Source organism: Streptomyces sp. L-9-10 (genome assembly GCF_004151105.1).
GTDB lineage: Bacteria > Actinomycetota > Actinomycetes > Streptomycetales > Streptomycetaceae > Streptomyces.
Map to the genome: position 1 here is coordinate 57,672 of NZ_PHRF01000172.1, position 57,671 is coordinate 115,342.

51 protein-coding genes and 1 pseudogene (2 of these 52 cut by a window edge) are annotated in these 57,671 nt (G+C 67.6%); 19 read left to right on the forward strand and 33 right to left on the reverse strand.

What is annotated here, in order from left to right; all coding sequences use genetic code 11:
• A protein-coding gene (locus CU044_RS37390; protein ID WP_129773469.1) for an ATP-binding protein crosses the window boundary here: on the reverse strand, positions 1-3,238 show its 5' portion. It extends 3,098 nt beyond the left edge of the window; the window shows 3,238 of its 6,336 coding nt (coding positions 1-3,238); its start codon is at positions 3,236-3,238; the stop codon falls past the left edge of the window.
• A gap of 796 nt (positions 3,239-4,034) precedes the next feature.
• Between CU044_RS37390 and CU044_RS37395 the strand changes: the two genes are divergently transcribed.
• On the forward strand, positions 4,035-4,883 hold the full coding sequence (locus CU044_RS37395; RefSeq protein WP_129773471.1) for an IS5 family transposase: 849 nt from the start codon (positions 4,035-4,037) through the stop codon (positions 4,881-4,883).
• Positions 4,880-5,023 (forward strand): hypothetical protein, encoded by a 144-nt coding sequence (locus CU044_RS38960; protein WP_165372055.1) that lies wholly within the window; start codon positions 4,880-4,882, stop codon positions 5,021-5,023. Before CU044_RS37395 ends, CU044_RS38960 begins: the two co-directional genes overlap by 4 nt.
• 208 nt (positions 5,024-5,231) lie before the next feature.
• Here CU044_RS38960 and CU044_RS37400 read toward each other — a convergent pair whose 3' ends face one another.
• The 5 genes from CU044_RS37400 to CU044_RS37420 form a co-directional block, all read right to left on the reverse strand.
• A complete protein-coding gene (locus tag CU044_RS37400; RefSeq protein ID WP_129773473.1) occupies positions 5,232-5,564 on the reverse strand; it encodes a hypothetical protein in 333 nt (110 codons plus the stop codon).
• Between the two features lie 7 nt (positions 5,565-5,571).
• A complete protein-coding gene (locus tag CU044_RS37405; RefSeq protein ID WP_240046072.1) occupies positions 5,572-12,006 on the reverse strand; it encodes an RHS repeat-associated core domain-containing protein in 6,435 nt (2,144 codons plus the stop codon).
• A gap of 221 nt (positions 12,007-12,227) precedes the next feature.
• The gene (locus CU044_RS37410) at positions 12,228-15,767 is read right to left on the reverse strand and encodes a LamG domain-containing protein (RefSeq protein ID WP_129773475.1); all 3,540 of its coding nucleotides are present in this window, start codon (positions 15,765-15,767) and stop codon (positions 12,228-12,230) included.
• A 651-nt stretch (positions 15,768-16,418) separates the two neighbouring features.
• Positions 16,419-17,507, reverse strand: a complete 1,089-nt coding sequence (locus tag CU044_RS37415) for a site-specific integrase (RefSeq protein ID WP_129773477.1) — start codon at positions 17,505-17,507, stop codon at positions 16,419-16,421.
• A gap of 59 nt (positions 17,508-17,566) precedes the next feature.
• Positions 17,567-17,773, reverse strand: coding sequence for a helix-turn-helix domain-containing protein (locus CU044_RS37420; RefSeq protein ID WP_129773479.1), 207 nt, complete (start codon positions 17,771-17,773; stop codon positions 17,567-17,569).
• 654 nt (positions 17,774-18,427) lie between these two features.
• On the opposite strand from CU044_RS37420, the gene CU044_RS37425 reads away from it, so the two are divergent.
• Together CU044_RS37425 and CU044_RS37430 are read left to right on the forward strand one after the other, a co-directional pair.
• Positions 18,428-19,165, forward strand: a complete 738-nt coding sequence (locus tag CU044_RS37425) for a site-specific integrase (protein WP_129773483.1) — start codon at positions 18,428-18,430, stop codon at positions 19,163-19,165.
• Positions 19,162-19,764 carry a DUF6262 family protein gene (locus CU044_RS37430; RefSeq protein WP_129773485.1) on the forward strand — a complete coding sequence of 201 codons (603 nt, stop codon included), beginning with the start codon at positions 19,162-19,164 and terminating at the stop codon, positions 19,762-19,764. The genes CU044_RS37425 and CU044_RS37430 overlap by 4 nt, the downstream gene beginning before the upstream one ends.
• A 47-nt stretch (positions 19,765-19,811) precedes the next feature.
• Here CU044_RS37430 and CU044_RS37435 read toward each other — a convergent pair whose 3' ends face one another.
• Complete coding sequence (locus CU044_RS37435) at positions 19,812-20,930, reverse strand: NAD(P)/FAD-dependent oxidoreductase (RefSeq protein ID WP_129773487.1); 1,119 nt, start codon at positions 20,928-20,930, stop codon at positions 19,812-19,814.
• A 53-nt stretch (positions 20,931-20,983) separates the two neighbouring features.
• On the opposite strand from CU044_RS37435, the gene CU044_RS37440 reads away from it, so the two are divergent.
• A complete protein-coding gene (locus tag CU044_RS37440) occupies positions 20,984-21,676 on the forward strand; it encodes a TetR/AcrR family transcriptional regulator C-terminal domain-containing protein (protein ID WP_129773489.1) in 693 nt (230 codons plus the stop codon).
• Positions 21,677-21,860: 184 nt separating this feature from the next.
• Here the strand turns inward: CU044_RS37440 and CU044_RS37445 are convergent, their stop codons facing one another.
• Complete coding sequence (locus CU044_RS37445) at positions 21,861-22,259, reverse strand: hypothetical protein (protein ID WP_129773491.1); 399 nt, start codon at positions 22,257-22,259, stop codon at positions 21,861-21,863.
• A gap of 147 nt (positions 22,260-22,406) precedes the next feature.
• On the opposite strand from CU044_RS37445, the gene CU044_RS38965 reads away from it, so the two are divergent.
• The 3 genes and pseudogenes from CU044_RS38965 to CU044_RS39945 all read left to right on the forward strand — a co-directional run bounded on the left by CU044_RS38965 (position 22,407) and on the right by CU044_RS39945 (position 25,168).
• Positions 22,407-23,483, forward strand: coding sequence for a hypothetical protein (locus tag CU044_RS38965; protein ID WP_165372060.1), 1,077 nt, complete (start codon positions 22,407-22,409; stop codon positions 23,481-23,483).
• A gap of 394 nt (positions 23,484-23,877) precedes the next feature.
• A pseudogene (locus tag CU044_RS39940) lies at positions 23,878-24,582 on the forward strand (MFS transporter); the annotation flags it as partial.
• A gap of 73 nt (positions 24,583-24,655) precedes the next feature.
• Entirely contained in the window at positions 24,656-25,168 is a 513-nt protein-coding gene (locus tag CU044_RS39945) for a hypothetical protein (protein WP_240046089.1), read from the forward strand.
• A gap of 22 nt (positions 25,169-25,190) precedes the next feature.
• Here the strand turns inward: CU044_RS39945 and CU044_RS37455 are convergent.
• Positions 25,191-26,005 (reverse strand): IS5 family transposase gene (locus CU044_RS37455; RefSeq protein WP_129773493.1). Its coding sequence is split into 2 segments (ribosomal slippage): positions 25,191-25,660 and positions 25,660-26,005, totalling 816 coding nucleotides; the frame shifts between segments, so codons are not numbered across the junction.
• Between the two features lie 368 nt (positions 26,006-26,373).
• On the opposite strand from CU044_RS37455, the gene CU044_RS37460 reads away from it, so the two are divergent.
• Positions 26,374-27,735 (forward strand): glycosyltransferase family 39 protein, encoded by a 1,362-nt coding sequence (locus tag CU044_RS37460; protein ID WP_165372061.1) that lies wholly within the window; start codon positions 26,374-26,376, stop codon positions 27,733-27,735.
• A 327-nt stretch (positions 27,736-28,062) separates the two neighbouring features.
• Here the strand turns inward: CU044_RS37460 and CU044_RS37465 are convergent, their stop codons facing one another.
• The 6 genes from CU044_RS37465 to CU044_RS37485 all read right to left on the reverse strand — a co-directional run bounded on the left by CU044_RS37465 (position 28,063) and on the right by CU044_RS37485 (position 33,614).
• The gene (locus tag CU044_RS37465; RefSeq protein ID WP_129773497.1) at positions 28,063-28,911 is read right to left on the reverse strand and encodes a hypothetical protein; all 849 of its coding nucleotides are present in this window, start codon (positions 28,909-28,911) and stop codon (positions 28,063-28,065) included.
• A 71-nt stretch (positions 28,912-28,982) separates the two neighbouring features.
• Positions 28,983-29,357, reverse strand: a complete 375-nt coding sequence (locus CU044_RS37470) for a hypothetical protein (RefSeq protein WP_129773499.1) — start codon at positions 29,355-29,357, stop codon at positions 28,983-28,985.
• Between the two features lie 560 nt (positions 29,358-29,917).
• Entirely contained in the window at positions 29,918-30,700 is a 783-nt protein-coding gene (locus CU044_RS39950; RefSeq protein ID WP_240046073.1) for a hypothetical protein, read from the reverse strand.
• Positions 30,622-31,413 (reverse strand): hypothetical protein, encoded by a 792-nt coding sequence (locus CU044_RS39955; RefSeq protein WP_240046074.1) that lies wholly within the window; start codon positions 31,411-31,413, stop codon positions 30,622-30,624. Before CU044_RS39955 ends, CU044_RS39950 begins: the two co-directional genes overlap by 79 nt.
• 201 nt (positions 31,414-31,614) lie before the next feature.
• On the reverse strand, positions 31,615-32,358 hold the full coding sequence (locus CU044_RS37480) for a TnsA-like heteromeric transposase endonuclease subunit (RefSeq protein ID WP_129773501.1): 744 nt from the start codon (positions 32,356-32,358) through the stop codon (positions 31,615-31,617).
• 323 nt (positions 32,359-32,681) lie between these two features.
• A complete protein-coding gene (locus CU044_RS37485; protein WP_129773503.1) occupies positions 32,682-33,614 on the reverse strand; it encodes an NADP-dependent oxidoreductase in 933 nt (310 codons plus the stop codon).
• A gap of 88 nt (positions 33,615-33,702) precedes the next feature.
• Here CU044_RS37485 and CU044_RS37490 point away from each other — a divergent pair, with 88 nt between their 5' ends.
• Complete coding sequence (locus CU044_RS37490) at positions 33,703-34,083, forward strand: helix-turn-helix domain-containing protein (RefSeq protein WP_129773505.1); 381 nt, start codon at positions 33,703-33,705, stop codon at positions 34,081-34,083.
• Between the two features lie 208 nt (positions 34,084-34,291).
• On the opposite strand, the gene CU044_RS37495 is transcribed toward CU044_RS37490, so the two are convergent.
• The gene (locus tag CU044_RS37495; RefSeq protein WP_129773507.1) at positions 34,292-34,714 is read right to left on the reverse strand and encodes a DUF4259 domain-containing protein; all 423 of its coding nucleotides are present in this window, start codon (positions 34,712-34,714) and stop codon (positions 34,292-34,294) included.
• 2 nt (positions 34,715-34,716) lie between these two features.
• Here CU044_RS37495 and CU044_RS37500 point away from each other — a divergent pair, with 2 nt between their 5' ends.
• Positions 34,717-34,950 carry a hypothetical protein gene (locus CU044_RS37500; RefSeq protein ID WP_129773509.1) on the forward strand — a complete coding sequence of 78 codons (234 nt, stop codon included), beginning with the start codon at positions 34,717-34,719 and terminating at the stop codon, positions 34,948-34,950.
• Between the two features lie 63 nt (positions 34,951-35,013).
• On the opposite strand, the gene CU044_RS37505 is transcribed toward CU044_RS37500, so the two are convergent.
• Positions 35,014-35,556 carry an SMI1/KNR4 family protein gene (locus CU044_RS37505; protein ID WP_240046075.1) on the reverse strand — a complete coding sequence of 181 codons (543 nt, stop codon included), beginning with the start codon at positions 35,554-35,556 and terminating at the stop codon, positions 35,014-35,016.
• Positions 35,557-35,848: 292 nt separating this feature from the next.
• On the opposite strand from CU044_RS37505, the gene CU044_RS37510 reads away from it, so the two are divergent.
• A complete protein-coding gene (locus tag CU044_RS37510) occupies positions 35,849-36,100 on the forward strand; it encodes a hypothetical protein (protein WP_129773511.1) in 252 nt (83 codons plus the stop codon).
• Positions 36,101-36,802: 702 nt separating this feature from the next.
• On the opposite strand, the gene CU044_RS37520 is transcribed toward CU044_RS37510, so the two are convergent.
• Both CU044_RS37520 and CU044_RS37525 read right to left on the reverse strand, forming a co-directional pair.
• The gene (locus CU044_RS37520) at positions 36,803-37,213 is read right to left on the reverse strand and encodes an ATP-grasp domain-containing protein (RefSeq protein ID WP_129773513.1); all 411 of its coding nucleotides are present in this window, start codon (positions 37,211-37,213) and stop codon (positions 36,803-36,805) included.
• A gap of 801 nt (positions 37,214-38,014) precedes the next feature.
• Positions 38,015-38,401, reverse strand: coding sequence for a WXG100 family type VII secretion target (locus CU044_RS37525; RefSeq protein ID WP_129773515.1), 387 nt, complete (start codon positions 38,399-38,401; stop codon positions 38,015-38,017).
• Positions 38,402-38,634: 233 nt separating this feature from the next.
• On the opposite strand from CU044_RS37525, the gene CU044_RS37530 reads away from it, so the two are divergent.
• From CU044_RS37530 to CU044_RS37550, 6 genes are all read left to right on the forward strand, one after another.
• Positions 38,635-38,940 carry a WXG100 family type VII secretion target gene (locus tag CU044_RS37530; protein ID WP_129773517.1) on the forward strand — a complete coding sequence of 102 codons (306 nt, stop codon included), beginning with the start codon at positions 38,635-38,637 and terminating at the stop codon, positions 38,938-38,940.
• Positions 38,940-39,764 carry a hypothetical protein gene (locus CU044_RS39960; protein WP_240046076.1) on the forward strand — a complete coding sequence of 275 codons (825 nt, stop codon included), beginning with the start codon at positions 38,940-38,942 and terminating at the stop codon, positions 39,762-39,764. Before CU044_RS37530 ends, CU044_RS39960 begins: the two co-directional genes overlap by 1 nt.
• A gap of 482 nt (positions 39,765-40,246) precedes the next feature.
• Positions 40,247-40,708, forward strand: a complete 462-nt coding sequence (locus tag CU044_RS39965) for an RNase A-like domain-containing protein (protein WP_240046086.1) — start codon at positions 40,247-40,249, stop codon at positions 40,706-40,708.
• Between the two features lie 26 nt (positions 40,709-40,734).
• On the forward strand, positions 40,735-41,295 hold the full coding sequence (locus CU044_RS37540; RefSeq protein ID WP_129773521.1) for a hypothetical protein: 561 nt from the start codon (positions 40,735-40,737) through the stop codon (positions 41,293-41,295).
• A 58-nt stretch (positions 41,296-41,353) separates the two neighbouring features.
• The gene (locus tag CU044_RS37545; protein ID WP_129773523.1) at positions 41,354-41,653 is read left to right on the forward strand and encodes an RNase A-like domain-containing protein; all 300 of its coding nucleotides are present in this window, start codon (positions 41,354-41,356) and stop codon (positions 41,651-41,653) included.
• Between the two features lie 13 nt (positions 41,654-41,666).
• Entirely contained in the window at positions 41,667-42,323 is a 657-nt protein-coding gene (locus CU044_RS37550) for a contact-dependent growth inhibition system immunity protein (RefSeq protein ID WP_129773525.1), read from the forward strand.
• A 295-nt stretch (positions 42,324-42,618) separates the two neighbouring features.
• Here CU044_RS37550 and CU044_RS37555 read toward each other — a convergent pair whose 3' ends face one another.
• The gene (locus CU044_RS37555; RefSeq protein WP_129773526.1) at positions 42,619-43,449 is read right to left on the reverse strand and encodes a hypothetical protein; all 831 of its coding nucleotides are present in this window, start codon (positions 43,447-43,449) and stop codon (positions 42,619-42,621) included.
• Between the two features lie 756 nt (positions 43,450-44,205).
• On the opposite strand from CU044_RS37555, the gene CU044_RS39135 reads away from it, so the two are divergent.
• On the forward strand, positions 44,206-44,898 hold the full coding sequence (locus tag CU044_RS39135) for a hypothetical protein (protein ID WP_193564170.1): 693 nt from the start codon (positions 44,206-44,208) through the stop codon (positions 44,896-44,898).
• On the opposite strand, the gene CU044_RS37565 is transcribed toward CU044_RS39135, so the two are convergent.
• The 13 genes from CU044_RS37565 to CU044_RS38980 all read right to left on the reverse strand — a co-directional run.
• Entirely contained in the window at positions 44,882-45,970 is a 1,089-nt protein-coding gene (locus CU044_RS37565) for a site-specific integrase (RefSeq protein ID WP_129773527.1), read from the reverse strand. The genes CU044_RS39135 and CU044_RS37565 overlap by 17 nt on opposite strands.
• A 59-nt stretch (positions 45,971-46,029) precedes the next feature.
• The gene (locus tag CU044_RS37570) at positions 46,030-46,290 is read right to left on the reverse strand and encodes a helix-turn-helix domain-containing protein (RefSeq protein WP_240046077.1); all 261 of its coding nucleotides are present in this window, start codon (positions 46,288-46,290) and stop codon (positions 46,030-46,032) included.
• A 188-nt stretch (positions 46,291-46,478) separates the two neighbouring features.
• Positions 46,479-47,108, reverse strand: coding sequence for a site-specific integrase (locus CU044_RS37575; protein ID WP_129773529.1), 630 nt, complete (start codon positions 47,106-47,108; stop codon positions 46,479-46,481).
• A 433-nt stretch (positions 47,109-47,541) separates the two neighbouring features.
• A complete protein-coding gene (locus CU044_RS37580; RefSeq protein ID WP_129773531.1) occupies positions 47,542-47,841 on the reverse strand; it encodes a hypothetical protein in 300 nt (99 codons plus the stop codon).
• Positions 47,842-48,221: 380 nt separating this feature from the next.
• Positions 48,222-49,550, reverse strand: a complete 1,329-nt coding sequence (locus CU044_RS37585; protein ID WP_129773533.1) for a TRAM domain-containing protein — start codon at positions 49,548-49,550, stop codon at positions 48,222-48,224.
• A 243-nt stretch (positions 49,551-49,793) separates the two neighbouring features.
• On the reverse strand, positions 49,794-51,875 hold the full coding sequence (locus CU044_RS37590; protein WP_129773535.1) for an APC family permease: 2,082 nt from the start codon (positions 51,873-51,875) through the stop codon (positions 49,794-49,796).
• Positions 51,876-51,972: 97 nt separating this feature from the next.
• The gene (locus CU044_RS37595) at positions 51,973-54,150 is read right to left on the reverse strand and encodes a glycoside hydrolase family 3 N-terminal domain-containing protein (RefSeq protein ID WP_129773538.1); all 2,178 of its coding nucleotides are present in this window, start codon (positions 54,148-54,150) and stop codon (positions 51,973-51,975) included.
• Positions 54,151-54,311: 161 nt separating this feature from the next.
• Positions 54,312-54,947 (reverse strand): DUF5819 family protein, encoded by a 636-nt coding sequence (locus CU044_RS37600; RefSeq protein WP_129773540.1) that lies wholly within the window; start codon positions 54,945-54,947, stop codon positions 54,312-54,314.
• A complete protein-coding gene (locus tag CU044_RS37605) occupies positions 54,928-56,823 on the reverse strand; it encodes an alpha/beta fold hydrolase (protein ID WP_129773542.1) in 1,896 nt (631 codons plus the stop codon). Before CU044_RS37605 ends, CU044_RS37600 begins: the two co-directional genes overlap by 20 nt.
• Before the next feature lie 131 nt (positions 56,824-56,954).
• Positions 56,955-57,125: a hypothetical protein gene (locus CU044_RS38970; protein ID WP_165372062.1), complete on the reverse strand. Its 171-nt coding sequence runs from the start codon at positions 57,123-57,125 to the stop codon at positions 56,955-56,957.
• 52 nt (positions 57,126-57,177) lie between these two features.
• Complete coding sequence (locus tag CU044_RS37610; RefSeq protein WP_129773544.1) at positions 57,178-57,363, reverse strand: hypothetical protein; 186 nt, start codon at positions 57,361-57,363, stop codon at positions 57,178-57,180.
• Positions 57,364-57,401: 38 nt separating this feature from the next.
• Positions 57,402-57,563: a hypothetical protein gene (locus CU044_RS38975; RefSeq protein WP_165372063.1), complete on the reverse strand. Its 162-nt coding sequence runs from the start codon at positions 57,561-57,563 to the stop codon at positions 57,402-57,404.
• 52 nt (positions 57,564-57,615) lie between these two features.
• Positions 57,616-57,671, reverse strand: the final stretch of a protein-coding gene (locus CU044_RS38980; RefSeq protein ID WP_165372064.1) for a hypothetical protein. The gene runs 112 nt beyond the window's last position; 56 of the gene's 168 nt are visible here — the last part of the coding sequence; the start codon falls outside the window, past its right edge; it ends in the stop codon at positions 57,616-57,618.

Below are 57,671 nucleotides of genomic sequence, written 5' to 3' on the forward strand. Positions count from 1 at the left end.
AGTCGTCGTCGCACACGAGCACGACCGCCCGGCGCACGGTCTCCTCGACGAGCGGATGTATCGCATAGAGGTCGCACGCACGCGGATTGCCGGCGAAGGGCCGGAGGTCTCCCCTCAGCAGCCCGAGGGCTTCCACCGCCAGACCGGACCGGAGGGCCGCGCCGGCGGACTCGGCACGCACGAGAGCGATCACGAAACGCAGCCAGCAGGGATACCAGCCAGGCCCCCGGACGAGCGCCTCCGCCGCATCCAGCCCCACGGGGTCGGTCACTGCCGCGGCTGCCAGCGTGTCCAGCCACCGGGCGACGGCCTCGGCACTCCATCGGACGCGTTCCCGCTGTACGTCGCGCGTGAGGGAGAGCAGCGCGTCGCGGACCGGGGTACCGTCTCCCGCAAGGTCGGCCGCAGCGGCGCCCAGCGCCAACAGCCGGTGTGCCGTTCCCGGCAGATGCCCCAAGCCGGCGGCCTTCCGGGCCCAGTGCGCCGCGCTGCCCGGCTGTCCGGGGACCGCACCGGCAGCGATCCGCTCGGCGAGCGAGAGACACACCGGGCCTCCCCGTGTGAGTCGCGGTACCAGGCCGGTGACGGCATCGGTTCCCTCGGTGTCGAGCAGCACCTTCACGACGGCGTCGGCCGCTGACTGGTCGCCGTGTTCATCGAGCCACCGAGCGATACGGTCCGGCGACACCGATGCGCCGGGCCCGTCCCGCCCCGCCTCCTCCGCCCGGTGTGCCGCGGACAGGCGCAGCCGGCCGCGCAGCCGGGCCAGGCTGACGGCCCGGTCGGAATCCTCTCCGTACGAGGTGTTGTCGGATTCGGCCTCGTGCTCATGTGCCGTCATGTACGCGCGCCAGGGTGCCACGGCACCCGCCGCATCGAGAACCGCGCACATCCGCAGCCCTGCCCGGGCGGGCATCACGGTCCGTCCGTCGTACAGGAGCCGGTCCGCCATGGTCTGGGCCCCGAGCAGAGCGATCGGCACGTCGGCGAAGTCCACCAGCACCGAGTCGAAGCGCTCGGTCTCGTACGTCTCCGCGGCCCTGGCGAGCTCGACGCACCGCACGACGAGCGGCCACTCTCCCGACCTGGCGGCGCAGCGCAGCCCGGTGGCCAGGTTGTCCCTGATCGCCGAGGCCGGGAACGCGGCCGAGACGGCACGGACGACGAAGTCCCGCCCAATGTGACCGAGCACCTCCGTATCGCGCCCCGCCTCGGCGAGGATCCGCAGGAGCTGGCGAAAGGCCCTCGGGTCCTTGAACAGCCCCTTCCCCCTCAGCCACGTGGCGATCAGCGCCAACGTGGACTCCAGGGCATCGGGGTGGTCCTCGTACCCCAGGCGCAGGTAGCGGGCGAACGACTCGTGGAACACCCGGACTTCGCCCTGCCCGGTCCGCTCCGAGAGCACCGGGGCCAGGACCTTCAGCGCACGGTCGATCCGGTGCCCCCTGTCCGGGACGATCTGTCCGAGTTCCTCGCGGGTGACCGGCATGCCGAGCAGGGCGATGATGTCCGCGACGACCTCCGCCTCGCCGCCGAGGGTCTCGTAGATGTGGGTGTAGTACTCCTCCAGTGAGTCCCGGTACGCGGGAAGCGCCCACACAGTTGACGCGGCGTCCGTGACCGCCTCCGGGCGGAGGGCGACCTCACGGCAGAGATATCGCGTGTAGAGGGCGTTGCCGCCCGAGCGTGCCCGCAGCGCGCCGAGGAAGTCCGTGATGTCCCGGCCGTCGGTCAGCAGTGCCTCGGTGCGGCCGGTGCCCGGCGACGGGACGAGCCCGAGCCGCTCGGCCATGCCGCGGAGTTCTTCCGGTGCGAGCGGCGGTACGGCGACGGTAGCCGCCCCCGCTTCCCTGAGGGGGGCGAGATGGGTCCCGGGCTGGCTGAGGACGATGAGCACGCTGCCGGGCGGGAGCGGCAGCGAGCTGAGTACCTCGGCAAGGGCCAGGGACGGATCCGCTCTCCTGGTCCTGCCGCCTCGTACGCGGGTGACGTGGTCCAGCCCGTCCACGACGAGTGCTACTCCCCGGGCGGGCTCCCTGCGCAGTGCGTTCGCCACCACCTTCGTCAGCGCCTCCTCGTCGGCGGCGAAGCGCGGGCGCTGGTCGTGAACGAGGCCCGGATCAGCCTCGGCCAGGCGACCGAGCAGGCTGCCGAAGACCGATTCGGTCATCGCCCGGGTCAGTAGGTCACCGTCGGCGTCGCCCAGGTAGCAGTAGTGTTCGGCGACCAGCCATGCGTCACGGGTGAGCTGTTCGACCAGTTGCTGACACGCCCAGGACTTCCCCTGCCCCGGCGGGCCGGTCACCAGCAGAACGCCCCCGTCAGCCGCTGCGGTCCTGGCCGCCTCCACCAGGGCACCGACCGCACGGGGCCGCACCACTTGCAGGGTCCGGTCGACAGGATCCGCACGTACGACGGCGCCGAAGTCCCAGCACAGCTGGGCCCGACGCAGCAGTTCCCGCGACGTGACCTCGATACCCCCCTGACGTGCGGCCCGGACCGTGCGGATGAGCGCCTCGGCCACGTCAACTGCCGAGCGTCCTTGGTTGGGGTGGATCCCCGCACCGAGTTCGCCGCGCACCCGCTGGAGGAGGAGTTGCTCGGCCGGCCCCGGCCGCTGGAGGTCCATCGTCATGGGCGGCGCGGCAAGCTCCACCACCAGATGCTCGCAGAGCCACTCCAGATCCGCCCTGGACACGGCTGTGTCACCTTCAGTCAGGAACCCGAAGACGTTTCCCGCCTTCCGCCGCCCCTGCGCCGGGAGTTCGACGCCCTGCCAGAGGGCCTCGGCATCGAACCTCAGGAGAGTGTTCGTCATACCCGCCAGGAACGGCGCGTCGGACGCCCGCGCAGGCACCATGACCTTGCTCAATACCGCGTCGTCCGGTGGTGCGTCCCGCATCACGATGCGCAGCCGGACCGTAAGGGCGGTGGCTCCAGGACCGTCGCGATCGGCGGCGGCCGCCGCCACGAGGCGGTCCAGCCTCAGTCCCCGGCCGTCCAACGTGAACGTGCTGTAGGCGAGGGGGTGATCGTCGTTGTCCGAGTGCTTGAACTGGGTCCGCTCACGGCATCCATCCGCTCCGATGACCGTGAGGTCGTCGAAACGGTCGTCCGGCACCAGTTTCTCGTCCACGTGCACGGCGATAATCCCGCCCAGCGGTAGATCCACCATGCGGCACGCCTCTAAAAGATCCTGGTATTCGTAACCGCGATGCGCGGCAGTCAGATCACCCATGTTGCGAGCATTGTCCCCGGTTGGCTGCCCGCAGGTGGGATAAGTGATGAAAGTGCGTTGGTGATCTCTACCGACGGGGCAGCAAGTCAGGATCCCGCCGAAGCATGACGGACTCCGGGGCCACCAGCACCGCGAACAACGCGGGGTGGATAGCCCTCAAGAGTGCGCGAGGGAAGGCCGCTGCGAAAGAGGCGAGAGTTTCCCTCACAGAACAGGGCGGCGAGAAGGGGCGGCGGTGAAGGCGGAAGCAGACCACGGATCGGCACAAGAACCTGCCGCCGCACGACAGCGCCGCACTTCACGCGCACGCGCAAAACCGCAGGTCAGTCGTCCTTCTTCACCGGCTCAAGGATCGCCACGCACTCCACGTGGTGCGTCATCGGAAACGTGTCACAAAAAGAGGGACGGGACATACCTGCAGTTCAGGCACCATTTTCCGGTCTGTCGGGGGAGCCCTCGGGCGCCCGGAGCGTCAAATGAGCGTCACGACAGGCCGAGACCGCTTCCTCACGTACTCGTCTCGACAAGGTCTGCCGACAGGACGTTGGCCGCCCAGTCGCGGGTGAAGGCGGTGCCGTGCTCCGCCATGGCACCGGCTGGCCCGGAAGGATCCATACCATGTGGGCTCCTTCCGGCCTCGACGACCATCGCACTGCCCGTAAGCGCAGAATAGGCACGGGTCATCCTCAGCCTCGCCGTTCCCGCCTGTGAGTGGGTGGTTCGTGAGTCTTTGTAATGGTGTGACGGCGAGGCGGAATCTTCCGGTCCGCGGTTGCTGATCTGGTGATGTGATCGGGTGAGTGAACGCAATCCGTATCCGCGTGACTTATCGGACGAGCAGTGGTCGTTGATCGAGCCGGTGATCAGCGCTTGGAAGGGCCGGCACCGCTCGGTCAGCGGCCATCAGGGCGCCTACGACATGCGGGAGATCGTGCACGCGATCCTCTACCAGGGGCGGACCGGCTGTCAGTGGGCCTATCTCCCGCACGACATGCCGCAGAAGAGTGCCACGTACTACTACTTCGCCGCCTGGCGGGATGACGGAACCGACCGGGTCATCCATGAACTCCTGCGCTGCCAGGTCCGTGAACGCGCCCGTCGATTAGAGGACCCGACCCTGGTGGTGTCGGACACCCAGAGTATCCACGCGGCCGTCGGGGTCCCTGCCGCCACGACCGGCTACGACCCGGCCAAGCGGGTGCCGGGCCGCAAGCGCGGTCTGGCCGTGGACGTCCTCGGCCTGGTCATCACGGTCGCCGCCCTCGCCGCGAACGTCCACGACAACACCGCGGGCATCGTCCTGCTGGACCAGGTCGCCGAACACACCGGCAGCACCGTCCGTAAAGTCCTGGTCGACCAGGGCTTCAAGAACCAGGTCGTCGACCACGGCGTCGGCCTGGGCATAGACGTCAAGATCGTCGCCCGCGACCCCGGGCGCCGGAGTTTCCGGCCGCAGCCGAAGCGGTGGAGGGGCGAGCAGACCTACGGGATTCTGATACCGCACCGGCGCCTGGCCCGCGACTACGAGCACCGCCCCTCCTCCTCCGCCTCCCGCGTCTACTGGGCGATGACCCACGTCATGACCCAACGCCTCACCGGCGCGAACGCCCCCACCTGGCGCGTGGCGCAGGCGGTGGCAGCGTGAACATCCGGCCCCTGCTCGACGCCGTGGACCTTCAGGAAGACGCCGCCCGGCCCCTGGCCGACGACCTTCGCGCACACATCGACGACCTGAAGACCCGCACCCGCTCCTCCACGGCACAAGCCCCCGGATACCCGAGCTGAACGGACTCGGCGTCCCGCAGACACATGCCAAAAGAAATCCATCTCGGACTTCAACTCCTCCTCCCTCAGCATTTCTGTCTCGCCCTCAGGGGCGCTCCTCGCTTTTCAACAGTCAGGAGACCTCTTCCTCGAGTCCAGCCTCCAACAGGAAGAAACGGCCCGCCGGTTGAAATGACGGGCCGTCACGAGATGCCGAGGTTAGTGCCTCTCAGAAGCCTCGCTCCAGCACCCTTATCTCGTCCAGAGCTGACTCACTCAGAAAGTCGCCCAACATTGCCCGCATGTGGTGAGAATCCTCTTCGTCCGCCCGGATATACATGCTGTAGCCGGGGACTCGGGCTCCCTCGATCATGCTGAGTGCCACGTCTTCACCATTCTCGAGGCGCCAGGCGAACGTTCGCCTGGGCCCGAGATCCCATTCGTCCTCGAATCTCTCATAATCTCCCCAAGTTGCCACCAGTTCATCGGACGTCACGTCGATATGGGCAACGTAGATCGATCGCCTACCGCCAGTCATCTCCGACGTATTGATTCGCTCCATTGGGCAATCATCTCACGTTCGTCACAAAGACGGGTATCACGGCCCAGTCCTTGCCATCCTGGTGCCTGAATAGCACTCTCGGGGTAACACCTTCTTCCCATGAAACGTATCCTGTCATGGGGATAGGCGAGGGCTTAACGCTGGTATAAAACTCGAAGCTTCCCGGAGGCGCGTTGTGGGGAATCGGACCATTGTGTGCCTGAGCTGCCGCGTTACCGCCCGTTTTCGGGTAAGTACCCCAGAGCTCGCCCGAGTCGATGACTTTCTGGGTTACCTCAGATGTCTGAGTCTTTCCTCCACTCAGACGATGAAACGGTCCGTACAGGGTAACCGGGCCATCCGGCAGGCTCTTGCCTGCGGTCAGTACCTTGGTCCCGGCCGCGACGGTCGCGCCGCCGACTGCCTGGCTTCCGCCGGAGGCGCCGCCGGTCGCCAGCTCCGCGATCTCCGCGGCGCATACCGGGGCGGTGGCCAGGCATCCCGACGCGAAGGTTGCAGCAACGGGTGCAACGGCCACAGCCAGCCCCACGACGGTGACGACGCCCAGGAGAACCTTCTGCAAGGTCGAGAGCTTCCCTGTGTCCGGCAGGTCGTTGGCGTTCGCGTCGTACTGGGGGTTGGTTCCCATGGCCCAGCAGGCGTTGCAGTAGCCGTCGTCCTTCTTGGGCTTCGGGTCGGGGCCCTTCTTGAACACGATCTTCGCTGTGGTCGCGCCGCTGGTCTGGGTGACCGTGGTGGTCATGGTGCCGCTTGCGGCGGTGCCGTCTTTCTTCGCGTACTGGAACTTCTGGGTGTAGGTCTTTGTGTATGACCACTTCCAGCCGTTGTTGGTCTTGGTCCAGGTCTCGGTGCCGCCGTTGCAGGAGCTTGAGGAGCCACCGCAGGCGCCGTCGGGGCGGAGCCCGGTGGGGTCGGACTTGGTGACCGGGGTGTTGTTGGCGTACGCGTAGCTGTTGAGGGACTCGTGGTCGTCGGGGGCGAGGACGGGATCGACGGAGAGGAAGCGTCCGGCGGCCGGGTCGTACTCGCGGGCGCCGATGTGGGTGAGTCCGGTATCGGCGTCGGCGGGTTTGCCGAGGAAGCCCTTGTCGTCGGGCCAGGCCGGCGGAGTCGTGCCGCGGGCCTCGCCGAAGGGTTTGGTATAGCGGCGGGTGACGGCCTGGGTGGTGGCGTCCACCGTCATCGAGGCGGTGCCGTGGTGGTCGTCGACCATCCAGGACAGGCCGGTCTCGGTGCGGACTGCGGTGGCGTCGCCGGCCGGGTAGTACCGCTGGGCGGTGAACTTCTTGGCGGCCGTGTCGTAGTGGAGTTCCTGGCCGGCCAGGTAGAGGACGCTCTTGGAGGGAGCGCGGCGGATCAGGAGTTCGCCGCCTGCGTCGTAGAGGTAGTCGGTGGTCCTGGTGCCTTCGGTGAGGCGGGTGAGTTCTCCTTCGATGTCCCAGGTGAGGCTCTGCGCGGTGCCGGTGGGGCCGTAGCGCTTGGTGGTGTTGCCCTGCTCGTCGTAGGCGTAGGGCTTGGCGGTGCCGCCGTTGACGGTGACGGAGGTCAGGGTGTGGGGCTGGCCGGTGCCGGAGGTGTTGACCGCCGGGTAGCCGTAGGCGGTGGTGGTGTTACCGGTGGCTTTGTGTTCGGTCTGGGTGTCGCGCAGGCCGCCGGGCTTGTAGGCCCAACTGCTCCAGTACGGAGCGGGGCCACCGAGGGTGGACGCCGAGCGGGTGGTGGCGCAGTCGCTGGAGGACGGGGTCCAGGCTTCGGTCAGCCGGCGGTAACCGTCGTAGGCGAAGCACTGGGTGTCTTTGCCGTTGGCGCTGTCGGTGATCGACTTGACGTTGCCGGTGGCGTCGTAGACGTAGTCGACGTCGTTGGTGTAGCCGGTGTTGGTCTGGTCGACGGTGTGGGTGTTGGCCAGGCGGCGGGTGCCGTCCTCGTAGCGGTTGAGGATCTGGAGCTGCTTGGCGCCGGTGGAGGTGCCCAGGCGGGTCTCCTCGACCTCGCCATACGGGGAGTAGCCGATGTTCTGGACGTAGTCGGTCATGCCGTCGGTGCCGGTGAGCAGGCCGAGGCCGTTGTAGCTGTTGGCCACGGTCTCGGCGGGCAGGCCGGCCACCGCGGGCATCGAGGTGGACTGGACGGTGCCGTCGATGTTGTAGACGGAGGAGGTGGTGAAGGTCTGCGGAGCGCCGGCGGTGACCAAGGGGTCGGTGGCGGCGATGACGGTCTTGGTGCCCTTGGGGCGGCCGAGCGCGTCGTAACCGGTGACGACCTGGGAGTAGATCTTGCCGGTGGTGCCGCCGACGTACCGGATCGAGGCTGTCGGCTGTCCCTTGGCGAGGGTGTCGTAGGTGAACTTGGTCAGCTGGTGGGCGTTGTCCTTCACCCCGTCCCAGGTGCCGGTCTTGCGGCCGAGTTCGTCGTAGTCGGTGATCAGGGTCCGGGTGACCTTGTCGAGGGTCGTCGTGGTGGACACCGGCTGGTCGGCTTCGTTGTAGGCGGTGGTGACGGTGCCCTGGTCGGGGTCGGTGGAGGTGATCTTGCGGCCGCGCAGGTCGTAGTCGTACGTCCAGACCGCCCCGTCCGGTCCGGTCATCTTCTCGAGCTGGCCGCCGGGGGTGTAGTCGTACAGGGTGCGGGTGTAGTCGGTGCCGGCCGGGACGGGGCCGCTGTACTCGCGGCGTTCGGTGATCCGGCCGCGGGCGTCGGCGAGCGTCAGGGTGCCGGTGCCGCCGGCGGCGGCGGTGACAGCGGTGCGGTCGCTCTGCTCGTCGGTCTTGGTGCGCCATTTCTCCTGGCCGTAGACCCGGAAGATTGATTCGGTGGCGCGGCCGGCGGCGTCGAAGACTGTCTCGGTGGAGGCGGGGACGGAGCCGGGGTAGGTGTTGGCCAGGGTGCCGGAGGGCGCGTTGTTGTCGTGGACCTGCGTGTTGGAGATGTAGGCCAGGCCGCGGTCGTCGTAGAGGGTTTCGGAGATCACCCGGCCGCCGTTCGGCGCGGGGGTCTGCTTCTGGCGGGAGCGCAGCAGGCCGTCGAAGATCTCGTAGGAGCTGTTGTAGTTCTTGCCGTCGGCTTTGAGGGCGTCGGTGCGGCCCCAGGTCTCCTTGTCGTTGTTGATGCTGTAGGCGTAGACGATGCTGGCGGCGTCGCCGAGCGCGCGGGAGCGGTCCGGCTTCCAGACCGACCGCAGGCGGCCGAGCGCGTCGAAGGACCACTCGGTGATGTTGCTGTTGGCGTCGGTGGTCTTGGTGGCCGTGCCCCAGGCGGGGTCCACCTCGGTGGTGGAGGTGTAGAGCTTGGGGTCGGTGGTGGTCTTGGACGTCAGCGGGCCGTAGCCGGTGTCGTCGGGGACGTAGGTGGTCTTGACCGTACGGTTGAGGGCGTTGGTCGCGGTGAGCGGGCGGCCCAGCTTGTCGTAGGTGGAACTGGAGACCTGCTGGTAGACGGGCTTCTTGTCGAGCTCGCCGTAGCTCGCCAGCCGGTAGGACGCGGTGATGTCGCCCTTGGTGGGTGCCACCCCGACCGCTTGGGCGTCGTAGGCCAAAGTGATGTCGGAGACGGCGTCGTCGGGGATCACCGGGGTGGTCGCGCAGGGAACCGAGTAGGTCTCGGTGCGCGAGACGGTATTCACCTGCCAGGCCGAGGTGTTGCGGGCATAGCTGGTGCGCACGCAGGTCTCGTCGCCGGTCTTGGCGGCGTCGCCGCTGTCCTCCACGGTGATCGGCATGCCGTACGTGGTGTCGTACGTGGTCTTCTGCTTGACCGTGCGGGTGCCGGTGGATGTCTTGGTGCGGGTGGTGGTCTCGCCGGCCTGGACGATCCAGCCTTCGGTGGTGCCCCAGCTGTAGGTGTGGCTGCCGGTCTTGTGGGACCAGGGGGTGTTGATGGTGCCGCTGAGTTCCTCGGTGCCGTTGTAGACGATGGTCTCGCGGACGAAGCCGGCGTACTGGCGGGAGTCGTCGATGGCGGTGCCGGTGGAGTCGGTGACCTTCTCGACCCTGGCGGTGCCGTCGAGTTCCTTCTCGCCGTTCAGGCCGCGCATGTACAGCGTGGACTTCTTGGAGCGCGGGCCCTCGGAGTCGCCGGAGGTTTCCACGACCTTGCCGTAGCCGCGCCACTGCGACCAGGTGCGGTTGGACGGCTTGGTGAGGCCCTCGTCGTCGGCGTAGGCCCAGCCGGCGTCGCCCTGGTAGTCGTAGTAGGTCTCGCCGGTGTCGCCGTGGCCGTAGGGGTCGTCCTGGAAGACTGAGGTGACCACGTACTTGTGGAACCAGTCCGTGACCGGATCAGCCCCTGACTGGGACCACTTGACCGGGAAGCAGCGGCGGGTGTTCTTGTCGACACCCGCCGGCATGCTGGTGCCCCACACGCAGTCGGGGTCGGAGTAGTTGGCGGTGAGGGTGGAGCCGGTCTCGGACTTGATGGTACGCACGCGCCACTTGATGTAGCGCAGGGTGTCCGGGCCGCTGCCCTCGACGTGGTTGGGCAGCTGGATGCCGCCGAAGACGACCGGCGGCATGGCGGCGGCGGTGGTGTTGGCCTTGCCGGTGTTCTGGATGGACTTCAGCCACAGGCTCGCCGAGGAGGCGTCACCGGTGTCGGGGAAGTTCTGCTCAAGGTGCCAGGTGTCCACGTCCCGGCGTGTGGTGCCGGTGCCGGTCCACACTGAGGTGGTGATGTCGGTGAGGCGCTTGCGGGTGAAGAAGGCCGGGCCGATCTGGGTGGCGCACTTGGTGCCGGACGCGCAGATCATGTCGAAGGGCACGTCGGGCCAGTTCGCCTTGGTGTCCTTGGTCAGGCTGGAGCAGCCGCCCGAGACGACGCAGCGCTCGGCATAGGTGAAGCGGACCTGCTGGGCGGCGGGCTTGGCATACAGCAGTTCACTGCGCAGGCCGTAGTCGATGCGGTTGAGGTAACCGCCGCGGGTGTAGCCGGTGCCGTTGACGGCGGTGTCGGCGTTCTTGGAGTAGTAGTTCGTCTCCCGGCCGTACCAGTACGTGGATGCGTTGCCGTGGGTGTCCACGACGTAGTCCAGGTTCCAGCGCCAGGCCTGGGTGCAGAAGGAATCGGCGAAGCCGGAGGACTTGTAGCAGGGCTCGCCGGAGTCGTCGCCGGAGACCGGGACGGTCCACACCGAGTTGGTGACCGGGTCGTCGTCGGTGGTGTCGGTGGTGCCCTTGTCGCTCCAGCCGGGCATCCTGTGTTTGCCGAAGAAGTACTGGGTGCCGGACGCGTCGGTGACCTTCCAGTACTCGGTGTTGTTGTCGCCGTTGCCGGTGGCGCCGGTCAGGTGCTCGACGCGGCTGCCGTCCTCGTTCTTCACCTTCCAGGAGCCGCCGGACGCCTCGGACAGGGCCGCGGTGTCGCAGGCCGCCTTGTCGGCACAGGAATTGACCAGTTCCACCGCCTTGCCGTTGAGGACCAGGGTGGCGTTGGCGTACTTCCAGCACAGGTCGCCCTTGCCGGACTGGCCGTCATCCTTGCAGGAGCCGTACTTGCGCTCGATATAGGACTCCGTGAGCGAGAAACCCTCGCCGATCACGGAGGTCTGGTTGTTCTCCCCGGCCGTACGGCCGTCCACCGAAGCGGAGTTGTAGGAGATGGACAGGTTCGGGGACGGCCCGGCGGTCGCCGGGGGAACACTCAGCGGGTAGTTCCAGGTGAAGTCACCCGTGCTGCCGCCGGCCTCCCACGTTGCGGTCGGAGACAGCGAGGTAGCGCTGTAGTCGCCCCCGCCGCCCGCACTGTCGGCCGCCGCCGCCAGCAGCATCGGGGTGCCGGCCGTGAGAGCGCGGGCGGAGACAGTGCCCGTCAGGGTCTGGGACTGCGCGTCATTGCCCGTGCCCGCCACCGGGGTCTGGGTGCGGCAGGACTTCTTCTCCGGAGTGGTCAGCGCACACGCCGGGAGCGTCACCAGGCGCAGACGGGGGCCGAAGTTGCCGCCGTAGACGTCGCTGAAGGACGAGTAGTTCAGAGAGACCCGGAGGTTGTCGGTGTCACTGGCGGCGTCCCCGGACGCGGATCCCGCCGGGTCGACGGTGAGCAGGACGCCGTTCACGCCCGCCTTCTTGGAGGCCGATTGAGGGTGGACACTGAGCGCCACCTCCTCGGCCGGGCCGGTGGCCTTCGCCTCCGTCTTGGTCTTGGCCGGCTTGGGTGCCGGGGCGGCGGGCTGCTGGGCCAGCTTCAAGCCGAGCCCGCCGACAGTGACAGCGGCCGTGCCGGTCGCCGTGACCTCGGCGGTGGCCTTTCCGGACTTCGGCCACGCGGCTTTCTTCAGCCGCTCACGGGTCTCTTGGGAGGCTGGGGCGGCCTTGTCCTTTGGGGCCTTGGACGTGCTCGGCGTGAGCACACCGACCTTGTCGATCTTCGCGTTGGGCTGGTCCTCCAACTGCTTGCGGGCTGAGGGGGACTGGGCCAGGGCGGTGAAGTCGTAGCCCGAGGGAATCACGACTTGTGGCAGGAGGGAGAGGGAAACAACGAGCGCGCCACGGCCGAGCCAGCGGCGTATGACCGCCCCTGGGGGGCGTGTGCGGAAGGGTGTTGAAGACACGGTGGTATCCCGGTTCTCGGATAAGGACAGGAGGCGCTCGGGCGGCGGCGTCCGAGCGGAACGGAACAGAGCGAAAGAAGGCAAGGCGGGCGACGAGGCCCGCCCTGTCCCGCCCGCTTCTACTGCTGTTCGGTGTTGCGCCGGTTGGCGATGGTGTCGGTGGAGGTGGCTCCGGCCCAGACACGGACGCTGTCGACAGTTCCGGGGAAGTAGCGCGCGGCGGCGCCGTTGATCTTCGCCCGGCCGATCTCGAACGCTCCGCCGCCCTGCCAGGGGGCGGAGTGCGGCACACCGTCCTCGTCGCCCATCAGAGCGCTGTCGACGTAGAGCTTGAGCGCGCCGAGCTTGGAGGTGTCCTCGGGGTCGGCTGCCGACTGCGCGTCATAGACGACCGTCAGCATGACCGGGACGCCCAGCTGGGCAGTGGTGAACGCGGTGGATCCGCTCGTGGTCCAGACCGCCCCGGTGCCGTCCTTGTCGGGGCGGCCGAACGTCCACCGCCCCTGGGAGCTGCCGGCCGGCTGCTCGTACCAGACGCCCCAGGAGGACTGGCTCGTTCCCGACTGGCCGAACACCTGCACTGCGTACGACTTGCTGGTGTCGGCGAGCTTGGCAGGATCCAGCGTCACCCAGGCGGTCGCGGTGAACGAACCGGAGTCGTCGACGACAGGACCGGTGGCGGCGGCATACGCGCTGGTGCCGTTCAGGGTCATCCGCTGCGTGGTCGTGACCTCTTCGCCGACGTCCGGGTCGCCGGTGGTGAACTGGGTGAGCGCGGCGCCGTTGAGGGTGAGGTTCCGGCCGAAGCCGCTGGTGTCCTTGACCGTGGTGCCGGTCGCGTTGGCCATGTCCGTGGCATCCCACTTGGCGACGAGCGCCGGGACCGGATCGCCCGCGGTGCCGTCGCCGAGGTCCTCGTCCTCCAGCCAGGCGTCGTGGCTGACTTCGGTGTCCGCGAGCGCACGGGACCAGACCTTGACCTCGTCGATGGTTCCGGCGAAGTTCTCCTTGCCGGTTGCCGAGGCCCACAGCCGGCCGACCTGCAGTCCGCCGGACGCCTTCCACGGGGTCACGGTGAACGGCACCGGCTCGCCCTGCGGGACGCCGTTGACGTAGAGCTGGATCGTCTGCGCCGCCGCGTCGTAGACACCGGCAAGATGGGTCCAGGCGTTCAGGACCGGTGGCTTCCCTCCGATCGAGCGAGTGATCGCCGGACTGGCGACGTCCGTCTGGTGCCGGTTGAAGATCCAGGCGTTGGCCCCCGTGGAGAAGTACAGCTGGAATCCGGAGGCGTTCGTGCCGGCCTGCGACAGGACGGTGTAGTTGACGTCCTTCTTCGCCAGGCGCGCCCAGGCCGAGACGGTGAAGGATTTGGTGGTGTCCAGCACCGCACCCGAGGCGGAGAGATACGCGGTCGTGCCGTTGAGCTTCGCCGCGCCGGAGCCGCTGCGGGACAGGGTGTCCCAGGTGGCACCCGAGGAGGTCAGCGGGTGCTGGGTCGCGGTGGTCGCGTCGGTGAGGGCCTTGTCCAGGTGCCAGATTCCTGAGGGCTTCTCGGCGCCCTTCACCAGGAAGCTGTAGTAGCCGGTGAGCGAGCTGTGTCCGGCCGCGTCGTAGCCCCAGACCTGGATCGTGTTCTCGCCAGCCTGGTTAGGCGTGATGGTACGGGTGGTGGCCGTGCCCTTGGCCACGGTGATCGGGGCGGAGACCGTGCCGCTGTTCAGCTTCCACTTGTAGCTGACGACGTCCGACTGGATGCCGGGCGTGGTGGGGTTGGTGTCCGCGGGGGTGAAGGTGAACGTGCCCGACGTGCCCACCCCGCCCGCGGCCGGATCGGTCTCGGCCGGCTGGTAGACGCCGTCCGCGCTGGTCACCACCGGAGGCGGCGGCGAGTCGGTGTCGACCCGGAAGTAACACCAGGACGACCAGGACGAGTCCAGGACACCGGTGGTGCCGCGGTCCGTCTTGTAGTACGCCTGTGTCCTGACCCGCATCCGGTAGTCCGTCTGCGCCGGCAGCGCGCTGGAGGACGCGTCACGCACGGCGTTGTCGGCCACCCACGCGCCGTCCGGCGAGGCCGCGTACCAGGCACGGCTGGAGCCGTCGGCCTTCCACACCTCGAACAGGGCGCGCAGCTGTGCCTGGCTCCCATCCGCCGACTGCACCGTGGCCAGCATCTTCGGAGTGGTGTCACTGGTGGCGAAGGGCAGCGTGGAGGCGTTGCAGGCCCGCCCTGTGGTGCCCTGCTGGACACCGTACGACGTCGGCTTGTCCGGGTAGGACACGTAGGTCACCGACAGCTTGGCGTCGTTGCGGAAGCGCGCCCAGGCACCCGCGTCGGACTCGTCGTGCGCCGTCAGCGAGAAGGTGATCTGCGCCGACTTGTTCGCCGCATGAGAAGCGATCGTCGTCGTCAGGTTCTCATTCGTCTCCTCGCCGACGTTGTCGCTGAAACGTACCCAATTCGCGGGCTGCGACGGGCTGCACAGGGAGCCCCGGCCGTAAGCCACGTTCCGGTCGCCCATCAGGTCCACGGCGGTGGGACGCGACGACCACGTCGTACTTGAGGAGATGCCCTTGTTCACATGGCTGAGGTCGTACCAGTGCGGATCACAGGTGAAGGTCCACACCTGGTAGACCTCCATTGTCGCGTCCAGGACCTTCTTGCCGTGGATCGATGACAGCGGGTACTCGAAGTACGTGCGCTGGGTGTAGGGGCTGTTGGAGCAGAGATAGCCGGCGTAGTTGGAGCAGCGCCCCACCCCCTTGTCCCCGTCGAACTCCCAGAACTTGTCGCCGTCCGAGGAGAGCGCCGTCCAGTCGCCCAGCGCGATGCCTTTGGTCGGCGGGTCGATGTAGAGCGGGAAGACGGTGTCCTCGCCATGGAGCAGGGCCGGATCGGGCGTGATCTCCAGGGTGGTGCCGGTGACCTTGAGCGGCAGCTCGGCCGCCGCGTCTCCACTGCCGGGGCCCTCCGAAGAGGCTGGCTCACCCTTGGCGGCGGGCAGTGGGGCCGCCTCCGGCTCGGCCGCGGTCTCTGTGGAAGGAGCAGTGCGGACGAGTTGCGTGGTGACGCCGGCCGTGGCTGCACCAGCGGCCGGGGTGTCACCGGCCGAGTCCCACATGCGACCTGATGGACTCTCGAAGACCGGCGTGCCGTCGCCGTCGCGCGCCACGAAACCACCGTCGGCCGTGGGCGCGATGTCCAGCCCACCGCCGGAGACAGTCATCGTGATCGTCGCGAGCGCCGGATTCTTCGCCGCCTCCGGGGTCTTCACCACGAGCACCGACGTATAGCCGGTACTCAGCGCGGTCAGTCTCAGATCGACGTCCGGAAGGACTCCGGCGTAGGTGGCCGTATCGCCCTCGACCGACGGCTCGGGGAGCACAGTGGGCCAGCCGAGTCGCAGCTCGTGTCCCTCGTCCTTCAGCGTGATCAGCGTGTCCCCGCTGCCGCCGCCCGAGAAGGTGGCATCGGCCGTCGTGTTCTCCGCCCGCACGGAGCCGTCGGCCTCACGCACGAGGCTGGTGTCGATGGAGGCCCACGTACCGTCGTCCTTCAAGGCACGGACCGGAGCCGCGTTCATCTCCTGCGTGAACGTACCGTCCGGGTTGGCGAAGACCTGGGACGACTCGGTGGTCGCCGCGTCCACTGCCACCCGCTCACCGGTCTCCGCCGCGAGCGCACTCGCCCTCGACTCCGCAGTCCTGTCAGCCGCTGCCGAGACGGCCCCGTCATCAGCGAGCGCCGGAGCCGCCCCGGCTCCGACCACCGAAACCGCACCCCCCAGGAGCGTGACGGCCAGCGCCCCACTCCACACCGCCTGACACCAGCCGCGCTTCCGTCTTCGCTTGAACACGCCCCACCCATCCCCTTAACTCTTTCTTCATCAGAAGAATCTGCGAGGATCATGTGTTCGTTGATCATGCAGGTCAACGGTGTCGCGTATCACATTGACCTGTCGCAATCTTGTCGGGAACATGCCTTTATTCATTTGGTGGCCGTTGGCGGAGAAGCAACTGGTGGACCATCTCACGGTCAAGGTCTACGGGCGCCTGCACCGCCTTTCCCGTCAACTGGCGGCGTAACGTAAGAGATTGGCCGCCGCGGGCGGCGCCTCGCACCGGGGTTGAATGCCTCGCTGGTCCTGGCCTAAGTGTCGTGCGGTACACCTACCCCTGGCCTTTCGACGCCAACGGGCGCTGGACGCTTCCCCAGGACCAATCGACCGACGATCACCGGTGACCAGGACCTGGCCCCGCTCCGATACGCCTTCGCCCCGTCCACATAGGACAGGGCGAAGGAACGTTTAGGCGGGGATAGTGAGCGGGACTTCCATAAGCTCCCAGGCACCGAGCACGGCCTTGTGCGCGTCCGGCTGAAGATGGGCGTAGCGCTGGGTGGTCTGGAAGCTCTCGTGGCCGAGGAGGTGCTGGACCTCGTAGAGGGAGACTCCCTTCTGGACCAGCCACGAGGCGCAGGTGTGCCGCATGGAGTGCGGTGGGTAGTGCGGGACGAGCTGCTGCTCGCCGTCATCGTCGAAGTAGTAGGCGCCGTCAACAGCCGGCCACCAAGTCTGCCGTCGCCAGTTCCCATCATCGAGGAGACGGCCGGTGCGCCCCTTGGTGATGGTGGTGAACACCACCGCGTCCCGGTCAAGCCGATGCATGTGGCGTTCGAGCGTCTCCAGAACGTGAGGCGGGAGAGGTACCTCCCGGCGGCTCTTGGAGCTCTTCGGGTACTCCTTGATTCCGCTCTTGGTGTTGACCTCCACGACGAACAGGCGCGAGCGGCGCTGGTCGACGCGATGGCGATGCAGGCCGGAAAGCTCTCCCCACCGCAGCCCGGTGTAGAAGCCGAGCAAGCACATCGTCCGCCACATCGTGGGGAGTTCATCCAGAATGTTCTGCGCCTGATCGAGGGTGAACCACTGCGGCGGCTTGACCGCGATCTGGGGCAAGTCGATGCTGCGGCACGGCGTTACTGCCAGGACATCGTCGTCGACGGCCGCGCGCATGATGGAGGACGTCAGGTTGTAGGCCCGCTTGATCGCAGCGGCTCCCGCGCCCTTCTCGACCAGGGCCCGGATCCAACTCTGGACGTCCATGCGGGTGATAGCCCGCATCTCCCAGTCCGCCCAGTAGGGCATGACGTGGTTCTTGATGCTGGAGGCATCGCCGCGCAACGTATGGGGCTCAACGATGAGGGCGTTCCACCACCGGTCGTGCCACTCGCGGAACGACATCTCACCGGCACGCGGGTCGCGCATGCCCCCACGGGCGAACTGGGTCTCCATCTCGATGCCCCAGGCGCGGGCCTGCGCCTTGAGAGGGAACGACTCACTGAACCGGTCTCCCGCCCGGTTGCGTACAGTCACCTGCCACTTGCCGGACTTCAACTTACGGAGGTACGAGGCTCTACTCCTTGTTCAACGATGACGGGCCGGGATGGCCTTGGTCAGCGGCGGACTGCCGACGGCACTACGGCGCGGCGACTGATGAACTCATCGAGCCCGGCCGCGGGCACCCGTACACGGGACCGGCCTGATCCGGTACGGAGGTCGACCATAGGCAAGTCGCCAGCAGCAATGAAGCGGTAGACGGTGCGTCGATCGACATCCAGGGCGGCGGCGACGGCAGGGATGGACAGCAGGCGTGCAGGCATAGCGGGGACACCTTGAGGTGATGGAGATGGGCTGGACGCCCAGCGAATCGGCAGTCAGAGCATCGACCGGTCCACGGTGGTCAACCAGCCCTGTTAGGGGCGTGGGAAGACTTCACGGAGAGCCTCGGCCGGAGGGCGGCTGAGCACGCGACGGCCTCGTTGAGGTAAGGGCCGCCGTGCACATGGGGGTGAGCTCATGCCCCGCGCTCTGGACGTCAGCCACAGCGCGGGGCGAGAATCACGACCTGAGCGAGTCCGGAAGGGCCATAAACTCGGCCAGATGATCCCAGTCGATCTCGGCCCTCGCCATACGGAGGCAGTGCGGGTAACGCATCGCCAGCCAACTCGGAGTCACACCGACCAACTCAGCAACCGCGAAGGATGAGACACCCACCCTGAGCCACATCACGAGGCAGGGCTCACGGAGGATGGAGACGGGCTCCCCCAGGCGCCACGAGTACAGCTCGTCGCGTGGCGGGACGGCCTCTTGGGCCTGCTGCCACACCCGCTGGTATACGGGAGCCGAGAGCGGGCGACCTCGCGTGCCAGGGAACAGCAGATCGCCCTCCCGTAGACCGGCCCGGCCTCGCTGATCCGCTCACGCAGGAACTCGACGAACTGCGGCTGGAGGGGAATTACCCTCGCCGTCCCCTTGTGGCGGGCCGTCAACTTACCCAGGCCGCGCTCCGGGAGAACAACGACTGGGGCGACACGCTCGACATCGCCCACTGCGTCCCCCACCAAAGCCGGCACACGCTGGCGACGAACCTCCTGCGCAACGGCGCCGACCTCATCCACGTCAAGCTCTACCTCGGGCAGGTCTCCGAGCGGATGGCCGAGCACTACGTCCACCTCGCCAACACCGATCCCCGCCTCGAGCAGGCCCTGCAGACCATCTGGGTCGCCGGTCCCGGATCGGACGAGCCCGGACTAATCCTGTCCGGCAGCGAGCCCCTGTCCAAGGAAGAGGCCGAGGCCCTCGCCATCGACCTGACGCGCCGGTCCACCCCGGCCGACGGAGGCTTCTGCACCTTCCAGCACGTCGTCGACGGCGCGGCCTGCCCCTTCGATCTCAACTGCCACAGCTGCGAGAACTTCGTGATGTCGGGCGCAGACCTCGTCTACTGGCACCGCAAGCGCGAGCAATGGCGCATGCTCGCCGAACGCGCGCCCGACAGTGCGACCGCCGACTACCTCCACGAGGTCTTCGAGCCCACCGCCCGCGCGATCACCGGCCTGGAGCGTGCGCTGGAAGCCGTCGGTCTCCTGGACGAGGCCCTCGCGCTCGACCTCCGTCGCCCCCAGGATTACTTCGGCCGCGTCTGGTCCACCGCTTTCCGAACCGCGGACCTCACCGAGCCACCGGAGACCGAAGACGGTGATGCTGCATGACATCCACTGCTGACGCCCCAGCGGCCGCGATCGCCGCTCGCCGCCGCCAGACCCGCAACAAACTGACCCAGCTCGAGAAGGCCATCGCGCAGCTTCGCCGCGAACGCAGACGGCTCAACGTCCGAGCCATCGCCGAGCGAGCGGGAGTGTCGGCCACCTTCTGCTACGAGAACACGGACGCACGAGCCCTGGTCCAAGCAGCCGTCGCCGACGCCCGACACCGGCGTGATCAAGGAGCCCAGCAGGAACACGAACGCATCGAAGCCTCCTGGCGCGAGCGCGCACTCAACGCCGAGGAGACCCTCACCTGCACTCAGGAGACCGTCTTCACCCAGCGCAAGCGGATCGGCGAACTGATGGGCCAGCTCCGAGACGTCGAACAGACGGCTCCCTCAGACTCCGCCCCGGCCCTCCGCACCGAGAACGCCTCCCTCAAGCGCCGCCTGGACCAGATGACCCAAGAGCGTCGCTCACTCCAGGAGCGACTCGAAGGCGCCCGTTCCAACCTGCGGTTCGCCGAGAGACGCATCGCCGGCCTCGAAGCCCAACTTCTCGAACACGCCCGCGAGGAGGATCGGACCGGCGCGGTGCCGTACTGACCCGTGAAGCCGTGGCGAGCCGGTGCCGGTGCTCTTGCGCTTGGCAGTCAGGATGGCTGGACTTGGTCGAAGAGGGCGAGCGCTTCTGTGGGGTCCGGGCTCACGAGGCGTTCCAGACCGACTGTCGTGATTTTCGCCCACCTGCCGGCCCGTGCCCACATCTGTTCCTCGAAGGCGCGGACGGCCTCGTCCAGATCTTCAGGGCCGGTAGTGATGGACTCGGCGAGTTCGGCGCCTTCCAGCATCGCGAGGTTCGCGCCCGCCCCCAACGGGGGCATCAGGTGGGCGGCGTCGCCCAGTAGCGTCACCCCGGGGACGTGGGTCCAGGTGTGGGACACGGGCAGGACGTAGAGGGGGCGATGGACGAACGCGTTGCCGTGGCGGAGGAGGTCGAGGACGGGAGCGGCCCAGCCGTCAAACAGAGCCAGCAGGCTCGATCGCACTGCCTCGACGTCGGCCAGGTCCAGGTTCGTGTGCCAGTCCAGCGGCGCGCGGAACTGGGCGTACACCTTGACGTGGCCGCCGCCGTTGCGCTGGGCGACGAGCGCGCGGTTCACGCCGTACACAGCCACGGAACCGTCACCGATCAACCGTGCGAGGTCGGGGTGGCGGGTGTCGACGTCGTCGAGGGAGGTCTCGACATAGGTGACGCCGGTGTAGCGCGGCGTCACCGGCGAGACTGCCAGGCGGGTCCGGGACCAGGCGCCGTCCGCTCCGACCACGAGGTCGAACGTCTCCTGTCGCCCGTCCGCGAAGTGGACCAGTGCGCCGTCCCGGGTTCCCGGCACCACCTGCGTCACGCCCTGCCCCCACTGGACGTCGAGAGGGCCGAGCAGCAGGTCACGGAGTTGCCCGCGGTCGATCTCGGGATTCGCCCGGTCATCCGGGCGGGGTCGCCAGTCGCGCAGGACGGTCCCGGCCGTGTCCAGGATGCGCATGGCCTGCCCCTCGGGACGGGACAGCGCCTGGAACTCCGCCAGCAGCCCCGCCTTGTCCAGTGCGAGCTGGCCCATCCCCTCGTGCAGGTCAAGCGTGCCGCCCGGGGGGCGTGCGTCGGGGGCGGGATCGCATTCGAAGACGGTGACGGGGTGGTCATGGCGGTGCAGGACACGGGCGAAGGTAAGGCCGGCAGGGCCGCTCCCGACCACTGCGATGCGATGTCTCATTTCGATACACCGTATTAGTTCATTACAATACATCGCAACGGTACGATGTCACTATGACTGTGTGGGACCGGCCGGAGCCGCCGACTCAACCCGTGCCGCTCGACCGGGAGCGGATCGTCGCCGCCGCCATCGCGCTGGCCGACGAGGGCGGGCTGGAGGCGGTGTCGTTGCGCAAGGTCGCCGCCCGCCTGGACGCCGGCCCGATGCGGCTGTACAGATACATCTCCACCAAGGAGGAGCTGTTCGACCTCATGGTGGACGAGGTCCACGCCGAGATTCTCCCCGAGGAGCAGCCCGGTGACTGGCAGGAGGCGTTGCGCGCCCTCGCCCATCGCACCAGGCAGGCCGCTCTCCGTCACGAATGGCTGGCCGACCTTCTCGGCGGCCGCCCGGCCCTGGGGCCGAACGGCCTCGCCGTGACCGAGGCCACGCTGGCCACCCTCGACGGCCTCGCCGATGTCGACACCGTCATGCGCGTCATGGAGACTGTCAGCGCCTACTTCATCGGCGCGATCAGGCGCGAGACCGCGAACCTGCGGGCCGAGCGCGCCACGGGCCTGTCCAAGCACGACTGGCAGCGCACCCGCGGCCCGCATGTGACGAGAATGTTGGCCACGGGCCGCTTCCCGGCGCTGGCCAAGGTCGTGTACGACGGCACGGACGTGGACGCCGAGACATCCTTCGCAACCGGCCTGGACTGGGTCCTCGACGCCGTGGCCACCAAACTCACCCGGCCGTCGGCGTGACGCTCGGCCCCTGCCGAATGTGAGCGAGGTTGGGGTCGCACGGATCAACCGTTGGTGAGCGACCCGGCGACGTGCAAAGCCGCTGCCTTGATGTGCGGCTCAAAACCGTCACGGACATCTACGCGACGCATCGCCCCAGTTCAGAGTCCACCCGCACACATCGAGAGTCGGTAAAGGCGACCTCTCACCCGAAGACTGCGAGAACCACCTCGCCCGCCGCCTGGTCCAGGACGGCCGGCCCCTCATCGGCGCCGGCATCAGGGCCGCGATCACTGCCCGCTCCCACGGCCTGCCGCTCCACCTCGACCTCGCGGTCAGCCGCTTCCTGGAGATCCGCCGCACTGGCCGCACCCCCACCCCCGCCGACTTCGACTGCACCTTCCCCGCCCTCCTCGCCCGCACCCTCTCCGACCTCACCCCCGACGAACGCCACCTGCTGCGCAGCCTCTCCCTGCTGGACGCCTTCGACCTCGACCTGGCCACCCGCACCGCCGGCCTCACCCACCAGGCCCCGGCCCGGCGCCTGGCCGACCGGCCGCTGGTCACCGACAACCCGTACGCACTGTGGCCCTACCACCTGCACCGGGCGATCCGCAGCTCGGTACGCGACGACGACCACAGCGACGACCACTGGACGAGCGCCGACTGGCACCAGGCCGCCACTCGCGCCCTGGCCGCCCTCGGCGACCAGTGGACGAGCGCCACCGCCCCCGCCGGCCGGACGCTCCTCGTGGCCTGCCTGCGTCAGGGCCTGCGCCTGGCCCGCGACCACCGCCTGGCCGGCCTGGGCTGGCTCATCGACGCCGCCTTCGTCTACACCGACGACTCCGTCTGGGAACCCCTCGCCCCCTCCACCGCCGAGGACCCGGACACCCCGGCCGACGCCCTGGCCGAACTCCTCACCGCGATCGCCCGGCGCCAGCGCGAGCACCGCCATCGCACCGCCGACCGTCTCACCGCCGTTCTGGACACTGGCCTGCTGCCCGACGAGCTGACCGAGATGGCCCTGTACTACCGGGCCAAGGCCCACAAGGACCTCAGCCAGAACGACGCCGCCCGCGCCGGGATGCAGCAGGTCACGGACATCGGCGGCCGCCTGGCCTCCAAGGCCCGCCGCGGCCTGGCCAACCTGGCGAGGCTGGCCGGTGACTTCCCCGCCGCCCTGGCCGCCGTCCCCACCCTCGGCTGGAAAGGCCGCCACCACCGCGTCCTCGGCGACATCCACTGGTCCCAGGCCGACACCGACCAGGCCGTCGCCGCGTTCGAGGCTGGCCGCGCCGAAGCCGAGCAGCACGGCGCCGCCGGTGAGCGCGCCATGACGCAGGCCCGTCTCGCCCTCGCCGTCTCCTTCGCCGACCCCGTACGGGCCGACGACGAACTCGCCCTCGCCGACCAGCTCCTGAACGGCTTCGACCAGCGCTCCAACCGGCTCCTCGCCCAGGCCGTCGCCCTGATCAAGGACGCCGGAACCGACGCCGGAACCGGCGACGTCACCGGCCGCGCCCAGAGCCTGCACACAGACATCGAGGCCGCGGGCCTCCCCTTCCTCCACCGCTTCGTGGCAGTCGCCCTCGCCTTCCACCACGCCGTCCGCGGCGAGGACCAGGACCTGGCAGCCACCATCGGCCGCCTGCGCGAACTCACCGTCACCGGCGACTTCGCCTACTTCACCGACATCGCCCACTTCATGGCCGGCCTGCCCCTGCCAGAACCCGCAGCCACCCGCTGGACCAAGAACGACGACGTCCGCTCGGCATGGCGCGGCCTGGTCCGGGCCCGGCAGGAACACCTCCGTACCGGAAGCTGACCCCCTCACGCGCGATGGCCCCGACCAGACGTGGTCGGGGCCATCTCTATCGGGGCCATCTCCATACGCGGGCAAGGGCCGGGCACCGCACCAGAAACAGCCGACGTTGGGGTGCTGTGCCGAGGTTCCCGCACTCGCTGCCGGTGTCCAGCCGGGCCTCGTCGTCGCACCGGCGGTAGGTGGGGATAGCAGCACGTCAAGGACCGCATTCTGCAGGACGTCCTTAGAACTCCTAACGAAATAGACCTGATGGTTGACCGGAGCGAGTAAAGCTCCAGCGGACTACAGCAGTTCCCCCGAGGCGGCACCACGACGAGCGGGCCCGATGTCAGTGCCGTGTGGCACCGTCGGCGCCGTGATCACCGTCATCAGTCGAATCAATCGGGGGTGCCCAATGGCGGCCAGTGATGAGGCGGCCGAGGAGACTGTGGAGGCCAGTGGCGTCCCGGTCCCCGAGGCGTGCGACGAGAGACAGGGCCAGGATCGGCTGCCTCGGGCATACAAGCTGTGGCTCGTTGGCATCCTGGTGTCGCTCGTGGGCAATGCGGTCTTCTACTTCGCCCTCGGCTGGGCGGCCAGCGAGTACGGCGGGAGCATCGCGGGGCTGGCCCTGAGCGCGATCACGCTGCCCCGCGTCCTGCTCCTCCTCGTCGGAGGAGCGGTCAGCGACCGCGTCAGCGCACGCCGCGTGTTGATCACCGGTGACGCGGCGATGCTGATCTTCTCGCTCACTCTCGCAGCTATCGCCTACTCCCTGGGGGCCCCGCCCTTGTTGCTCATCGCAACAGGTATTGCGGTCGGTGTCGTCGACGCGTTCTATCTGCCGGCCTCGGGCTCCATGCCCCGCCGGCTGGTAGCCCAGGCCCAGTTGCCTCGCGCGCTCTCCCTCAGACAGGTCGGCGGCCAGGTGATCAACATGGGAGGCGGTCCGCTGGCCGGCGTGCTGGTCGGCCTGGCCGGGTTCGCGGGTGCCGCTTTCGTCAACGCAGTCACCTTCGCCTTCACCCTGGTTGTCCTGACCGTCGTCCGCCCCCAGCACGACGTGCCTCCGACTCCGAAGACGGACGGTCTTCTCAAGGAAGCCTTGAGCGGGGTGAAAGTGGCCTTCTCCCCCCCTGTGCTGCGTCCGGGACTCTGGCTCACCGGGGCAGCGGCCGGGTTTCCTGCTGCCCGTGCTGTCCCTGCTGATCCCCCTGCTCGCGCGCGAGGAGGAGTGGGGCGCGGGAACTGCCGGGCTGGTGCTCGGAGCTCAGGGCGTGGGCATGGTGGCGGTCACCCTGGTGGTGGTGAAGCGCGGGCCACTGGGGCGGCCTGGTCTGATGGCGGCGAGCGCGCTGGTCCTGGCGGGTGGGGGCGTCCTCGCGCTCGGTCTCTGCCCCAGCGCGACCATCGCCGTCGCCGCCGGCCTGGTCATCGGCGTCGGTAACGGGACCTTCTCCGCGCACATCGCGCCGCTGGTTCTCGCGTCATCACCCGACTCCCACTTGTCGCGGATCCAGGCAGTGCTGGTGCTCGTGCAGAGCGTGGCCCTGTTGCTGATGAACAACGTGCTTGGTGCGCTTGTCGACCTTCAGGGCGCCACCGTCATCGTCGTCGCCTGTGCCGTCATGCTCATCGGCGTGGGGCTCACAGGTCTGGCCTCGGACCCGCTCCGAAACGACCGAACGGGACTGAGACGCCGCTGACTTCAACCGCCGGTGGAAAGTGCTACCGCAGCGACTTCAGGCGCCGCCAACAGATCAGAACGCAGCCGAGGATGAGGAACGCCTCGTGGATGTCATCGCGTATCTCCCAACGGATCCGAAGTCGGCGGAACCAGTGCAGGTGGGCGAACGCGCGCTCGACCACCCACCGTTGAGCCCCCAGGCCGGAAGCATGTGCGGCGCCGCGGCGGGCGATCAGCGGCTTCACGCCGAGATCCCAGACCAGTCGGCGGTACTTGTCGTGGTCGTAACCGCGGTCGCCGAGCACGATGTCCGGACGGCGCCGGGGTCGGCCGCGCTTGCCGCGCACGGGAGGCACGGCCTGGAGCAGTGGGATGAGCTGGGTGACGTCGTTGCGATTGCCGCCGGTCAGGGTGGCGGCGAGGGGGATGCCGGTGGCATCGGTGATCAGATGGTGCTTGCTGCCCGTCCTACCCCGGTCGACAGGGCTTCGTCCCGTCTTGCATCCCCCTTTAACGCCCTGATGTGGGAGCCGTCGACGGCCGCCCGGGAGAAGTCCAGGGCGTTCGCGCCGCGGAGTTCAGCGAGCAGAGCCTCGCGCAGTTGGGGCCATACGCCGGCCTCGGTCCACTCGGCCAGGCGGCGCCAGCACGTCATGCCCGAGCCGAAGCCGAGTTCCTGCGGCAGGTGTTCCCAGGCGATCCCGGTGTGCAGCACAAACAAGATGCCCTGGAACACCAGTCGGTCCGGATGCCGCTTGCGTCCCGGGTGTCGAGTCCGGCGCTCGACCTTGGGCAACAGCAACTCGACCAACGCCCACAACTCGTCATCAACTTCCCACGGCTTCGGCCGAGCCACTCCACACCCCCAGATCAACAGTCCCAGAGTGATCCAACCAACTCGAAGATCATTTCGTTAGGAGTTCTTAGGGTAAGAAGTTCCGCCGCGCCAGCGGATGTCGAAAAGCTGCGATGTCGGCTGCTGGGAGCTCTGGAAGGCTGGAAGGATCTGCTTTAAGTCATATTGCATCCCATGTGAGATGGAATCAGGTTATTGTTCGGGCAGTTGAGTCGCCTTTGCGCTCTGAACCCGTTAGGGCAGGCGCCTCTCCTCACTGCTAAGTGGAGTGCATCATTCTAATGATAGGGTTACCCTCGCGGCCAGGTGTCACCAAGAGCTGGCAGCCCCCACGTCACACATTGGTCTGGGCGCCATTCCTTCTTGCGTTGACGCTGGGGTTATGGGGGATTCGCCGCGAAGGAACTGTCTGGCAAGACGAGGCGATCACTTACGAAGTTGCGCGCCGTAGCTTCTCCGAGATTTGGCAGACCCTGGCCAACATTGATGCGGTTCACGGTTTCTACTACCTCATCATGCACATCGTTTACATGTTTGGCGACGGGTTGCTGACTCTGCGACTGCCGTCGGTTATGGCTACTGCGCTCGCCGCCTGCGGGGTCGCTTTACTGGGGAGCAAGCTTGGAGGACCACGCGTTGGTATAATTTCCGGTCTTGTATTTCCTGTCCTTCCCATGGTTCAGCGTTACTCACAAGAGGGGCGTTCTTACGCCATGGTGTGCGCCTCGGTGGTGTGGGCGACGTATTTACTTGTGGTGGCGGTTGAACGGCGTGCAAGAAAAATCTGGTGTGGGTACGCCGTGGCTTCGCTGGTGGCCTGTCTGCTCCATGAGTTCGCCATTCTTGCAGTAGCGGCGCATGGTGTAACGCTATTTTTGGCACACGCCAGTCGCTGGGTGCTCGCCGCATGGGTAAAGGCTGCAATGTTTGTTTCTGCGGGGATCATTCCCCTCCTTGCGCTGAGCGTTCTTCAATCCGACCAGGTTTCCTGGATCTCTCCTACTCTGTGGGGGGATCTGACTGCTCCCCTGGTTCTAACCGTGGTTGCTTTCTGCTGCGCCAGGATTCCCGTCGAGCGCTGCGCTCCTATTGCTCCCTGGCAGCTTGCGCTCCCCATAATGATTCTTCCCGCAGCGACGCTGCGGGCTATTTCCTTCTTCAAGCCCTTATATGTCGACCGATATGTTCTTTTCTCGCAGCTCGGTGTGGCTTTGCTGCTCGGTGTCGTGCTCAACTGGGTATGGAGCGTCAGGGAATGGCGATGGGGGGCGGGTGTAATCACCGCTACCGCGTGCGCCGTCACCATCATGTCTACCGGAGTCGACTTGAGGAATCCGGGGAGCCGCAGTGATAACGCGACGGAAGTAGTGGAAGTCGCTGCTGAACTCGGCAGGAACGGTGATGGAATAGTTTTCATCCCTGCCAGCAGGAGAGCGTGGACACTCGGTCCTGGATCGCCCGAGATGAATTTTTCGGATGTCACGCTCAACGGAAATCTGCAGACGTCGGATACGTTGTACGGCAAGGAAGTCGCTCCAGGAGAGATTCACAGTCGAATGCTCTCGGAGGAGAGAATTATTGTTCTGCGGGAACCTCATAGGGAAGAAGTCGAAGAGACTAGGCAGGAGAAGGCGAAGCGGGCGACGCTGAATAGGTACTTCGTCGAGTGCGACAGCCGAACGGTAGGAAGGGCGAAAGTCGTACTCTATGCACGCTCGGGGAACTGCTGATAGCACTGGGCGGGCCCCACGTGTGTTCAGTTCGGCATCTGCCGTCAATGAAAGGCGGCGATGTTTCGAAACCGGGGCGCGGTAAATTACTCAGTGAGTTCTGCATTGACTGCGGCGTTGTCTCGTGTATCGCTGCAGTGCGCCCTTGTGGCAGTAGGAGGCACGGCTATGGTCTTCGGAGGAGCCGGCAGCGCGCAGTCCGCGGGGTGCTGAGGGTCCCCGAGTGTCCCCTCGCCGGGGCCAGGTCCACGCGGCCTGGCCTTCCCGGAGCGACACGACGCGATGCGTCCTGTCGAGCAGGCCGTTTATGTATGACGCCGCGCCTACTCACTGCTCCCGCAGAACGCGTCGGGCATTCTCCAGGTAGCGGTCATTCGCAGCCTTCAACTTTGTGAAGTACTCCTGATTGGATCGGATCGTTTCCTGTTCCAAGGACCTCTCAGTGTCAAACCAGCGGGAGACCAGGCCCGTCTTCTTCTTGCACGCGACGTCGGCTTTAGCGGTGACGATCTCTTTGGCCGAGGCTTCTCTTGTGTCTTTCGCCCACCAAGCGGAGTCTTCCCCAGCAGCGATGGGTGTCGGATATGAGAAATTTTTGTCCCGCATACAGGCGCTCCACGCAGCCATAGCGCGCCGGACTGCTGGTTCGCGTTGCGCTTCGTCGTAGGTCTTCGACTTGAAGTCGTTGAAGGGTGCGAATGGTGCTTTGGCGTTACGTGTGAGCTGACCGTCTGCGGCTTTCCTGCATTTCTGGGCGGCCTGCGCCTCATCCTTCGTCAGGGCCGCTTGGCGCGTCTTAATCTTCGCGAGAACTTCTCTCACTTCCGGCGGAGCCTGTAGGTCTGAGGGAACGTGATATCCGAATCTGGCGGCGACACTGGGCTCGATAAGCCCATAATGCAGACGATTGCGCCAGTCCGTAAACCCCTTGGGTGTCCTCACAATTTTCCAGTCGTGTCCCTGTTGACGCATACAGGAGCGCATCAGAACGTCACCGGCCTCGTATGTCACATGTGTCTCACTGTCCGACAGCACATAGGAGTCGAACGGGAATACGAGCCTCAAAGCCTCCGTAGTCGGTGCCGGGATTTCGACGCTATTGATTCCTGTGGGAGTTTCGGAGCAACCGACGACAAGAAATAATATGGAGGCGAGTGGTAAGAACCGGCGAGACATCGGATTGTCCTTCGTAAATGGAAGCTCCGGCCGGGGCCGAGTCAGCGATCAGCCCCGGCCGGCATTAATCCCTAGAATCCGTTGAGGGAAGTAGCCTTGTTGGAGAAGCTGTTGTTTCCGAAATCGGAGTCGTTGCTGTTTGCCTGCAGGTAGTAGGACTGCCCACCGTAGCTGACGCCGTCATACATGAACACGCGGAAGCCACACGTGTTCTTTCCGGAGTTCGCGTCGTTGTTTGAGGCGCGACCGTTCGACCAGTTGTTGTTTCCGAAGTCGTGGTCGTTTCCGGAGAACGTGCGCGAACCGTCGTTGTAGCCGTTGGTCTGCCAGAGCGTGAAACACGCCGCCTGCACACGGCTTTCGGACGCGGTGGCCACCGGCGCCGTCGCTACAAGGCTGGCACCGAACACAGCCGTCAGCCCGATCGAGAGAGCGATCTTACGCATGGAATACCCCTCCGTTGAGTTGTCACAGGCAACCCGGACACCTGGATTCCGGAATTGAATCCTCCAGTTTCTTGCGTATCTTCCGGGTCGCTCTCGGTAAAGAAGATCTAATGTCACGTTCAGGGAAACGTCAACGAAATATCTGACCAACAGCCTCGCTTGACCGATAACCACCACAAGCCTCATCGACCACACGGACACCGCTCGATGGGCTCGTGCGCTTGGTGAATATGACCCTTGAGCTCGCCCGGCAACCCGGCTGGGCACGACAGTTGATGGCTGAAACTAGCCCGCCGACAGATGTTGAATAGGTGGCAGGTACTAGGCGGAATCAAAGATTCCCGTGTTTCGGCAACACGTGACAGAAATAGGCTCGATTAAGCCATACTCCTGTATCAGTGTTCGGCCAGCCGTCTCCGGCCAGCGGGGCGACCAGCAGGGGCTGAGCCTCAGAGGGCATAGGGACTACCGTGCGGCCCGGTCTGGCCCGGACGTGGCGAGTGGCAGTGCCCGCCGTTCTTTCTCCTGCTCGATTCCCTGGCCTACGACGCTGACCTCCGTCAAGGGGACTTCGCTCCCCGACGAGGGGCTGGACCACCGTGCGCAGCGACAGCGAGCTGCTGGACATCACGGTCAGCGGCGCCGACCACCTCGCCATAAAAGACGCCCTGGACACCATCGCTGACGTCCTCAGCGCAGTCGTAGGTGCGGTGGTCGATCCGGACTCCGTAGTCGTTGACAGTCCGCCAAAGAGCCGGCAGGAGTTCGACGTAGTCGTCCCCGCTGAACGGAACCGGCAGATATCCGGCGGTGGCGACCAGAGCGGCGTACATCTCGTTGGGTGAAAGAACCTGGCTGGAGTCGTGCGGGTTGCGCAGCCCCTCGTGCGGTCGCGACTGCCACCCGGCCAGAATCCACTCGTCCAACAGGTCCTGGAGTTCCGGGAGCGTCCAGACCGCACTGCTTGCCACGTCCGCGCCGCGGTGGGCTGTATCGCGGCCGGTGTGACCGGGAAGGTGCTGAGTGAACAGAGTGTTGATTAATTCGAACGTGCGCTCAACGATGCCTTTGTCGGTTGGGGTCCGGGGGTGCGCGGGCTGCACGGAGACACCCAGTGACTGGCAGGCCGTCAAAAACGCCCTGGACAGATAGACCTTGCCTCGGTCGCAGACGATGGTGTCCGGCATGATCACCGGCTTGGCGGCGGCGTGCTCCAACCGGGCGTCCAGGCTCAGCAGGCGTTCATGCGGGATCCGGGAACGGCTCAGCTCCAGGCTCTGCGACCAGCCCGGACGCATCGGCTCCGGCACCAGCATCCGGGCCAGCAACAGGGCTGCGTCCACGGCCTTGGTCCCGCCGGGCCGTAATACTGCGGCGCATAGGTCCGCGTCGCGACATCGACCGCGATCGTCAGTTCGGGCCGGCCCAGTACCCCGTCGTCCAGCACGGCCATCACGTCCAGCGGTGTGGTGTCGATCTGCACCCGTTCGCCGGGCCGCAGGGCCCAGGTGGCAGTGAATGGTCCGTCCGGGCGGTTGGCCAGTGACCTGCGGGTGGTTGCAGCACCGAAGGTGTGCCGGCCCTCGGCGAGTACGGCCACCAGACGGTAGAACGTTGCCGCGGACGGCATCACCACCGTTCCTGTCCCGTACTCGGCGGCCAGCGTCTCCTCGATCCGCAGCCGCATCCGCTTGCGGGTTCCCGTCGACAACTCCGTCTCCTGCTCGATCGCGGCCGCGATCGCAGCCACCAGCCGAGGATCGGCCTGGCCGAACGGCGTCGACTGCCGACTGCGACGCTGGTCGACCAGCCCCCAGAGTCCCTGGCGCTGATAGCGCCCGCGCATCCGAGCGACCGTGGACGGACCGACACCGGTCTCGGCGGCCTTGGCCTGGACCCGCTCCGCGAGAGTGTGATGGAGCGGGTCGTACTCCGGCCTCGGCCGTGCCCCCTTGGGCGCATCCGGCGGCACACCGGTTTCGACCTCGACCACATGGCGTTCCCACTCCCGTGCCTTGCGGGCCGCCTCCTCGGGCAGCCCCTCCAACAGCGCCACCGGCGGCACTCGCGGAGCCGGGTCCCCATCCAACAACTCGAAGTCAGCGTCAGCGAGCAGATGTGACAGCAGCACCGCGCAGACCGCCCCCCGAGGTCGACGCCAGACGCACCGTCGTCCCGGACAGGCCAGCCACGGTGTGGACGGCGCCGTCGAACCGCACCCGGTCACCCAACCGCAGGACCGTGGACTTCGCCCGGCTTACCACGTTGCCCCCTCCGACCACTGAACCAGCCGCCGTTCCGACAGCGGAACCGCCAGGTCGCACCGCAGTACGCCGGTCCACAGCAGGTGGTAGAGCACAGGCAGCACACCCAGGGGATCAGCGATCTCGCCAGCCCCGTCCAGCAACTCACGCGGTTGCGCGAAGACTTCCGACAAGCGAGCCCTCACCTCCTCGGAGCCCTGATAGCGGGGGTGCCTGTAGCCGGCCAGCCACCGCAGATTCAACGACTGCACCCGGTCGACCTCACCGACCAGCCGGAATCTCCACCCCACCGCGGCGCACGCCCGTGCGGTCGCATCGAACGCCTCCTGGTCCCGCGGACCGATCCGTCCCGGCGGGCGGCAGTCGATCACCACCCCGGACTCGTCGTCCAAGCGGGCGAACCAGTCCGGAGCGTGTCGCCGCATCCGCCGCCCGTCGTCCCAGTGCAGCCAGAACGGCTGTGACGCGAAGGCGACCACGCGCGGATCGAAATCCAGGAGCATCGCGGTGTCCCGCTCCAGCCAGGACTCGAATCCCACATGCCGTGCTGATGACGCCGACCAGTACAAGCCCGAGAAATGACGCTGTCCCCGAGCCGAAGGGAACCCCCGGACCGACGGAACCGCCTCGAACCGGACCGTCGAGCACGCCGACTTCAAAGGAGTACGTCGCTCCGCCGCCGAACCGTCCTGGAACCCGACGTCGAATGCGGTATCAAGCGTCTCGTCACACTCCATCAGCAACCGCCTCCGTCACCCGGTGACCGGGCTCTGCTCGAAACCCGAGCAGCAACCTCGTCAAGAAGACGCAGATTGATTCTCAACTCCGTTGAGAATCAACAGATCGAGTGAGAGTGGACACAGATCAAGTGGGTGGTGACCGGGGAAGCCCCGATGTCCTGTCTCAATAAAGCTAGTCATCCGCATGACGGTGACCTGCGTGGACTGAGTTGGATGAGACAGATCGACCCGGTTCGCCGAGACGAAGGGCCGGAGCCGACCCGTGGTTACTGAGAGGACATCTCGGTGGGGCCTCACTCACGCGAGGCCCCACGACGGGATCAGACGGTGAGGACGAGCTTGCCCTGGAGGTGACCGCCGTCGAGCAGCCGATGCGCGTCGGCGACGCGCTCGAACGGGAACGTCTCCTGCACGTGGATCCGGAGCCTGTCCTGTTCGACGAGTTCGACGAGACCTCGCAGGGCGACCGGATCGGGGTCGACCGCGATGCCGCTGAAGCGCATGCCGGCCGCCTCGTACTTGGCGGCGATCTCCGAGTCCCCCTCGGCGACCGCCGTCACCAGGTGACCGCCTGGGCGGAGTACTTCGAGCGACCGCTCGACGGTGTCGCCGCCGATCGTGTCGAGCACGACGTCGATGTCGCGGACCGCCTCGGTGAAGTCGACCGCCGTGTAGTCGATCACCTCGTCCGCGCCGAGCTCCTCGACGAGCTTCCGCTTGCTCCCGCTGGCGGTCGTGATCACGTGCGCACCGAGTGCTTTCGCGATCTGGATCGCGACGTGGCCGACCCCGCCACCACCGCCGTGGACCAGGACGCGGTCGCCCTCGCTCACGCCGCCGAGGTCGACGAGGCCCTGCCACGCCGTCAGCCCGACGACCGGCAGGGCCGCCGCCTCGACGTGCGAGAGCGACGCCGGCTTGCGTGCCAGGTGCAACGCCGGCGCAGACACGACCTCGGCGTACGCGCTCGCCGCCCGCGGGAACAGTGGCATCCCGAACACCTCGTCGCCGGGCCTGAACCGATACGTCAGCGCCCCCTCCTCGACCACGCCGCTGATGTCCCAGCCGAGGACGAACGGCGGCCGGCCCATCAGCGGGGGGAACTCGCCGGAGCGCAGGAGCGCCTCCAGCGGGTTCAGCCCGATCGCCTTGACGCGGACGAGAACCTCGGTGGGAAGGGGCTGGGGCTCGGGCGCGTCCACGATGGTGAGCACCTCGGGACCGCCGAACGTCTGCTGGGTGATGACTCGCATGATTCTCCTGGCTCTGGAGGGGGAGAGAACCCAGGCTATGAATCTGATAGGAACCAGCAGGTGCCTTCGGCGCAGGTACCTTTGGCGCATGAGCGGTTTCAGTCCAGGCGATCCCTTTCTCGCCGACTGTCCAGCGCGGCTGGCGGTCGAGGTGATCGCCGACAAGTGGACGGTGGTCGTGCTCTACGGCCTCAGCAAGGGCCCGGTGCGCCATGGCGAGCTGATCGAGCTGATCGGCGGCATCTCCCGCAAGATACTCACCCAGACGCTCCGACGGCTCGAGGCGCACGGACTCATCCGCCGCCACGCCTACGCCGAGGCGCCGCCCCGCGTCGAGTACGAGCTCACCTCGCTCGGGGCCACGCTGATCGAGCCGATCCACATGCTGACCGAGTGGGCCAGGGCGAACGGCGACGCAGTGCTCGATGCGCTCGACGCCGACCCTGTGTCGGTCGCCCATAGCGACTGAGACCCCCGCCAGGGACAGCCGCTTCAGATTCACCCCAGCGGGTACGGCCATCCAGCACCCCAGCGCACTCAGCCGCGCGACCAGGTTCGCTGAGACAGAAGGACGAACGACGCGGTTCGTTGAGAGAATGACGCTATTGAGTGAGACGGGACACCGAGGGGTGGTTCTGTTCGCGAGTTCCGGTTCTGGCACGGCTTCCGTGAAGCGGTCACGATCGGTGATCAGCGGGTGCTTCGAGTGCTTGGAGGATCTGCCGCACTTCCTGGCGCCACTGATGGGCCTCGGCGCTATCCACCCAGCCGGTTGCCATTTCTGATCCGCCCTGGAGAACCCGGTCCAGTGCGAGTCTCGCTGACGCGCGAAGGAAGGCTGGCAGTGTGGGCAGCGATTCCCTGGGGCCGTCGTCCGGGTCAATCACGATGGGGCTGTCCGGGAGGGTGCTGGCGACGAGAGCGCCAGCGGCAACGGCTTCGGCCCCGTCTCCGCCATCGACGCGTTCTCCCGAGTCGGTGACACGCTGGAATGCCCGCCCCAGCACATCAATGACCTGCGGGTGGGTAAGTTCCGCAAGTCCATCGACGAAGTCTGCGGCGAGGTCGCTGTCGAACGGGCCGGTTCCCCACGTTCCCATGCATGGCTCCTGATACGGCTGTCTCGGACGAAGACATGGATCCAGGTGCCACTGACATCGGTCACGGAGCGAGGTGCGGCCGGGCCGCCATCCCCGCCACGCAGAACTCCGGGGCGTTCAAGAATTACCCCGCCCCAGCGTGGCGCCTGCTGGACAATGACGGCTTCTTTCTGTCCAACCCCGGTTTCGAGCACTGCACCAGCGCGGTTACCACCTACGCCTGGCGCAAGGTCTGACCGGGAACACTGAACCACAACCAGCGGGGGCCGGTCGTTGCGACCGGCCCCCGCCGCGTAGTCTCAGGCAAGCGGAACCCACTCCTCCTTGACTGCAGGGTCGGAGGGCTCGCCCCACAGCAGAGCGCCACGGGCCACCCCCGGCATGGGGCCAACCGCAAGGCCCGGGGCCTCAAGCGCGTCAGCCATCTCCTCAAGGTAGTCGGTCAGCGAATCAAACCGGGGGGTCACCACCGCGGTCTCCTCCCACCCCCACACCGTGCCGCTCTCCCCGTCCACGCACAGTCCGTAGGAGGTGTCCGTCACGGTGTAAGAACAGAACGGAATCCATGGCGTCTTCCACGTCATGTAACCCTGGGCCTCGTTCTGCCGCTGGAAGAGCATGCGCTCCCGGTACACGGCCGCCACCGAATCGAGCCCCACCAGCGCCCAGTTGCCCAGCATGAACACCGCACTGGCCATGCTGTCCGTGCCGGCGCGCATCCGCCAGAGCGCCTTCACCCCATCGGACACATGAACACCCATGGTGTCCTCCAGCGCGGCAATCTCATTCTCGGATGCTCCCGCCTTCAGCGAAGCTGAAGGAAGCCGGGGCGTGCTCCGCAAGCCATGATTCGATCCTCCCCCACGCCTGAACCACCTGCCGTGCCTCTATCTGTCCCTGGTCCGCTCGCCGGCCACTCACAGCCCGCCCCTTCCACGCCCTAACGATTGGCGCCCATCCTCGCACTTCGTGCTACGCGGCTTCAGACGTCCGTAGTTGTACGCCCCAGCGCGCAACGTTAACCCCCAGCTCTCCCCAAGGTTCCGGAGCCCTATCACCGGACCCCAGGGAGAAGCCCGTCGTGGCAGGCGAGACCGCCAACAACAATGAGATCGTCGTCCCCTCGCTCACTTGATGCACGCCGGCATCACGATCGCGCGGGCCGACCCCCTCGACGGCACCCAGGACACCCCGGTGGTCCCGGCGCAGCGCAAGGCCCACCTGTTCCTCCCGGGACGGCGGCACCTCCGGCCCCGCCGTCGACGAGCGCGCCGCCGCGTCGATCTCCTCGTCGAACTGGCGGTCGTCTCGCAGGCGATCGTCCGGTACGTGGTCTCGGCCGGGATCCTGACCATCACCGTCGTCCGGCTCGTCTCCCAACCGTAGGAGCGACCTCGTCTGGCGAGCTGGCACGAGCCGCTCCGGTCTCCGTGGGTCTTGCCCGATCTCTGCACCGTGCTTCACTATCTGTAATCAGGCGGATACGGGCACTCGGGGGGTGGGCGATGTCGTCGGGAACGGGCGGGGCCTACTGGGCGGACAAGGCTTTGCCCAGTGTTTTCAAGCACGAGCTGCTCAAACGCTATCTGCCGCAGTTCGGCGGGATGACGGGAACGCAGTCGCATGACAAGCGCGTGGTGTACCTGGACGGGTACGCGGGCGAGGGCCGCTACGAGAACGGCGAGCCGCGTCCGCGGAGATCGCGTTGCGGGTCGCCTCCCATCATCGCGCCCGGCACGGGCTCACCCTGGAGTGCTTCTTCGCCGAGTCGCAGCCGAAGTCGTTCGACCGGTTACACGATGTCGTCATCGGAAAGGTGTCGGCCTGGACACAGGCAGGAAAGCAGCAGGTCAGAGATGCTTGTGGGCCCCGGATGAGAGCCGCCGGGCGCCTAGAGCGTCAAATGAGCGTCACAGCGGTGGTGGGTCAGCCTCGGGAGATCCGCTGGGCACGACTACCCCTCCAGACAGCAGAAACAAAGAACGCACCGACGGCTACTGAGGCTTTAAAGGTGCGGTCGGCGGGTTGCGGCCAGTCTTGTGGCGGTGAGACAGCCGTCAATGAGACGGGGCCGGAGTTGGATCCTGCCTAACTCACTGCGGAACTTGCGGTCGAGGTTGTCGGGACCCGGGCCAGGATCCAGCGTTCGTCTTCGAAGCCGGCGTCGCCGGGCCGTTGGCAGGACCCGCCCGCGACCACGATCCCGGCTTCGGTCCTGTCACGGGCGCGCGGTACCGCGGCCACCACGCGCCCGGCGGGGTCGGTGAGCGCGTCCACGGAATACTCGGTGCCCAGCAGCAACTCCAGCACCAGGTACGAGCCGTCCCACGGGAGCCGGGCGAGGTTGGCTCGGTTCTCGACGACAGTGACACCGCAGGACTCGATGCCGGTGCGGGCCTTGGCAACGACCGGGAAGCCGCCAGAGAAGGCGTCACCGACGCCGGTTCTGTCCGACCGGCTGACGATTCGGTGACCAGCACACGTACTGCCCCCTCGCATGCCTCGACGAGGCGCCACTTGTTCAGGCAGGATTCCCAGCGCGGGCATGCGCGCTGCTTCGCTGGGCCTGCGCGGGACATCTCGCCCCGTCCTGGCGCGCGACGGTCACGCCACCCAGCTACCGACCCGCGGCGGCGGGCCCGGCCTCTCCGGGTGTCCTGCCCCGGTGCGACCTGCACCGCCATCGCGACGTCGCATGGAGATCCGTGTCCTCGTCCTGATGTACTCGGACCACCTGACCGAACGCTGTCCGGCCGACTCGGACCATGACACGCGCCGCCTTCTCGTCGCTGAGCAACACTGTTTCCGGGAAGCCGCTCCAGGCTCCGGCCACGCAGGGCTCCAAGACTACGTCCACCAGCTCGGGGCGCGCCTGGACGACCCGCACCGCACGGACGACGCGAAGCTCCTCGCCCTGCACCGGATCGGCACGTCGGTCCGGGTCAACGCGCGGGAAACAGGGTCTCGCCAAGGACCTCAGCGGCGACCTCGAAGTCACGGCCGAGGACGCGGCCGTGCGCGAGCCGACGGGTGAGGCGCGCGCCACGTGGGGTGGAGCTGAACCGCTGGACTAGCATATCTGCGAGGGGTTGCGCTTGGCCGTCGCGGGAACGGACGGTGCGGTAATGCGCTCACGATGGCGGCATTCAGCGCCCGCCACCAGATGCGACGCGTGTACGCCGCCCCGGCGTACACGCCCACGAGTGGCCGATATACGGCACCGGCGGTCACACCCGGTCGATCACATCCGGAGCACCGTGGAGGACCTACGACCGGGCCGAGGGGACACCCCCCTGTGCTTCAGAAGTCTTGCAGGCGACTGCGCGGCTGCTGGTTCGACGGCGTGGACAGGGCGTCTGCGGCTGCTTCTATGTCGATGTCGACCTGAACTCTGCGGAACTGTTCAAGAGTTTCGAGCTCTTGGTCCGTGAAGCCTCCTTCGCTCAGACGAATGGCCTCCGCCAGGAATTGAATGGTCTGCCCGATGCGAACGGCATCCTCCGCGGCGCCGCGGTGGAGCGATCGATATGACGTGGCAGTGGGGCCCTGCCAGCCGGTCTCGATGCCGTCGACGATCTCGTCCATGCGCTTGAACTGCTTGCCGAGATACTCGTGCATGTCATCCAGATCGTCCGCCAGTTTTTTCAACTGCGACGATGTATAAGCGAGTTTGGGCTCATCACCCATGTCGGTCCCCCGCGATCGAACCTGCGTTGCAGGCCGACCAACCCTAGCAACGCGGACACAACTTCACAGGAATGGGGTGTCACGCACACGCACACCTCTATCACTCCTGCCGCTGAGGGGCCAGGCTTCGAATTGGGCAGACATGTGGCCGACATACGACCCGGCGCGGGCACCGGACTCCGCTCAGGTGATGGGTAGCATCATTGGTGACTGCTTCCAGGGGGATCATCACCGTGCCGAACGAAGACCGCATCACCGTTAATTTCGCTACTTTGCAGCAGCTTTCGGGTGACCTGGAAGGCATCCTCCGCGTCCTCAACGAGAAGCTGGACACGTTGTACGAGCGGACCGCCAAAGCCGTGCTGAGCTGGGACGGTGAGGCACGCGAAGCCTTCATCGACGAGCTGGACAAGTGGAGCCACTCCGCCGACGACCTCAAGGCAGCCCAGGCTTGGCTCCACGAGGTCGTGGTGAAGGGGCACCTGAACTACGCTGCGGCCAACAGGTCCGTACTCGAAGGCTGGGGAGGCGGTGCCTGATGGCCAGTCCTTCTTCACCCGCCCAGCCGCCGGGTGGTAGCGGCACCATCGATGTCAAGCCTAGCGACCTCTGGTCGGTCTCCGGTCAGGTCGCCGCGCAGCAGGACTTCCTGGTACGCGGCGCCAAGACGCTTCTTGAGGAGCTGGGCAAGTACCCCGACGCGGGCGGTGCCGGCACCGAGGCCGAGAAGCTCGCCCGGGCGTACAAGAAGATCGGCAATCGCTGGCTGGAGGTCTGGGGCCGGTCCGTGCTCAGCGTCGGCGGTGTCGCAGTCGGGTTCACCGAGACGGCCAACGCCTACACCAGGGCAGACGTGGCGGCCCACCCCAAGCCGGGGAAGACGGCCGAGCAGCGCCCGCGGCCGGCGGTCATCGACAAGGCCCCGAACTTCGATTCGGTCCCCGACATCAAGTGGGGGGACGACGACGGCGGCGACGACATCCTGCGCGGCCTGATGGAGGGCATACCCGAAATCGTCCGGGACGTCCTCCAGCCACTGTGCAGGAACGTGTTCCGGATCGGAAGGGTGGCGGACGTCCACCCCTTCCCGCAACAGCACTACCTCAACTCGCTCTGCCACAGCTGGATGAACGTATCCATCACCGCGTCGTTGGGGGCGGACCAGCTCACCCAGGCGGTGGGTGCCATCACCAACCCCAGCAGGCGGACTGGGAAGCCGCGATGCGGACCTTCTGCAGCGCCCTGTGGGGAGGGACGGCCTGGGGACAGCAGCGGCACGGCTACCAGTGGGGGCAGACCGCCAATTCAGGTCCGGGCACACCCCGGGTACCCACGGGCAGCGAGCCAATTCTGGCCGTACTGAAGGACACTGCGGACAAAATCGCCACCATCCTCCGTGAGTACGCGGAAGCCGCCGTCGACCTCAACCGCGATGTCGCGGACGAACTCCAACGCGCCATGTTGAAGGCCGCCAAGGAGATCATCGAAGACCTCGCCAAACCCAAGAACCCCAAGAACCTCCTCGGCACCGTCACCTCCGTGATCGGCAAGGGCGCGGGCCTGATCCTGTCGTTCGACGTCAAGACGGTACTGAACATCGACACGAGCAAGCTGAACGGGATCGTCGACAAGTACACCGGCATCCTGGGGGGCCTCACCACGCGCATGGAGGCGCTGAGGGAGCCGCTGGACGAGGCATTCCGGAGCGCACCCAAGTTCGAGGCCGGCGTCGCCCGTTCGCACGGCTTCGGTACCCGGGCCCTGGAGGAATTCAAGGACTCGAAGGTCTGGCTGAAGGTCGATTCGAACGGCAACTACGACCTGAACCTCGCCGCCAACGAATACATGGCGAACGGCCATACCTTGGACAAGCACGTCGGCAAGACGGACGAGCAGTTGGCGCAGCGCCTGCGTGACCAGCAGTCAGGCGGCCCGACAGCGTCCTGGCCACACGGCAAGCCGATGCCCAGCGGCTCCTCCGCCTTCCCGAACTACCAGCGCGCCGAGGAATTGACCGAGCGCAACCTCAACACGAACAAGGCCGCCATCGAGGCATGGGTCAAGGGGCCTCCGCCGGCCTCCGACGGCGACGTCAAGTCCTTCTACGACACGGTGCCGAGCGGCGAGACCAGTGGCCGCAGCGTCAGCAAGCAGCCGGTGGACCCCAACGACCCGCTGTCCGGGTACAAGCAGGGCGGTCTGAATGCCCAGGCGTACGACGTGAGCGGCGTCGACACGCGTATCCGCTACGACAGCAGCCGCAACCCTCCGTTCACTGTCATGACGTCGATGCCCTCCAAGTCCTAGCGAAAGCCGAGAAAGGCCAGCACCACATGTCCGTCGACCAGACGTCCTGGGAAGCCGCGGTACGCCACTTGTACGAGGACGCGTACCCGTACGACGCCACGGGCCAGCGTCGCCACGAGAACTGGGTCCTCGACGTCCTTGCTCTGATGGCACGGGCCCCGGACCCCCGCGGCTGGACCGGTCTCGATGACGCGGCTCAGAACCCGGAGCGCGAGGCATCCCTCACGTATCCCTTCGTCGCCCACCCGCCGGAGTACATCGCGAGGCGTCTCCAGGAGATCGATCGGGACAGTGCCGAAAACCTGCTCCTCGCCCTTACGGACGACCGCTGCACCCTGTCCAGCCTGAGTCGCTTCACCGAAAGCGAGGAGGAGCTGCGGGCGATGGCGCGCACGATCCTCGCGCGTTACGGGGATACCGCCAGTTTTCACACCAACGTCAACAAGCCCGGTCACGTGAGCGGCACGCTCGACTTCACCTCGTCGAACTGGGCGTACAGCCCGCTGAGCGTGTACTCGGAGGACTACGGCCTGATCGTCGTCTCGGACACCGAGGTGGGCATGTTCTGGAACTTCGCCGACTACTGAACCGCCTGCCGCCCGTAGGAGCCCGGCTTCTGAAGAGGTGATCTGAGAGGATGCCCCTGTGTTGACCCGTTCCGCCTCCTATTCCGACCGGGAGACCGCCCAGTGGGCCACCCAGCAGGTGGTGACCGCCAACGAACAGGCCGTCCACCGCTGGCTCGCCCAGAACACCCGGGCTCGCCTCACCCTCGAGGCAGCCTGGCCGTCCCGTGAGGAGCCCGTAGGCCGGGTCCAGCTGGAGGGCGACCTGCTGGCCGGGCGCGGCCCCGTCGACGTGCGCGCGGCGCGCGTGGTGCTGCGCCGCGAGGCGACGAGTCCCCTCGGTTTCGTCGTACACACGACCGTCCCGTTCTACCTGTAGGGGTCACACGCACATGTCCATGAAGCCCCTCGAACACGACCGGCGGTATGGCGAGTTGGACCACGTGATGCGCGCGTATCTGGGTCAGTGGGCCGACGACACCCCAGAGCGGCGCAGTCGCGCCCTGGACGCGTATCTCCGTCATACCTGGCATACCCGCCCCTCGGCCATCGCGGAGGCGGAGCATCAGCTGCGCGAGTACAGCCGTAATCCTCCGGGCCGCATCCGGCAAGAGCTGGGTGAGTTCTACTCGATCCCGGACACAGGTAAGCCCCAGTCGGACATCGGCGACTGGCTGATGGTGCTGGCCGACCACCTGAAGAGAAGCATCGAGGAGGGCGACGTCCCGGAGCCATTGTCCCCGCAGACGCACTGGGAGTGGCACGCGCGTTTCCCGGAGACCGCTCAACTGCTGGGCGGCTGGTTCTCCCAGGACATCGTCGACGAGTTCCCCGGCCACGACGCCGCGGTCGCCGACTACGCCGACACCACAAACCCGCAGTTGGTCGCCCGCCTCGTGGGTGAACTGCACGAGTTGCTCTCCCTCCCCCTCGACGAGGGGGACTACGCCCTGGCCGCCGCCGAACTCGGCATGGAGGTGGGCCCGCCGGAACCGTTCTCCCACGGCGCCTGGTTCCAGTCGCTGGCGGCGACGCTGTCCGGCGTCTGATCCGGCTGGACGGTCGGGGGACAGGCGCTCCACAGCGGCAGGATGGCACGAACGTGGACTGCGTCGCAGGGCCGAGCCCTACCCTCGGGACCCGAAGCTGAGCGTCGGTCCGAAACCCCTCCCTGGTCCCCGAACGAGTGAGAGAGGGCTCCACGACGCTCGACCCCCGAGATTCAAGACCCGAGCCTCGGAATGGCGACCGCACAGCTACGACGGAATCGCCGTGAACTCAACGACGCCTGATCGCCCTTGTCCACCGCCTGATCCGCTACCTACCACGCCTCAAGAAACGCCTTCAACGGCCCGGCTGCGGGATCCGCGCCCCGTCCGCGGTCGAGGAGCCCTCGTCCTGAACGACTTCCCCCGTGATGACCTGGCCAGCAGGCTTGGCGAGTTCCAGGCCGGAGAGGTGCGTCTTGAGCCTTCTGGACATGGGACGGAAGGTCGCGAAGGTGAGCCCGCCGGACACCGCAGCCCCGACGAGGGGAATGGCCTTCGAAACGGACTTGGCGAAGGTCTGCTTCGTCATCTCGACGCCGAGGTAACCGGCGACCCTCTTCACGATGGGGTAGACGACACCCTGGGTCAGTGCCTTCTGAGGCAGCTTCTTGGCTACCTGCTCCGACATCATCCCTGCTACCTTCCCCACGGCGGCGTTCGCGGACTGGGTTCCGAACATCACTCCGAAGAAGAGCGTGAGCACGCCTTTGGTCGCGTCATCCAGGTCGTCGTTGTCGACAGAGAACAGATCGGGCCAGCTGTAGAGGTAGGCGAGCTTCTGCGCGATGCTCAGCATGTGGGCGACATATTGGGCCACATCGGCTGGTACCGTGGCGGGCAGGGCGATGAATCCAGGAATCCCAGCAGCCGCGGAGACCGCGCTCACCTTGGCGGTTTCGTAGCGAATGGACTCGTTGGCTACCGTGTCCAGAACTGCGAGAGGGATACCCGCCGCTGCGGGGGTCACTTCTATCGCTCTGCGCAGTTCATCCTCCGAGCAATGACGGGCCAGCGCCGTCCGGAGGTACGCCTCCCTGTTGATTCGCACGCCCGGAAGCCTTGCCGCGCCGACCAGTAGAGCGGAGAAGCGCGACTCCGCGTTCTCGCTCACTTTGCCCGTGACCATGCCAGGAACGTACAGCAGACGGGTGACTCGCATCCCCCGGATCGGTCATTCTGATCCCGGATCGGGAGGGCAGGAGCCCGACGTAGCGGACAGACCGGGGCCGCGTGTCACCGCACCGTCGCCCATGAGGGCGAACTCCGGCTCGCATCAGCCTCGCCGTGCGTATGCTGCGTCAGCGTGCGCACGCACGGGGTGGACAGCGTGCAGCGCCCGGCCTGACGGTGCCGGAAGTGCCCGTGGAGGATCAGCAGGGCTGTACACCAGATGCCGTTGTCCGTGGTCGGGTTCAGCCTTGGCATCACTCGTATGAGGGGTCAACGCACCTCGGTCGCCGCTCTTCCCCTCTACCTTGACAATCCCATCTGCACCCTCGAGTGGAGCCGGAGTAGTGAAGTACGCGGTGTCTGCACCGCAGGCTGACTTGCTGCGCGAGATCGCGGCGGTTTCCGATGCCGTGCACATTCCACCCGCCCGTACACAGGTCGCCTGGGCGCTGGCCCCGGCCGGCGGGGCTGAACTGGTCTCCCGACTGCAGTCGGCGTCAGGGACGATCACGGTTCCTGATCCTGCGCCTCGGACCCGGGGGCGGTGGCGGGCCGGCCTATTACGACGCACTCCACCACGGGCACGTCCCGGAAGGTCACAAGGTGCGGTGAGGCCGTACACACGCTGGCGATCGTGATCCGGGGCCGAGCCTTTCCCCTCGTCCTCACGGAACGGACGACCAAAGTCCCTCACGAGCCGACTCCGAAGGAGGTGCGCCAAAGGGAGCGCAATCCCTGGATCCGGTTCCCCAAGTACGACGAGGAGTTCAACGGACGCCTCGCCCTCGGTGCACCCGCCAAGAGCCGGTGCCAGCACTCGTATGCCCACAGCGACGGGGCGCGCTGGATGCTGGAGTCGCGCCTGGGTCTCTTCCTACAGGACCTCGAACATCTCGCTGCTGAAGGCGAACGCCGGGATCGGGAGCAGGAACTTGTCGAAGCCGAGCGGCGGCGCCGGTGGTACGCGGCTATCGCACAGGCGCGTGAGCAGCAGATCGATCAGCAGCGCGCGAAGGTGCTCGCCGAACAGCTGAGTGCTTGGAATCAGGCTGCCGAGATCCGCGCCTTCTGCCAGGCAGCCCGCGCTCGAACCGGCAACGCTCCGATTCCGGCCAGCGAGGCGGAATGGCTGCAATGGGCGGAGGCGTATGCCGCACGGCTCGACCCGCTGCACCACGCGCTGGTTACTCCGCCAAATCCCCCGGCCAGTCGGGAGGTTCTTCGCGAGCTCGCAAAGGTCGATGCCTGCGCCTACCCGTGGCCGTTCGACGCTGACGGCCGCTGGGTGCTCCCCCAGGAACAGCCGACCGAACCGAACTCGTGGTCACAACCGCATTCGGCTCGCAACCGGCTTCGCCCCTGCCAACAGGACAGGGGCGAAGGAACGTTTATGCGGCGATCGTGAGCGGGGTTTCCATCCGCTCCCAGGCCCCGAGGACGGCCTTGTGCGCATCCGGCTGCAGGTGGGCGTAGCGCTGGGTGGTCTGGAAGCTCTCGTGGCCGAGGAGGTGCTGGACCTCGTAGAGTGAGACTCCTTTCTGGACCAGCCATGAGGCGCAGGTGTGGCGCATGGAGTGGGGCGGGTAGTGCGGGACCAGCTGCTGCTCGCCGTCGTCATCGAAGCAGCGGGCTCCTTCGACGGCTGGCCACCAGGTCTGTCGGCGCCAGTTACCGTCATCGAGGAGCCGTCCAGCCCGGCCCTTGGTGACGGTGGTGAACACCACAGCGTCCCGGTCGAGCCGGTACATGTGACGTTCAAGTGCTTCGAGAACATGAGCCGGGAGCGGGACCTCCCGGCGGCTCCTGGAGCTCTTCGGATACTCCTTGACACCCCTCTTGGTGTTGACCTCGACCACGAACAGGCGCGAGCGACGCTGGTCGATGCGGTGACGGTGAAGGCCGGAGAGTTCGCCCCAGCGCAGTCCGGTGTAGACACCCAGTAGGCACATCGTCTTCCAGGGGGCGGGAAGCTCGTCGAGGATGCTCTGCGCCTGGTCGATCGTGAACCACTGCGGCGGCTTGACGGCGATCTGAGGCAGGTCGGTGCGCCGGCACGGGCTCACCGCGATCACATCGTCATCCACAGCCGCGCGCATGATGGACGACGTCAGGTTGTAGGCCTGCTTGATCGCAGCAGCACCCACGCCCTTCTCCACCAGGGAACGGATCCAGCTCTGGATATCCATGCGAGTGACGGCCCGCATCTCCCAGTCCGCCCAGTGGGGCATGACATGGTTCTTGATGGTGGAGGCGTCGCCGCGCAGAGTGCGGGGCTCAACGATGCGCGCGCCCCACCACCGGTCATGCCACTCACGGAACGTGATTTCACCGGCCCGCGGGTCGCGCATGCTTCCGCGGATGGACTGTGTCTCCATCTCGATGCCCCAGGCGCGGGCCTGCGCCTTGAGAGGGAACGACTCGCTGTACCGGTCTCCTGCCCGGTTGCGCACGGTCGCCTGCCAGTTGCCGGACTTCAACTTGCGGAGGTACAGGTTCTACTCCTTGTTCGACGACGAGGGGGCCGCCAGGATCGGGGTCAGCGGCGGGCTGTTGGCATGGCAACGGCGCGACGGCTGATGAACTCATCAAGGCCGGCCGATGGGACCCGCACACGGGAGCGGCCTGGCCCGGTGCGGAGGTCGACGACAGGCAGGTCGCCGGCTGCGATGAAGCGGTAGACGGTCCGCCGGTCGACATCCAGGGCGGCGGCGACGGCGGTATGGACAGCAGGCGTGCAGGCATAGCCGGGGGCCTCGATGTGCTGGGGGATGGGCTGAACGCCCGGCGAGATGGCCATCAGAGCGTCGGCCGGTGCAAGGGGCGGTCAAGTAACCCTGTCGGGGGCGTGAAACGCGTAGGGAGAGCCTCGGCCAAACGGAGGCTGGTCCCACGGCGGCTTCGTCGCGCTCAGGAGTTCATACCAAGAGGGCGGTTATGTCCCGTGCGCCCCGCGCTCTGGACCTCAGCCTCACCGCAGGGCGAAATTCACGACTTCAGTGACTCTGGAAGGCCCATGACGTCCTCCAGGCGGTCCCAGTCGATCTCGGCGTCTTCTACACGGAAGCAGTGCGGGTAACGCAGGGCCAGCCAACTCGGAGTCACACCGGCCAACTCAGCAACCACGAAGGGTGAAGTGCCCATCCCGAGCCACTTCACCAGGCAGGACTCCCGGAGAATGGAGATGGGCTCCCCCAGGCGCCACGAGTACCGCTCGTCCCGTGGCAGAACGGCCTCTTCAGCTTGCTCCCATACCTGCTGGCATACGGGAGTCGAGAGTGAACGTCCGCGCAGGCCGGAAAACAGGAGATCGCCCTCCCCCAGGCCGGCCTCACTTATCCATGCCCGCAGAAACTCGACGGACTGCGAGCGTAGGGGAACCTCCCTCGCCTTCCCACGGTAGCGAACGGTCAACGTGCCCAGGCCACGCTCCGGGAGAACCACGTCGCTCACTCGCAGCCCACGGGCTTCGCCCGGGCGCAGAGCCTGCTCGGCCACAACACGCATGAAGGGGTACACCGAACGTTCAACACCCTCCCGCCCACGCACCCACTCAAGCAACGCTCGAACCTGCTCCTCGGAATACAGCCACTCTTCTTCCATGACCTCGACCGACATAGTTTTGAACTCCTCACGGGAACGACGGAACACACCCAACCGATCAGCGGGTAGTTCAATGGTCTGGAGAAACGCCGGTTTGGCTAACCGGCGATCGTCGGCTATGTTGCGCCCGACTCGGCACTTACGACGCCCTGGTGCCTGCACGTGAAAGCAGCGCGTAGTCGCGTTGCTGCGGACTGTTCTAGGTTTGCTTGCTTCGGCGCGTCATTCCAGTCCGTTGCGCCCTCAATGTGTCTGCCGTCGGCGAATCAGCACAATCAAGCACCACGTTGGGGTACTGCCAGCTGCGCCATCAACGAGCAGCGAGGAGCCTGGAACAGAGCAGGCGCCTTCTAAGCACCTGCTCTATCGCGTCACCTCAGCGCCCTGCGCGATGCCCTCGGCATTCCGTCCGCAGAGTTCATGAGCGCCCGGCATCGAGCCTCAGGAATCAAGCGTCGAACAGATCAACTTGCTCCCAGCGGGCTGACATCGGCTCACCGGAGTCGAGCGCGGGCACGGGAACCGGACCGCTCGCCCCCGGCCGCTGACTGCGCGCGTTGGGATGCGGGCCCTCCGCAAGGGAGAACTCTAGGCCGAGCCCATCGTACGGAACCTTCTCGATACGGCGGCCTTCCGGCTCCATGCCGTGCCGCTTCGCGTAATTGACGACGCGCCGCCACTCCGCGACCTCGTCGTCGCTCGGGTGCGTGTATCGAACGCGCCCTTCGGCCAAGAGCCGCTCGACCAACTCCCGCGTCTTCGCCCTCCGCGCTTGAGCGACGGGACGCTCGCTGTATGGCGACGGTGAATCGCTCGGCACGGCGGCATCGCCACCCTCTCGAACGGCGCAGGTACACGGTCATACCTGGCAGATACCGTACGCGCCGACAAGCGAACCCACCCGACGATCCGACGCGCGCGCTGCCCCTCGGGCAGGACCGTGGCCGCCCACACACGTTCCTCAGCCCACGCTGCGGTCCAGGTCACGGCATCTCGAGATTCGCCTGGCACACCATCAGAACGAGCGTCAAATGAGCGTCAAGATACCTCGGAGAGCGTCATCTGAGCGTCAAGATATCGCCCGTAACGCCCATAGCGCGCATCATGCGCATTGACTAAAACCACAGGTCAACGGCCTCTTTCGACAGGTTCAAGGATCGCCACGCACTCCACGTGGTGCGTCATCGGGAACAGGTCGAAGGCCCGCAGCGTGCGCGGGCGGTAGCCGCCCTCACGGAAGTACGCCAGGTCGCGGGCGAGTGCGGCCGGGTCGCAGGCGACGTAGGCGATGCGGCGGGCGCCGAGGCTCGTGAGGTGTTTGACCGTCTGCTTGCCCGCGCCCGCGCGGGGCGGGTCCAGGACGATGAGGTCCGTCTCGGTGATCCTGGTGCGCGGCAGCAGCTGGTCGACCTTGCCCTGTTCGATCCGGACCCGGGGCATGTCCTGGAGGTTGTGCCGGGCGTCCTCGACCGCGCGCTTGCCGGATTCGATGCCCAGTACCGCGCCGGTCTCCCCGACGCGCTCCGCGATGGCCCCGGCGAACAGGCCCACTCCGCAGTACAGATCGAGCGCGGTCTCGCCCTTCCTCGGCATCAGGCCCTGCATCACGGCCTCCACCAGCAGCTGCGGCGCCTGCGGGTGCACCTGCCAGAAGCCGCCCATGCCGACGCGGTACGTACGGCCGTCGGCGCGCTCGCGGACGAAGGCGCGGCCGTGGACGCGGTGCACTCCCCCGTCGCGCTCGTCCACCCGCAGTACGGACACCGGCTTGTCCAGCTCCACCAGCGGCAGCCGGCCGCCCTCGCGCGGGGTGAGGATCACCTGCCGGTCGCCGGAGCCCGACGCGGCGATCGCCTCGACCGTGGCGATCTGCGGCCACTCGCGCCGCTCGACGCCCAGCTCGCTGACACCCTCGGTGGCGATCATGCAGTGCTCGACCGGCTCGACCTCGTGCGACCGGTGCCTGCGCAGCCCCGCGCGTCCGTCCTCGCCGATCGCGTACTGCACGCGCGAGCGCCAGGCAGGTACCTCGCCCGCGGGCAGTTTGTCGCCGGGGGCGGGCATGACCGTGCCGTCCCAGCCCGCCTCCTCCGGGGTGAGGCCCGCGAGCCGCTGGAGCTGTTCGGCGATGACCTCGCCCTTGAAGCGGCGCTGCACGCCCGGCTTGGCGTGCTGCCAGTCGCAGCCGCCGCACTTGCCGGGGCCGGCGTACGGGCACGGGGCCTCGACCCGGTCCTTCGACGGCTCGACGATCTTCACCGCGTCGGCGCGGAGATAGCGGGAGTCCTCCTCGCCCTCCGTCACACGCGCGACGATCTTCTCGCCCGGCAGTGCGTGCCGTACGAAGAGCACGCGGCCCCCGGCGGTACGGGCGATGCAGTGGCCGCCATGGGCGACGGGGCCCACCTCGACCTCGTACTCCTCCCCGATCAGCGAAGCCTGCGGTTCTGTTGACATGGGAGGTGGCTCCAAAAGATCAGAGGTAAGAAGGGTGGGTCAGGAAACAAGAAAGGTGAGAGGGAAGGAGAAGGAGAAGAGGAGAGAGGGAAGGGGAAGAACGGGGAGGGAAAAAACGGGGAGGGGTGGACGACAGCCCACCAGTCTACGTGCGCGTCACCCACCCGGCTGCCACGCGCCGGATCCCCCTCCGTCCGCTCGGACCGCTCGGCCCCCTCCGTCCGGTCGGCCCCCACCGCCCGCTCAGTCCTTCCGGTCCCGGTCCCGGTCCCGGTCCGTCCGGTCCCGGTCCGCCTCCTTCGGCCGCGCGTCCACGGGACCGCGCCTGACCGCGCCCGGCGCCACATACGCCGCGCGCCGCTTCGCCCGCTTCTTCGCCAGCTCCGAGGACTCCAGCTGGTACGGCACCGACGTCACCATCACGCCCGGCGTGAAGAGCAGCCGTCCCTTGAGCCGCAGGGCGCTCTGGTTGTGCAGCAGATGCTCGTACCAGCGGCCGACCACGTACTCCGGGATGTAGATGCTCACCGCGTCGCGCGGATTCTCCGTGCGCAGACCGCGTACGTACTCGATCACCGGCCGGGTGATCTCGCGGTACGGGGAGTCGAGGATCTTCAGCGGTACGTTGATGCCGCGCCGCTCCCACTCGTCCCTGAGCTGCTTCGTCTCCGCCGCGTCGACATTGATGCTGAGCGCCTCCAGGGTGTCCGAGCGCATCAGCTTGGCGTACCCGAGGGCACGCAGTGTGGGCTTGTGGACCTTGGAGACCAGGACGATCGAGTGCACCCGGGACGGCCGGGCGCTGTCGTCGGACGGCCCCTCGGCGGCGGCGATCTCCGCGGAGACCCGGTCGTAGTGCTTGCGGATCGCGGTCATCGTCCCGTAGAAGATCACCATGCCGAGCAGCGCGACCCAGGCGCCATGGGTGAACTTGGTCGCCAGTACGACGACGAGTACGAGACCGGTGAAGAAGGCGCCGAAGGTGTTGATCGCCCGGGACCGGATCATGTGGCGGCGCTTGGCCGGGTCGCGCTCGGTCCGCAGATGGCGGTTCCAGTGCCGGACCATGCCCGTCTGGCTGAGCGTGAACGAGACGAAGACACCGACGATGTAGAGCTGGATCAGCCGGGTGGAGTCCGCCCCGTAGAGCCCGACGAGCAGTGCGGCGGCCCCGGCCAGCAGGACGATGCCATTGGAGAAGGCCAGCCGGTCGCCGCGGGTGTGCAACTGGCGCGGCAGATAGCGGTCCTGGGCGAGGATCGAGCCGAGCAGCGGGAAACCGTTGTACGCGGTGTTGGCGGCCAGGAAGAGGACCAGCGCGGTGGCCGCGGCGAGCAGGACGAACAAGAACGTGCCGCTGCCGAAGACGGCGGCGGCGACCTGGGAGATCACCGGGTTCTGGACATAGCCGGAGCCGACCGGGACACCGTCGCGGAGCAGATCCGTGCCGGGCGACTCCGCCATCCGCACATCGGTGGCCATGGCCAGGCCGATGATGCCGCAGAACATCGTCACGGCCAGGCCGCCCATCAGGGCGAGGGTCGTGGCCGCGTTCCTGCTCTTCGGCTTGCGGAAGGCCGGGACGCCGTTGCTGATCGCCTCGACACCGGTCAGCGCGGCGCAGCCGGAGGAGAAGGCCCGCAGCAGCAGGAAGACCAGCGCGAAGCCGGCCAGTCCCTGGTGCTCGGGCTTGATCTCGAGGTCGGACGTCGGGGCGCGCATGGTGTCGCCGAGCACGAGTCCGCGGAACGCGCCCCAGGCGATCATGAGGAACACCCCGCCGACGAAGACGTACGTCGGGATCGCGAAGAGCTTCCCGGACTCCCGTACGCCACGCAGGTTCATCAGCGTGAGCAGCACGATTATCACGATGGCGGACAGGACCTTGTGCTCCACCACGAAGGGGACCGCCGACCCGAGGTTCTCCACGCCGGAGGAGATCGACACCGCCACGGTCAGCACGTAGTCGACGAGGAGCGCGCTGGCGACCGTGAGTCCGGCCTTGGGGCCGAGGTTGGTGTTCGCGACCTCGTAGTCGCCGCCGCCGCTCGGATAGGCGTGCACGTTCTGCCGGTACGACGCGACGACCGTGAACATGAGGACCACGACGGCCAGCGCGATCCACGGGCTGAAGGTGTAGGCCGACACACCCGCGATGGACAGGACCAGGAGGACTTCTCCCGGCGCGTACGCCACCGAGGACAGCGGGTCGGAGGCGAAGACGGGCAGGGCGATGCGCTTGGGGAGGAGGGTCTCCCCGAGCCTGTCGCTGCGCAGCGCCCGCCCGATCAGGATGCGTTTGGGCACGTCGGTCAGTTTGGACACGGAAGGGATCGTATGCGTTCGAACAACATCGCGTGCGGGCACCACCCCCTCCCGCCGCCCGGCATGTCCAGGGGCCCCCGGGCACGGTACGCGCGCCTCACGGGGTGAGGGTCAGCGTGCACCGCGCGGTCGCCAGCGAACTGTTCCCCGCGTAGAGATCGATACGTCCCGGCTCCACGAGGAAACGGCCCGCGGGGTCGTTCGTCCAGAACCCGAGGTCCTCCGCGCCGAGCCGGAACCGCACCACCGCGCTCTCCCCCGCGCCGAGCGTGACGCGCCGGAAACCGCGCAGGCGCCGCACCGGCTGGACGATCGAGGCCGCCCGGTCGTGCACATAGAGCTGTACGACCTCGTCACCCGCGCGCTGCCCGGTGTTCCGTACGGCGACCGCCACCTCCACCTCGGCGCCGCCCGACAACTCCGCGACGCCGACGGCGTCCTGGCTCGGCTCCGGCGCGCCGATCTCGAAGCCGGTGTAGCTGAGGCCGAATCCGAACGGGAAGCGCGGTCCGCGCCCGATGTCCAGATACGACGAGGTGAACGGCGCCCCCGGGCCGTCCGGTCCGGACGGGCGGCCGGTGTTCTCGTGGTTGTGGTAGACGGGGATCTGCCCCACCGAGCGCGGAAAGCTCACCGGCAGTTTGGCACCGGGGTTCACGTCGCCGAACAGCACGTCGGCGAGCGCGTGACCGGCCTCGATGCCCAGGTGCCAGGCCGCCAGCACGGCCGGCGCCCGGTCGAGCCAGCCGTCGACGGTGAGCGGGCGCCCGCCGACGAGCACGACGACGAACGGCCGGCCCGTCGCCGCGATCGCCCGGATCAGCTCCTCCTGGCCGGCGGGCAGCGACAGGTCGCTGCGCGACGACGCCTCTCCGCTGAGCTCCGTGGGCTCGCCGGCCACCACCACGGTCAGGTCGGCGGAGCGCGCCGCCGCCACAGCGGCCTCATGGTCCTCGGCGTGCCGGACGACGGCGGCGTCCGGGAGCGCCGCCCGTACGCCGTCGAGGACGGTGACCGCGGGGAAGCGGGACGCGCCGGGCCCCGACCAGGTGCCGTGCAGATCGGTGGAGTCCGCGAACGGGCCGACCACGGCGACCGAGGAGAGGCTACGGCTCAGCGGCAGCGTGTCCCCCTCGTTCTTGAGCAGCACCACGCACCGGCCCGCGGTCTCGCGGGCCGCCGCCCGGCTCTCCGCCGTCGGGCCGGTCAGCGCGGCGCCCTCGTCCACGTACGGCCGTTCGAACAGCCCGAGGCGGAACTTCAGCCGCAGCACGCGCGCCACGGCGTCGTCGAGGCGCCCGGCCGAGAGCGTCCCGCCGCGCAGCGACTCCCGTCCGTGGTCGGCGAGATCCGTACTGACCATCTCCATGTCGAGGCCCGCCTCGAACGCGAGCCCGGCGGCGGCCGCGGCGTCCTCGGCGAAGCCGTGCACGATCAGTTCGTGGACCCCGTTCCAGTCGCTCACCACGACGCCGTCGAAGCCCCACTCCCCCTTGAGGATGTCGGAGAGCAGATGCGGGTGGGCGTGGGCCGGGACGCCGCTGACGGTGTTGAAGGCGGCCATCACCGTCGCCGCGCCCGCCTCCACGGCGGCCTTGAACGGCGGCAGATAGAGATTGCGCAGACGCTGTTCCGAGACATCGACCGTGTTGTAGTCACGGCCGCCCTCGGCGCCTCCGTAGGCGGCGAAATGCTTGGCGCAGGCGGCGATCCGGCGCGGATCGCGGAGGTCGTCGCCCTGGTGGCCGCGGACCTTGGCTCTCGCGAACGCGGCCGTCAGATACGGGTCCTCACCGCAGCTCTCGGCGATCCGTCCCCAGCGCGGATCGCGGGTCACGTCCATCATCGGCGCGAACGTCCAGTGGATCCCGTTGGACCGGGTCTCGCCGGCGGCCACCTCGCCGTCCCGCTCGGCGACCGCCGGATCGAAGCTGGCCGCCTGTGCGAGCGGGATCGGGAAGGTGGTCCAGAAACCGTGGATCACGTCGAAACCGAAGAGCAGCGGGATACCGAGCCGTGACTCCTCGACGGCGATGCGCTGGAGGGCGTTGGTGTGCGCGGCGCCGTGCAGGTTGAGTACGGAGCCGAGCACCCCCTCGCGGACCGCCGTCTCGATGAGATGGTTCTGCCCGCCGCCGGGGCCGGTGTCCCCGGTCCACGCCAGCTGCTGGAGCTGCCCCAGCTTCTCCGCGTCCGTCATCCGGGCCAGCAGCTCCGCGACGCGCCCGTCGTCCGTACGGTCCCGGTCGTCCGTACGGTCCTGTTCCTGGTCCATGCTCCGCGTCCCAACGTGCCTGGAGGTGGGGGCCACAGGGCCCCGCCGCGGTACGGATCACCGTCGGCGCCGGTGATCCGTACCCCTTCCGGCGGCGGGTAGGCCCACGACGTCCCCTCCCTGTGCGGACATCGCCGGGGACACCGTCCGCCGCGGCGGTCTCACACGTACGGGCGGGAGGGGTCGTACGGGATATAGGGGGAGACGAAGACGTAGTCCGGCTCGTGTTCCGTGTCATGGCCGGTGTGGCGGGCGACCACGAACTGGAAGCCACGGGGCGGGGCGCCGTCGCCCGTCCCCTCGTGCACGGACCGGGCCACCGAGTTCCGCAGCATCCGGTAGGCCGTGGTACGCGTCATGTCGCCGCCGGACTTCCGCATGACCGCGATCAGTTCATGGCAGATGTCGAAGAGCGCCTTCTCCCTGCGGCGGCCGGGGAACCACACCATCTGGACGGGACGGCGCGGTGTGATGGCCGACGCCTCCTCCCAGTCGGTCTGCCGCCCGTCGGCCGTCTCCGTGCGGAGCAGGACGTGGTAGTCGTGCTGCGCGGGCTCGGGGGCGAAGAAGCGCCAGTTCGGTACGGCGATGCCTGTCTTGTCGTACTCCGCGAGCCGGTCGAACTCCCGCTTGGGGTGCTGGCTCAGCACGGTGAGGGCGAACCAGGCGGCCAGACCGCCGATGGTCAGCGCGGTCACCGCGTCACGGCCGCCGGCCCCGCGCGCTGTGCCGCGCGGTATGCCGCCCACTCCGCGCGGTACACCCGGCACCGGACCGTCAAAGCTGCGAACGGGCATCGGCCGTCTCCTCCTCGCGATCGGCGGCGCCGTGGCCCAGCCCGCCGACGAACTCGGTCATCAGCTCCGCCACCCGCGTGGCCGAGGCCCGTTCCCCGACCACGGCGTCGCGGTGGACGTCCAGTACGTGCCGGACCGAGCGGGGCGCGACCTGCGCGTACTCGTCCTGCAGATCCTTCTGGGCCTCGGTCAGTTCGTTCGTCCTGGCGCAGGTGACCAGGCACACCGGTACGCCGACAGCGGGCAGCGGTCCCTCGTACAGCCGGAACCGCGCGAGGCTGCCGCGCCACTCGCGCAGCGCCGCCGACCACACGGTCGGATCCCGGTACTGCGCCTCGGCCAGCCCGCGCACGCCGGAGGGCAGTTGGCCCAGCCAGTCCGGGCTCTTCAGCAGCGGACCGAGGCACAGGCGCAGGGATATCGCCATCTGGTTGAGGACATCGGTCACCCGCTGCCCGTCCGGATCCTGTGTGCCGGTGCTCTCGCTCATCTCGCCCGGGTGGCTGGGGTCGATCAGCCCGAGGCCGACGACCTGTCCGGGCAGCCGCCGCGCGGCCCTGGCCACCAGATAGCCACCGAGGGAGTGGCCGATGAGCACGACGGGCCGGTCGCCCGCCACGTGCGCGACGAGGTCGGCCAGATCGTCGGCGGCGGAGTCGATGTCGAAGTGCCGGGATCCGGCGTAGCCGCTCCGGCCGTAACCGGCGCGCTGATAGGTGACCACCGGATGGCGCTTGGAGAGTTCGGAGGCGAGCCACTCGGCGCGTTCGGGGGTCGAGCTGAGGGCGTGCTCCAGGACGACGACCGGCGCCGCGGGATCGAGCGCCTCGGCCGGATCCCCGGCCCACCGGTAGGCGAGGGTGTTGCCCGACGCCGTCGTCATCTCCCGCTCGTCGCCCCGCCCGCGCAGCACGGTCCGGCGTTGCCGGGTACGGGAGACGACGCCCGCGGCGAGGGCGGCCGTCAGCAGAGCGCCGACGGCCACGGGGAAGGCGTCGTCGCGCCGTTCCACCCGGCCGTCCGGCCAGGTCCTGACCCGTGGTCCCGCGATGTAGAGCACGGCGGAGTGCAGGGAGCAGAAGGACGTGAGGAAGCGTCCCAGGCCCATCACGCCCGCGTTGGCGAGATGGAAGCCGCCGACCGCGGCCACCAGCACCGGGGCCGCCCGGCCCTTGGCCAGATGGACCACGGGGAAGGCGCACTCCAGCGCGAGCACACCGGTGCTCAGCGCGTGCGAGGTACGCGGGTACTTCGTGAGCAGACGCCAGGTCGTGGCCTCGCCGTAGGACTTGGTACGCATCACTCCGGGCAGGGCCCGGCCGCTGCGCCAGGTCGGGCTGGACACCTTGACCCAGCCGGACGTCGCGTACGACAGCACCGACTGGAGGCCGGCGAACCACAGGCAGGCGTCGACCGCCCGCGGCCGGTCCTCCAGGGCCCGCGCCACCGTCGCGGTGGTCTGTACGAGGAACGCCACCTGGTCGGAGCCGTCGGTGCCGTAGTGGTTGCGCGGGTACAGCGCCAGCGAGGTGGCCGACAGGACCAGGTCGGCCGCGAGCCGTCCGCGCCTCGGGAGCGGGGCGAGGAGCGCCGCCGCCGCGACGACCCGCGCGCCGTGCAGCACCCGGCTGCCCCGGGGGCCCGACACCACGTCGAGCACCTTGCGGACCGGCGCCGGCCAGGCACGGAACTGTTCCCTGCCGACGCGCCAGTCGTTCATCCCGCCGGGCAGCCGGTCCTTCTCCGTGACCAGGTATTCCAGGCTCGACACCAAGTGGGTCGTCGCACTGAGCCGTTCCATGGTGGTGACCGCCGAGGAGCGGCTCACCCTGGGCGGCGACACGGCGGCACGCAGCAGCCGCGGCAGTCTCGCCATAACAGATCTTCCCCTTCGTGCCGGCTGGGGAGCCGGCCACGGTCGGCGGTGCGCCGGGCCGGACAGCCGCCGGACGGCTGGCGGACAGCTGCCGGACGGCACGGTCCGGCGCACCGGTTGGGCCGGGAGACTCAGAGGTTGTAGCCGGCGACGAAGGCCGCCACCAGCGCCGCGCCGACCTGGACCGCCGCGGGGCAGCAGATGACGGAGTCGGGAACGTCGACCCGCTGCACCTCGGTGGTGTGCAGCGGAACGGTCGCGAGAGCGCTGCTCTCGTTCACGTGGTTGGCCAGTAGGGACATGCTGGGCTCCTGATCAGGTGGTCGGTGGAGGGGGCGGAGGAGGCGGTGAGGGTCACCGCTCCTCGGTGAAGCCACCGCCCAGGGCGTAGCCGAAGGCGATACCGGCGGCGAAGGTGACGAGCACGGCCGGGCAGCAGACGGCGGAGTCCGAGGGCTCCATCTGGTGCACCTGCGTCGTGTGCAGCGGCACCGTGGCCAGAGCACCGCTCGTGTTCACCTGGTGGGACAGAGAAGACATCGCGTTCTCCTTGGGGAGGCGGTCGTACCGGGCGGGGATCAGCCTGTGTAGGAGACCCCGAAGCTGATGCAGCCGGTCACGAGCACGATGCAGATGATCGGCTCGATCTCGGAGTCCGCCATCTTCCGCACCTCGTTGCTGTGCAGCGGAATGGCCGTCAGAGCGGTGCTGTCATTGACACGACGGGCGAGATGGGACACGGGAGATCTCCTTCACACAGTGGGGTGAGCGGTCAGGGACGGGAGCCACGGGTCAGCCCCCGTGCGCCGCGAAGGCGACGTCGACCGAGGCCCCGTTGGTGGCCGTGT

Coding starts and splice junctions, on each gene's coding strand:
- CU044_RS37400 (WP_129773473.1), bottom strand. CDS start 5,564: ATGGAGCGAATCAATACGTCGGAGATGACTGGCGGTAGGCGATCGATC.
- CU044_RS37420 (WP_129773479.1), bottom strand. CDS start 17,773: ATGCCTGCACGCCTGCTGTCCATCCCTGCCGTCGCCGCCGCCCTGGAT.
- CU044_RS37430 (WP_129773485.1), top strand. CDS start 19,162: ATGACATCCACTGCTGACGCCCCAGCGGCCGCGATCGCCGCTCGCCGC.
- CU044_RS37435 (WP_129773487.1), bottom strand. CDS start 20,930: ATGAGACATCGCATCGCAGTGGTCGGGAGCGGCCCTGCCGGCCTTACC.
- CU044_RS37440 (WP_129773489.1), top strand. CDS start 20,984: ATGACTGTGTGGGACCGGCCGGAGCCGCCGACTCAACCCGTGCCGCTC.
- CU044_RS37465 (WP_129773497.1), bottom strand. CDS start 28,911: ATGTCTCGCCGGTTCTTACCACTCGCCTCCATATTATTTCTTGTCGTC.
- CU044_RS37470 (WP_129773499.1), bottom strand. CDS start 29,357: ATGCGTAAGATCGCTCTCTCGATCGGGCTGACGGCTGTGTTCGGTGCC.
- CU044_RS37480 (WP_129773501.1), bottom strand. CDS start 32,358: ATGGAGTGTGACGAGACGCTTGATACCGCATTCGACGTCGGGTTCCAG.
- CU044_RS37485 (WP_129773503.1), bottom strand. CDS start 33,614: ATGCGAGTCATCACCCAGCAGACGTTCGGCGGTCCCGAGGTGCTCACC.
- CU044_RS37490 (WP_129773505.1), top strand. CDS start 33,703: ATGAGCGGTTTCAGTCCAGGCGATCCCTTTCTCGCCGACTGTCCAGCG.
- CU044_RS37495 (WP_129773507.1), bottom strand. CDS start 34,714: ATGGGAACGTGGGGAACCGGCCCGTTCGACAGCGACCTCGCCGCAGAC.
- CU044_RS37500 (WP_129773509.1), top strand. CDS start 34,717: ATGGCTCCTGATACGGCTGTCTCGGACGAAGACATGGATCCAGGTGCC.
- CU044_RS37510 (WP_129773511.1), top strand. CDS start 35,849: ATGCACGCCGGCATCACGATCGCGCGGGCCGACCCCCTCGACGGCACC.
- CU044_RS37520 (WP_129773513.1), bottom strand. CDS start 37,213: ATGCGAGGGGGCAGTACGTGTGCTGGTCACCGAATCGTCAGCCGGTCG.
- CU044_RS37525 (WP_129773515.1), bottom strand. CDS start 38,401: ATGGGTGATGAGCCCAAACTCGCTTATACATCGTCGCAGTTGAAAAAA.
- CU044_RS39960 (WP_240046076.1), top strand. CDS start 38,940: ATGGCCAGTCCTTCTTCACCCGCCCAGCCGCCGGGTGGTAGCGGCACC.
- CU044_RS39965 (WP_240046086.1), top strand. CDS start 40,247: ATGGCGAACGGCCATACCTTGGACAAGCACGTCGGCAAGACGGACGAG.
- CU044_RS37540 (WP_129773521.1), top strand. CDS start 40,735: ATGTCCGTCGACCAGACGTCCTGGGAAGCCGCGGTACGCCACTTGTAC.
- CU044_RS37550 (WP_129773525.1), top strand. CDS start 41,667: ATGTCCATGAAGCCCCTCGAACACGACCGGCGGTATGGCGAGTTGGAC.
- CU044_RS37555 (WP_129773526.1), bottom strand. CDS start 43,449: ATGGTCACGGGCAAAGTGAGCGAGAACGCGGAGTCGCGCTTCTCCGCT.
- CU044_RS37570 (WP_240046077.1), bottom strand. CDS start 46,290: ATGGCCATCTCGCCGGGCGTTCAGCCCATCCCCCAGCACATCGAGGCC.
- CU044_RS37575 (WP_129773529.1), bottom strand. CDS start 47,108: ATGTCGGTCGAGGTCATGGAAGAAGAGTGGCTGTATTCCGAGGAGCAG.
- CU044_RS37585 (WP_129773533.1), bottom strand. CDS start 49,550: ATGTCAACAGAACCGCAGGCTTCGCTGATCGGGGAGGAGTACGAGGTC.
- CU044_RS37595 (WP_129773538.1), bottom strand. CDS start 54,150: ATGGACCAGGAACAGGACCGTACGGACGACCGGGACCGTACGGACGAC.
- CU044_RS37600 (WP_129773540.1), bottom strand. CDS start 54,947: ATGCCCGTTCGCAGCTTTGACGGTCCGGTGCCGGGTGTACCGCGCGGA.
- CU044_RS37605 (WP_129773542.1), bottom strand. CDS start 56,823: ATGGCGAGACTGCCGCGGCTGCTGCGTGCCGCCGTGTCGCCGCCCAGG.
- CU044_RS38970 (WP_165372062.1), bottom strand. CDS start 57,125: ATGTCCCTACTGGCCAACCACGTGAACGAGAGCAGCGCTCTCGCGACC.
- CU044_RS37610 (WP_129773544.1), bottom strand. CDS start 57,363: ATGTCTTCTCTGTCCCACCAGGTGAACACGAGCGGTGCTCTGGCCACG.